This is a genomic window from Sodalis sp. RH16, assembly GCF_047324245.1.
GTDB lineage: Bacteria > Pseudomonadota > Gammaproteobacteria > Enterobacterales > Enterobacteriaceae > Acerihabitans > Acerihabitans ligni.
This window is the reverse complement of sequence record NZ_CP178737.1, coordinates 115,343-173,013: the sequence shown is the minus strand read 5'-3', so window position 1 is coordinate 173,013 and position 57,671 is coordinate 115,343. Positions and strand designations below refer to the sequence as shown.

The 57,671-nt window shown below is 52.1% G+C and carries 52 protein-coding genes and 1 pseudogene (2 of these 53 running past the window's edge); 19 read left to right on the top strand and 34 right to left on the bottom strand.

Annotated features, from left to right (window positions below):
* The 13 genes and pseudogenes from ACL2XJ_RS00800 to ACL2XJ_RS00740 form a co-directional block, all read right to left on the bottom strand.
* A protein-coding gene (locus ACL2XJ_RS00800; protein ID WP_413725373.1) for an IS3 family transposase occupies positions 1-640 on the bottom strand; the annotation gives its coding sequence in 2 pieces (ribosomal slippage) (positions 1-391 and positions 391-640; 1,110 coding nt in all); it reaches 469 nt to the left of the window's first position.
* 210 nt (positions 641-850) lie between these two features.
* Complete coding sequence (locus ACL2XJ_RS00795) at positions 851-1,261, bottom strand: type II toxin-antitoxin system HicB family antitoxin (RefSeq protein ID WP_413725372.1); 411 nt, start codon at positions 1,259-1,261, stop codon at positions 851-853.
* Between the two features lie 22 nt (positions 1,262-1,283).
* Positions 1,284-1,463 (bottom strand): type II toxin-antitoxin system HicA family toxin, encoded by a 180-nt coding sequence (locus ACL2XJ_RS00790; protein WP_413725371.1) that lies wholly within the window; start codon positions 1,461-1,463, stop codon positions 1,284-1,286.
* 284 nt (positions 1,464-1,747) lie between these two features.
* A complete protein-coding gene (locus ACL2XJ_RS00785) occupies positions 1,748-1,972 on the bottom strand; it encodes a SymE family type I addiction module toxin (RefSeq protein WP_413725370.1) in 225 nt (74 codons plus the stop codon).
* A gap of 400 nt (positions 1,973-2,372) precedes the next feature.
* Positions 2,373-2,513, bottom strand: a pseudogene (locus ACL2XJ_RS00780) (DUF6880 family protein); the annotation flags it as partial.
* A gap of 12 nt (positions 2,514-2,525) precedes the next feature.
* Positions 2,526-3,284: a hypothetical protein gene (locus ACL2XJ_RS00775; RefSeq protein ID WP_413725369.1), complete on the bottom strand. Its 759-nt coding sequence runs from the start codon at positions 3,282-3,284 to the stop codon at positions 2,526-2,528.
* Positions 3,285-3,378: 94 nt separating this feature from the next.
* Entirely contained in the window at positions 3,379-3,738 is a 360-nt protein-coding gene (locus ACL2XJ_RS00770; protein WP_413725368.1) for a hypothetical protein, read from the bottom strand.
* Positions 3,735-4,016 carry a hypothetical protein gene (locus ACL2XJ_RS00765; RefSeq protein ID WP_413725367.1) on the bottom strand — a complete coding sequence of 94 codons (282 nt, stop codon included), beginning with the start codon at positions 4,014-4,016 and terminating at the stop codon, positions 3,735-3,737. The genes ACL2XJ_RS00770 and ACL2XJ_RS00765 overlap by 4 nt, the downstream gene beginning before the upstream one ends.
* 109 nt (positions 4,017-4,125) lie before the next feature.
* Positions 4,126-4,920, bottom strand: a complete 795-nt coding sequence (gene istB, locus ACL2XJ_RS00760; protein WP_413725366.1) for an IS21-like element helper ATPase IstB — start codon at positions 4,918-4,920, stop codon at positions 4,126-4,128.
* Entirely contained in the window at positions 4,920-6,098 is a 1,179-nt protein-coding gene (gene istA, locus ACL2XJ_RS00755; RefSeq protein ID WP_413725365.1) for an IS21 family transposase, read from the bottom strand. Before istA ends, istB begins: the two co-directional genes overlap by 1 nt.
* Positions 6,099-6,218: 120 nt before the next feature.
* Positions 6,219-7,359 (bottom strand): IS3 family transposase gene (locus tag ACL2XJ_RS00750; protein WP_413725364.1). Its coding sequence is split into 2 segments (ribosomal slippage): positions 6,219-7,098 and positions 7,097-7,359, totalling 1,143 coding nucleotides; the frame shifts between segments, so codons are not numbered across the junction.
* Between the two features lie 123 nt (positions 7,360-7,482).
* Positions 7,483-7,842, bottom strand: a complete 360-nt coding sequence (locus ACL2XJ_RS00745; RefSeq protein WP_413725363.1) for a hypothetical protein — start codon at positions 7,840-7,842, stop codon at positions 7,483-7,485.
* The gene (locus ACL2XJ_RS00740) at positions 7,839-9,518 is read right to left on the bottom strand and encodes an S-type pyocin domain-containing protein (RefSeq protein ID WP_413725362.1); all 1,680 of its coding nucleotides are present in this window, start codon (positions 9,516-9,518) and stop codon (positions 7,839-7,841) included. The genes ACL2XJ_RS00745 and ACL2XJ_RS00740 overlap by 4 nt, the downstream gene beginning before the upstream one ends.
* Before the next feature lie 657 nt (positions 9,519-10,175).
* Between ACL2XJ_RS00740 and ACL2XJ_RS00735 the strand changes: the two genes are divergently transcribed.
* The 4 genes from ACL2XJ_RS00735 to ACL2XJ_RS00720 are packed head-to-tail and all read left to right on the top strand — an operon-like array spanning position 10,176 to position 15,243.
* A complete protein-coding gene (locus ACL2XJ_RS00735) occupies positions 10,176-10,964 on the top strand; it encodes an IclR family transcriptional regulator (RefSeq protein WP_413725361.1) in 789 nt (262 codons plus the stop codon).
* A gap of 2 nt (positions 10,965-10,966) precedes the next feature.
* Positions 10,967-11,875 carry a dihydrodipicolinate synthase family protein gene (locus ACL2XJ_RS00730; RefSeq protein WP_413725360.1) on the top strand — a complete coding sequence of 303 codons (909 nt, stop codon included), beginning with the start codon at positions 10,967-10,969 and terminating at the stop codon, positions 11,873-11,875.
* 10 nt (positions 11,876-11,885) lie between these two features.
* Positions 11,886-13,838 carry a YjhG/YagF family D-xylonate dehydratase gene (locus tag ACL2XJ_RS00725; RefSeq protein ID WP_413725359.1) on the top strand — a complete coding sequence of 651 codons (1,953 nt, stop codon included), beginning with the start codon at positions 11,886-11,888 and terminating at the stop codon, positions 13,836-13,838.
* A 55-nt stretch (positions 13,839-13,893) separates the two neighbouring features.
* Positions 13,894-15,243, top strand: coding sequence for a gluconate:H+ symporter (locus ACL2XJ_RS00720; protein ID WP_413725358.1), 1,350 nt, complete (start codon positions 13,894-13,896; stop codon positions 15,241-15,243).
* Between the two features lie 175 nt (positions 15,244-15,418).
* Here ACL2XJ_RS00720 and ACL2XJ_RS00715 read toward each other — a convergent pair whose 3' ends face one another.
* The 4 genes from ACL2XJ_RS00715 to ACL2XJ_RS00700 all read right to left on the bottom strand — a co-directional run bounded on the left by ACL2XJ_RS00715 (position 15,419) and on the right by ACL2XJ_RS00700 (position 19,578).
* The gene (locus ACL2XJ_RS00715; protein WP_413725357.1) at positions 15,419-15,697 is read right to left on the bottom strand and encodes a hypothetical protein; all 279 of its coding nucleotides are present in this window, start codon (positions 15,695-15,697) and stop codon (positions 15,419-15,421) included.
* A gap of 157 nt (positions 15,698-15,854) precedes the next feature.
* Entirely contained in the window at positions 15,855-16,217 is a 363-nt protein-coding gene (locus ACL2XJ_RS00710) for a hypothetical protein (RefSeq protein WP_413725356.1), read from the bottom strand.
* Positions 16,214-17,896, bottom strand: a complete 1,683-nt coding sequence (locus ACL2XJ_RS00705) for an S-type pyocin domain-containing protein (protein WP_413725355.1) — start codon at positions 17,894-17,896, stop codon at positions 16,214-16,216. The genes ACL2XJ_RS00710 and ACL2XJ_RS00705 overlap by 4 nt, the downstream gene beginning before the upstream one ends.
* A gap of 839 nt (positions 17,897-18,735) precedes the next feature.
* The gene (locus tag ACL2XJ_RS00700; protein WP_413725354.1) at positions 18,736-19,578 is read right to left on the bottom strand and encodes an SDR family oxidoreductase; all 843 of its coding nucleotides are present in this window, start codon (positions 19,576-19,578) and stop codon (positions 18,736-18,738) included.
* Between the two features lie 194 nt (positions 19,579-19,772).
* On the opposite strand from ACL2XJ_RS00700, the gene ACL2XJ_RS00695 reads away from it, so the two are divergent.
* Positions 19,773-20,666, top strand: coding sequence for an AraC family transcriptional regulator (locus ACL2XJ_RS00695; RefSeq protein ID WP_413725353.1), 894 nt, complete (start codon positions 19,773-19,775; stop codon positions 20,664-20,666).
* A gap of 129 nt (positions 20,667-20,795) precedes the next feature.
* Here the strand turns inward: ACL2XJ_RS00695 and ACL2XJ_RS00690 are convergent, their stop codons facing one another.
* Positions 20,796-22,352, bottom strand: a complete 1,557-nt coding sequence (locus tag ACL2XJ_RS00690; protein WP_413725352.1) for a DHA2 family efflux MFS transporter permease subunit — start codon at positions 22,350-22,352, stop codon at positions 20,796-20,798.
* A gap of 96 nt (positions 22,353-22,448) precedes the next feature.
* Here ACL2XJ_RS00690 and ACL2XJ_RS00685 point away from each other — a divergent pair, with 96 nt between their 5' ends.
* Positions 22,449-23,405, top strand: coding sequence for a GlxA family transcriptional regulator (locus ACL2XJ_RS00685; RefSeq protein WP_413725351.1), 957 nt, complete (start codon positions 22,449-22,451; stop codon positions 23,403-23,405).
* 312 nt (positions 23,406-23,717) lie between these two features.
* Here ACL2XJ_RS00685 and ACL2XJ_RS00680 read toward each other — a convergent pair whose 3' ends face one another.
* The 6 genes from ACL2XJ_RS00680 to phnA are packed head-to-tail and all read right to left on the bottom strand — an operon-like array spanning position 23,718 to position 30,437.
* The gene (locus ACL2XJ_RS00680; protein ID WP_413725350.1) at positions 23,718-25,004 is read right to left on the bottom strand and encodes an ABC transporter substrate-binding protein; all 1,287 of its coding nucleotides are present in this window, start codon (positions 25,002-25,004) and stop codon (positions 23,718-23,720) included.
* A gap of 31 nt (positions 25,005-25,035) precedes the next feature.
* Positions 25,036-25,878, bottom strand: coding sequence for a carbohydrate ABC transporter permease (locus ACL2XJ_RS00675; RefSeq protein WP_413725349.1), 843 nt, complete (start codon positions 25,876-25,878; stop codon positions 25,036-25,038).
* Complete coding sequence (locus tag ACL2XJ_RS00670) at positions 25,875-26,807, bottom strand: carbohydrate ABC transporter permease (protein WP_413725348.1); 933 nt, start codon at positions 26,805-26,807, stop codon at positions 25,875-25,877. The genes ACL2XJ_RS00675 and ACL2XJ_RS00670 overlap by 4 nt, the downstream gene beginning before the upstream one ends.
* Positions 26,804-27,904, bottom strand: coding sequence for an ABC transporter ATP-binding protein (locus ACL2XJ_RS00665; protein WP_413725347.1), 1,101 nt, complete (start codon positions 27,902-27,904; stop codon positions 26,804-26,806). Before ACL2XJ_RS00665 ends, ACL2XJ_RS00670 begins: the two co-directional genes overlap by 4 nt.
* A 2-nt stretch (positions 27,905-27,906) precedes the next feature.
* Entirely contained in the window at positions 27,907-29,184 is a 1,278-nt protein-coding gene (locus tag ACL2XJ_RS00660; protein ID WP_413725346.1) for an alkaline phosphatase family protein, read from the bottom strand.
* Positions 29,184-30,437 carry a phosphonoacetate hydrolase gene (gene phnA / locus ACL2XJ_RS00655; protein WP_413725345.1) on the bottom strand — a complete coding sequence of 418 codons (1,254 nt, stop codon included), beginning with the start codon at positions 30,435-30,437 and terminating at the stop codon, positions 29,184-29,186. Before phnA ends, ACL2XJ_RS00660 begins: the two co-directional genes overlap by 1 nt.
* Positions 30,438-30,451: 14 nt before the next feature.
* Between phnA and ACL2XJ_RS00650 the strand changes: the two genes are divergently transcribed.
* Positions 30,452-31,522 (top strand): sugar-binding transcriptional regulator, encoded by a 1,071-nt coding sequence (locus ACL2XJ_RS00650; protein WP_413725344.1) that lies wholly within the window; start codon positions 30,452-30,454, stop codon positions 31,520-31,522.
* A 105-nt stretch (positions 31,523-31,627) separates the two neighbouring features.
* On the opposite strand, the gene ACL2XJ_RS00645 is transcribed toward ACL2XJ_RS00650, so the two are convergent.
* A complete protein-coding gene (locus ACL2XJ_RS00645; RefSeq protein ID WP_203524741.1) occupies positions 31,628-32,392 on the bottom strand; it encodes a DeoR/GlpR family DNA-binding transcription regulator in 765 nt (254 codons plus the stop codon).
* Positions 32,393-32,765: 373 nt separating this feature from the next.
* Here ACL2XJ_RS00645 and ACL2XJ_RS00640 point away from each other — a divergent pair, with 373 nt between their 5' ends.
* Complete coding sequence (locus ACL2XJ_RS00640; RefSeq protein WP_413725343.1) at positions 32,766-34,256, top strand: xylulokinase; 1,491 nt, start codon at positions 32,766-32,768, stop codon at positions 34,254-34,256.
* Positions 34,256-35,770, top strand: coding sequence for a M81 family metallopeptidase (locus ACL2XJ_RS00635; RefSeq protein ID WP_413725342.1), 1,515 nt, complete (start codon positions 34,256-34,258; stop codon positions 35,768-35,770). The genes ACL2XJ_RS00640 and ACL2XJ_RS00635 overlap by 1 nt, the downstream gene beginning before the upstream one ends.
* A gap of 112 nt (positions 35,771-35,882) precedes the next feature.
* Here ACL2XJ_RS00635 and ACL2XJ_RS00630 read toward each other — a convergent pair whose 3' ends face one another.
* The 4 genes from ACL2XJ_RS00630 to ACL2XJ_RS00615 all read right to left on the bottom strand — a co-directional run bounded on the left by ACL2XJ_RS00630 (position 35,883) and on the right by ACL2XJ_RS00615 (position 41,486).
* Positions 35,883-36,680 (bottom strand): DeoR/GlpR family DNA-binding transcription regulator, encoded by a 798-nt coding sequence (locus ACL2XJ_RS00630; protein WP_132926348.1) that lies wholly within the window; start codon positions 36,678-36,680, stop codon positions 35,883-35,885.
* Positions 36,681-36,876: 196 nt separating this feature from the next.
* Positions 36,877-37,848 carry an ABC transporter permease gene (locus ACL2XJ_RS00625; RefSeq protein WP_413725341.1) on the bottom strand — a complete coding sequence of 324 codons (972 nt, stop codon included), beginning with the start codon at positions 37,846-37,848 and terminating at the stop codon, positions 36,877-36,879.
* Positions 37,849-37,864: 16 nt separating this feature from the next.
* Complete coding sequence (locus ACL2XJ_RS00620; RefSeq protein ID WP_413725340.1) at positions 37,865-40,393, bottom strand: ATP-binding cassette domain-containing protein; 2,529 nt, start codon at positions 40,391-40,393, stop codon at positions 37,865-37,867.
* A gap of 49 nt (positions 40,394-40,442) precedes the next feature.
* The gene (locus ACL2XJ_RS00615; protein WP_132926354.1) at positions 40,443-41,486 is read right to left on the bottom strand and encodes a sugar ABC transporter substrate-binding protein; all 1,044 of its coding nucleotides are present in this window, start codon (positions 41,484-41,486) and stop codon (positions 40,443-40,445) included.
* A gap of 443 nt (positions 41,487-41,929) precedes the next feature.
* Here ACL2XJ_RS00615 and ACL2XJ_RS00610 point away from each other — a divergent pair, with 443 nt between their 5' ends.
* Both ACL2XJ_RS00610 and ACL2XJ_RS00605 read left to right on the top strand, forming a co-directional pair.
* Positions 41,930-43,327, top strand: coding sequence for an NAD(P)/FAD-dependent oxidoreductase (locus ACL2XJ_RS00610; protein ID WP_132928025.1), 1,398 nt, complete (start codon positions 41,930-41,932; stop codon positions 43,325-43,327).
* The gene (locus ACL2XJ_RS00605; protein ID WP_413725339.1) at positions 43,324-44,544 is read left to right on the top strand and encodes an FAD-dependent oxidoreductase; all 1,221 of its coding nucleotides are present in this window, start codon (positions 43,324-43,326) and stop codon (positions 44,542-44,544) included. Before ACL2XJ_RS00610 ends, ACL2XJ_RS00605 begins: the two co-directional genes overlap by 4 nt.
* 119 nt (positions 44,545-44,663) lie before the next feature.
* On the opposite strand, the gene ACL2XJ_RS00600 is transcribed toward ACL2XJ_RS00605, so the two are convergent.
* Positions 44,664-46,103: an FGGY-family carbohydrate kinase gene (locus tag ACL2XJ_RS00600; RefSeq protein WP_413725338.1), complete on the bottom strand. Its 1,440-nt coding sequence runs from the start codon at positions 46,101-46,103 to the stop codon at positions 44,664-44,666.
* Positions 46,104-46,334: 231 nt separating this feature from the next.
* Here ACL2XJ_RS00600 and ACL2XJ_RS00595 point away from each other — a divergent pair, with 231 nt between their 5' ends.
* Together ACL2XJ_RS00595 and ACL2XJ_RS00590 are read left to right on the top strand one after the other, a co-directional pair.
* Positions 46,335-47,744: an FAD-binding oxidoreductase gene (locus ACL2XJ_RS00595; RefSeq protein ID WP_413725337.1), complete on the top strand. Its 1,410-nt coding sequence runs from the start codon at positions 46,335-46,337 to the stop codon at positions 47,742-47,744.
* The gene (locus ACL2XJ_RS00590) at positions 47,731-49,068 is read left to right on the top strand and encodes a (Fe-S)-binding protein (RefSeq protein ID WP_413725336.1); all 1,338 of its coding nucleotides are present in this window, start codon (positions 47,731-47,733) and stop codon (positions 49,066-49,068) included. The genes ACL2XJ_RS00595 and ACL2XJ_RS00590 overlap by 14 nt, the downstream gene beginning before the upstream one ends.
* On the opposite strand, the gene ACL2XJ_RS00585 is transcribed toward ACL2XJ_RS00590, so the two are convergent.
* Positions 49,063-49,269, bottom strand: coding sequence for a hypothetical protein (locus tag ACL2XJ_RS00585; protein WP_132926362.1), 207 nt, complete (start codon positions 49,267-49,269; stop codon positions 49,063-49,065). The genes ACL2XJ_RS00590 and ACL2XJ_RS00585 overlap by 6 nt on opposite strands.
* Before the next feature lie 238 nt (positions 49,270-49,507).
* On the opposite strand from ACL2XJ_RS00585, the gene ACL2XJ_RS00580 reads away from it, so the two are divergent.
* Positions 49,508-49,816, top strand: a complete 309-nt coding sequence (locus tag ACL2XJ_RS00580; protein ID WP_413725335.1) for a hypothetical protein — start codon at positions 49,508-49,510, stop codon at positions 49,814-49,816.
* A 120-nt stretch (positions 49,817-49,936) separates the two neighbouring features.
* On the opposite strand, the gene ACL2XJ_RS00575 is transcribed toward ACL2XJ_RS00580, so the two are convergent.
* Both ACL2XJ_RS00575 and ACL2XJ_RS00570 read right to left on the bottom strand, forming a co-directional pair.
* Entirely contained in the window at positions 49,937-50,470 is a 534-nt protein-coding gene (locus tag ACL2XJ_RS00575; protein ID WP_413725334.1) for a hypothetical protein, read from the bottom strand.
* A 252-nt stretch (positions 50,471-50,722) separates the two neighbouring features.
* Positions 50,723-51,814: a LacI family DNA-binding transcriptional regulator gene (locus ACL2XJ_RS00570; protein ID WP_413725333.1), complete on the bottom strand. Its 1,092-nt coding sequence runs from the start codon at positions 51,812-51,814 to the stop codon at positions 50,723-50,725.
* 389 nt (positions 51,815-52,203) lie between these two features.
* On the opposite strand from ACL2XJ_RS00570, the gene ACL2XJ_RS00565 reads away from it, so the two are divergent.
* The 5 genes from ACL2XJ_RS00565 to ACL2XJ_RS00545 all read left to right on the top strand — a co-directional run bounded on the left by ACL2XJ_RS00565 (position 52,204) and on the right by ACL2XJ_RS00545 (position 57,079).
* Positions 52,204-52,947 (top strand): glucosamine-6-phosphate deaminase, encoded by a 744-nt coding sequence (locus tag ACL2XJ_RS00565; RefSeq protein ID WP_413725332.1) that lies wholly within the window; start codon positions 52,204-52,206, stop codon positions 52,945-52,947.
* A gap of 49 nt (positions 52,948-52,996) precedes the next feature.
* Positions 52,997-54,175 carry an extracellular solute-binding protein gene (locus tag ACL2XJ_RS00560; protein ID WP_132926372.1) on the top strand — a complete coding sequence of 393 codons (1,179 nt, stop codon included), beginning with the start codon at positions 52,997-52,999 and terminating at the stop codon, positions 54,173-54,175.
* Between the two features lie 74 nt (positions 54,176-54,249).
* Positions 54,250-55,320 carry an ABC transporter ATP-binding protein gene (locus ACL2XJ_RS00555; protein ID WP_413725331.1) on the top strand — a complete coding sequence of 357 codons (1,071 nt, stop codon included), beginning with the start codon at positions 54,250-54,252 and terminating at the stop codon, positions 55,318-55,320.
* Positions 55,317-56,216: an ABC transporter permease gene (locus tag ACL2XJ_RS00550; protein ID WP_132926376.1), complete on the top strand. Its 900-nt coding sequence runs from the start codon at positions 55,317-55,319 to the stop codon at positions 56,214-56,216. The genes ACL2XJ_RS00555 and ACL2XJ_RS00550 overlap by 4 nt, the downstream gene beginning before the upstream one ends.
* 23 nt (positions 56,217-56,239) lie before the next feature.
* Positions 56,240-57,079 (top strand): ABC transporter permease, encoded by an 840-nt coding sequence (locus tag ACL2XJ_RS00545; RefSeq protein WP_132926378.1) that lies wholly within the window; start codon positions 56,240-56,242, stop codon positions 57,077-57,079.
* Positions 57,080-57,255: 176 nt separating this feature from the next.
* Here the strand turns inward: ACL2XJ_RS00545 and ACL2XJ_RS00540 are convergent, their stop codons facing one another.
* Positions 57,256-57,671, bottom strand: the 3' end of a protein-coding gene (locus tag ACL2XJ_RS00540) for a metallophosphoesterase (RefSeq protein WP_413725330.1). It continues 748 nt past the right edge of the window; only the last 416 of its 1,164 coding nucleotides appear in the window; the start codon falls outside the window, past its right edge — the gene reads right to left on this strand; it ends in the stop codon at positions 57,256-57,258.

The window sequence follows — 57,671 nt, the reverse complement described above, 5'->3', positions numbered from 1 at the left end:
TCACTCATAAAATCTACTGACCAGCAATGGTTCATGTTATGCGGAATAACCAAAGGCTGGGGATGACGGTTGGGCAATCGTTTTTTTCCCTTACGCCTGAGGTTTAACTTCAACAATCGATATATGCGGTAAACCCGTTTTGCATTCCAGATCTGTCCGAACTGACGTAACTTATTGAGCATCAGACCAAAGCCATAGGCCGGATACTGTTGCGCCAGGTTTTGTAATGCCTCTATCACCGGCAGGTCCCGCGCGGTGTTATGGCGATAATGCAAAAGACTTAGACTGATGCCAATAATCCGACACCCGCGACGCTCGCTGGCGTGATGTTCCTTCATGACATAACGCACCAACTCACGTTTCTCAGGTGCCGTTAAAGTTTTTTTGCTAAGACATCCTTAAGGATTTCATGATCCACGCTCAGGGAGGCATACATCTGCGTTAGTCGGCGATTTTCTTCTTCAAGCTCTTTCATCCGCTTGATATCAGAGGATTCCATCCCGCCGTATTTGGATTTCCAGTTATAGTAGCTGGCTTCTGAAACACCGTTTTCGCGACAGACATCCTTCACATGCCGGCCACCATCAACTTCTTTCAGGACTCGCAAGATCTGAGTTTCAGTGAAACGCGCTTTCTTCATGATGAGCCTCCCGTTGGTTGCATTTTAACCAGAGAACTCCATCAAGCGGTAAGACTAAATTCAGGGGGGACTACACTATGGAGGAACACTTGACAGAAACAACGACTGAATCATTTCCAGATAATTTTGAGTACAAAAAATATTAAACAACAACTTTCTATATCAAAATAAAGATATAAAAAGGGGACGGGTTGTTGTCCGTTACGGTAGTTACAGTTTCGGCATGGACACAATCTTATCCGCTGCGATCTGTGAAAGAAAACCCGAACGGCTTCCGTATTCCGGATGGCTGGCAACAAACTGATCGATGCGACGAATCAGTAATGATGGCAGTGTGACATTTATTTTCTCAGATTTACCCATTAAACGGGTTAAATCCACATCGACTACTGCCCAGATAACCCCTTCATAATCCGAGTCAGCCAGGTAGTTATCAATACTGGTAGCTTGCGGCACTGGCTCTCCATCTTCGAGTAATAGTTCAATATGTGCCTCAATGGCTTCGCGAACGCTTTTAATAGCATCATTAAAATCATTACCACCCGAAAAACACCCAGGAATATCAGGCACACGAACGCCAATAGATGATTTGCCTTTATCAATAGCAACTGGATATAACATTCAAATCTCCAAGAGTAAGAGCTTAAAGCCCTGCCTGCTTTTTTATACTTCTCAGCGTGGGTAGCGGTATGTCCTTCTGTGGATGTTTTACCGTTACCAATCCCTTTATTATCGAGTGCTTGAACTGGTGATGACTGCCTTTCACTCTCACGAGATACCATCCTTTAGCTTCAATCATCGCTATTGCATTCCTGCTGTCCATTCCCCGGCTTGCTCCTGACTTAGGGGTTATAGTAACCTCGCTACATGAGCGGGTCAAGAAAATTTGGAGTTATTGGGGGTATCGATATGATTTTATAAGAGGTGATTTTAATTCCTCTAGAAAAAATAAAATGAATTTGTGGTTTTATTTGTCCAAGGGTCTGCCATCAATCAATATATCGAGTAAAAAATATTCCGGAGTTAATTATAATGATGCCTCAGAGCTCAATTCTCGTCAAAGACAACTAATAACTAACCCCGCTAATGACCTACTTGCTTATTTATTTACACCAGCAATTCCGTATCAATGATCAGCTGTCCATTTTTTACCGTCACGGTCACCTTTTTGCCGGTGGTAAAACCGCACTGGTGCAGCCAGCGGCCTTTTAGCATCAATGCCGGCGCAGCATTGGGCATGCCGCCATTTGGAACGTAGCTAACAGTATAATAACGGGTATCAACTTTTTCTTGGGTTGAGCGGGGTTCTGACTTAATATGCTTTTTAGCCATGGTGACTAGCCTCGATAGTTGCTGATGGTGAGCGGCGGTAGGGCGCTTCAACGCCTTATCGCCGCGTTAATATAGTACTGACTTCGTTTATAACCCTATTAAGAATCAGATGCTTTACGGATGTTGTTAATAACAATACGAAAGCGCTAATTCACCAAAATTAAATAACCAGGATTATACTGGATACTTTATCAGTGAGATGAAGGAAAATCCACCAAAAAAATAAATTAATAACTCAGCATAATAACGATGATATATAGTTAATCATAACGTGGTGATTCTTGTTAATGTAAGTTTATTAGCGTTGATACAAAAACGAATAAGACGACTTATTCCGGCCAACCCATCTTTCTCTTTAAAATCAAGAATCACAATTATTGAAATCATTAAATGGGAAGTATTAATCCAGCCGCTGCCAAAAAGATTTTTTTCGCCTATGCTGTTGCCGAAGTTTAACCTGATACTCCTGCCAAGAGGGCAGGGGATCATACCGTTCTATCTCTGCATCCAGCCGGGCCAGCTGTCGATAGTAATCTTCCGCGTGGTGATAGGCTTAGCTGCGCCCGGACGCAAGAATGTCCTCTAACAGCAACCGATAGCACGCCGCCTCGGCCAGGTGTTCTTGTGCTTGATGGAATACCTCTGCCCAATCAAGCAGCGTGCCGTAAAAAACGTTCAGTTGCGCAATATGCGTGAGAAGCTGCTCTTTTGCTTCTGTTATCCCATGACAGGCGATCAGCGTATTGATACGTAATTGAAGATGAGAGATTTTCAAGGCGTTTATAATCGCCTGTGCTTCCATTGCCGGTTTTTCATTTTCCGGCAATATTTCCAGCAATGCCTTGAGGCGCAAATGATCGGGGGACAGTTGGTAGGCTTCACGCCGCAGTTCCAGCAATTCCTGATGACGGCCCAGCAGTTTATAAGTCGCGTCCAGTAAGCTTAACCTTTTAGATTCAAAACGCTTATCCCATGTTCCCTGCAGCCATTTCAACGCGGATTCGCCATCATTTACACTGAGACAAAACTCGATAATATTTTGTTTTTGCGATTCATTTGGTCTTGGCGAACTGATTAATACAGAACTCTCGAACATATTGGCATCCCCCAGGGCTTGCGCCACTGCTTTGATACCTAGCGCTGCCTTGACCGCCCCGTAGTTGTCACCTCGTTTAAAGGGCGCCGCCTGCTTGAACGCATTTTCAAAAAGCCCGGATATTTGCAGCAACTCATCTTTTGTTAACAGGCCACCGCTTTTGGCGATTAAGCCATCCCAAACGGCGCAACCATTGTCGTTATCGCAAATGGTCAATTATAAACTTAACTTACGCGCCCAGTCACGTAAGCTTCAATGCGAAACGTGCCGCAAATTTGATAAATACCCGGCCGAAGCCGGGATAAAAACATCATTTATGTGGGAAGTTGTAGTGTTCCGGAAGCTCGTAATTTTCGGGTATATCGGGCCAAATTGATGAGCTGCGTAACAAATCAGCATCATCTTTAAAATCCTCAAAAAAGTTAGATAAATTCATTGCGTATACCCTAATGTAAACCAAAGCAACTTTTGCAGCAACTTTATCGTCAGCATCTTCGGCTTTATCTAACAAAATAACTGCATCTTGAAGCTTAGCCATGTTGTTTTCAAATCTTTTATCAAGATCAGCATTATAATCAAAAGACAAATCTTTTTCATTGTTTGAATATGCATCTTGTAAAATTCCAATGAATCTCATCCTCAGTCTTGAAAAAATATTGCTCTCTTTCATTTTGGTAATATCCTTCCTTCAGCAATTGCTTTATCTGTCTTAGTCTTATTAATGCTACCATCCAAATCTAGAACGCAGTTAATTTTATTATTTTTATCGAATACTTCGATATGGTTGTTATGTTTAGCATCCAAGTAGAACTGCCTTCCTTTGGTGAGATAATCATTAATATCATTAGTGACTACATAAACAGTTCGCCCCTGATAGATTTTGCTGGTTTTTTGTGAATTATCCTTCGCGTGCTCGCCAAACCCGGTTTGTTTAAAAAACTCACCCATATTGCCCACAGCGCCTTGATTAGGCCGGTAGCTTTCTTTCCTGCCGCTCTGTCAACATCGCGAAGTGGCGGCAGGTTTTCATCGTCCAAATGTCCAGTGTTTGTCGTTATCAATCTGCATCAGCTAATGTATCATTCGGTACTTTTACCGACGCCGTTTTAGCTGATAACATTCCTGCCTTGCGTTTATCTTTCAGCCGGTAGCTCTGTCCTTTTATATTAACCGTGGTTGAGTGATGCAGTAAGCGGTCCAGGATCGCCGATGCCAGCACGTTATCCCCGAACACTTCTCCCCAGTCCACGAAGCTTTTATTCGAGGTCAGTATGATGCTCGCTTTTTCATAACGCCGGTTCAGTAGCCGCAAGAACAGGCTCGCTTCTTCCCGCGTCATCGGCAGATAGCCGATTTCATCGAGGATCAGCACCCGGCTATAGCTTAACAGTTGGATCTGCCTCTCCAGGCGGTTTTCCTGTTTGGCCTTGAGCAGCGTTGCCATCAGTTTATCCAGCGGCGTGAACAGCACCCGGTGACCGCCATCCGCTGCTTTGACGCCCAAGGCCACCGCCAGATGGGTTTTCCCCACCCCCGGCGGTCCCAGCAAGATAACATTTTCATTGCGCTCCACGAACGCCAGTCCCGCCAACTCGCGGATCACTTTGCGGTCTATCCCCGGCTGGAAGGTGAAGTCGAACTGCTCCAACGTTTTTATCCAGGGTAACCGGGCCTGCTTGAGCCGTGATTCCAGGCCCCGGCTACGGCGCCCGTTCCATTCCTGTGACAAGGCGCGGATCAAGAACTCACGATAGTTCAGCTCTTCTTTCGTGGCCTGCTCCAGCAGGTTTTCCACCGCGCCGCTCAGATGGTCCATTTTCAGCCGGGTCAGTAAGTTTTCCAGTTCGTTCATCACTGTAGTCCCTCATAGGCATCCAGCGGTCGTTGCTCTACCTGGCAGGTCCGCTGCCACAGCGCCTGATGATGTTCCGGCACCGTCTGCCATCCGGCGGTGACCGGTGACAACTGATGGCGGGCGATAAGTTCATCATTGCCGTAGACGCGTAACTCATCGTCCAGGGTAATGCGTACCGTGACCTGACGCCCGCACCATGCTTCGGGCAGGCTGTAACGGTTGCCCTGCACGTCGATGTAGCCATCCCAGGCTGCCTGGCGGGTGTCGTGGTAACTGGTATCGAACGGCCCGGCGGGTAACGGTTGCAGGGCGGTTTTTTCAGTCATGAACCGCTCTGCCGGTGTCTGATGGAACTGGCGCAGGTCGCGTTGATCGGCCTCATGCGCCAGCCACTGGCTCAGGAGCTGATTGACGTGCGCAAAACTGTCGAACCGGCAATAGTGAACGAAGAAGTTGTGTTTCACATAACCCACCATGCGCTCTACTTTCCCTTTGGTCCTGGGCCGGTGAGGCCGGCAGGCGCGGGGGATAAAGCCGTAGTGCTTCGCCAGCGACTGGAACCCGGCGTTGAAGATAACCTCGCCGGTATTATCGTGTTTGAGCACCGCGGCCTTCTGGTTATCAACCAGCACGGTTTTCACGCTGCCGCCGAAGTAACCGAACGCCTGCACCAGCGATTCGTAAGTGTGCTCCGCATCCTGGCAAGGCGCGGCGAAGACATGAAAGCGGCGCGAGTAGCCCAGCGTATTGCCCACGAAGTTGATTTTACATGGCTGGCCCGCCACTTCTGCTTCCACTTCACCCCAGTCATGCTGCAACTGATAACCGGGCTGCGTTTCGAAGCGGACGGTTTCACGACCATGCCGGAGTCGGCGTTTGGGCTGGATATATTCCCGCAGCACAGTGGTGCCTCCATCGTAGCCTTGCGCCTTGATTTCCTGAAAAATCACTTGCGCGTTCCAGACATGTTCGCTCAGGCGCATATCGATAAAAGCCATATAGGGTTCAAGTTTGCGCATACGCCGTCGTGAAGACGCCCGGCGAGGACGTTCAGGCTCAAGTAGGTGCCGCCTGACCGTGCGTTCTGAACACCCGATCTGATGGGCAATGTCGATAATATAAGCGCCTTGAGTGCGCATTTGTTTTATCATTAGATGGTCCCCTCTGCTTAACATAGCGCTTCCTTTTTCGGTGTAGGAACCTTAAAGAAAGACCATGTTGGGTGGAGTGGACAACTTTTCCGATGAATTACGACCTTATATCAGCGATGCCGACACATTGACCCGAACCCCAAATTAACTCCGACCATTATTGGAAATTACCGGTTCGTTTGATCTGTCATTCTGCTCTGATCCGGCGGATTCTCGGGCATATTCCGCTGGTGTTTGCCACCCCAGGGAAGAATGGGGTCGACTCTGATTATAAAATACTCTCCACGCCTCGATTTTGCACCGGGCATCATCCAGAGACATGAACCAATTCTCGTTCAAACACTCTTGCCGCAGCCGGCCGTTGAAGGATTCCACCGTGGCATTGTCCGTCGGTTTACCCGGTCGGGAAAAATCGATCTTTATCCGGCGTTCATACACCCACTTGTCCAGCATTTTACCGGCAAATTCGCTGCCATTGTCGGCCTTGAGCATTAACGGCAAGTGTCGGCTAAAGGCGATAGTGTTCAGCATATTAATGACATTGCCTGCCCGCAGATTTTGCCCTACGCAGATCCCCAGGCATTCGCAGGTAAACAGATCGATGATGGTCAACAATCTCAAGCGGCGCCCGTCATACAGCGCGTCCGAGACAAAATCCATGCCCCAGATATGATTGGGGTGGTTTCCTCGCTGTACCGGTTGGCGGGAACGGGCTGATTTATTCCGGTGCGGACGCTTCAGACGCAATGACAACCCCTGATCCCGATACAGGCGATAGATCCTTTTATGGTTATCACGCCAGCCCTCGCGCCTGAGCAGGATATGTACCCGCCGATAACCATAATGGACGCGCGTCTCGGCGATCTCCCGGATACGCAGGCCTAAGGCACCTGAATCACGCACGACCGACCGATTTCGCACTGAACTGCGGCTGGCGTTGAGCGCACCACACACCTGACGCTGACTGGCTCCATAGCGCGTCTGTAAGTCGAGGATCCATTCACGTAACCGCGTCAGCGTTATATTTTTTTGACAACACATCCTGCAGCATGGCTTTATCGAGGCTCAAATCAGCCACCAACTTCTTCAGCCGGGTATTCTCCTCCTCCAGTTGCCGCAAGTGCTTCAATTCGGACGGAGACAACCCACCGAATCGTTTTCGCCCGATGTAAAACGTGGCATCGGAAATGCCCAATTTGCGGCAGACCTCCGGGACCGGTGTACCCAGTTCGGCCTGTTTGAGTGCAAACGCGATCTGCTCTTCGGTGTAGCGGGACTTTTTCATCGGCATCACCTCGTCAACGGGATGGTTTTATCATGCCGGATTTCCAGTTCAGGTTGGAGCAGAATTCGGGGGTAGGGTCACAGTGAATATGAGATTTTCCCGACCGAAGCCGGGAAGCGAATATCAATAACGAGGAAAATTATAGTGTTCAGGTACCTGATAGTTATCAGGCATATCACATGTATATAAAGCTTTTGATAATCGCAAAGTGTCGTCTTTCATATAATCAAAGAAATTAGCAAGCCCCATGGAAAATATTTTGATATAGACTAAAGCTGCTCTTACTGCCAGGTCGTCTTTGGCGATCCTGGCTTTTCTTAACAATTTGATGGCATTTTGTAATCTGATCATGTCGTTCTGAAACCTTTCATCGAAATCATTTTTATAATCAAGGTATAATTCTTCCATTGTGAGAGATGCCAATTCGTCTACAATAGCTTTATAATCAATTACCATCTCACCAAATACTGTGTTTTCTATCATTTCAAAGTCCTTCCTTCGCCGTCAGCTTTATCTGTTTTGTCAGAATTGATGCTACCATCCAAATTCAGCACGTGTTTAAATTTATCTTTCAAATCGAAAACTTCTAAATGATTTTTATGCATACCATCCAGATAAAACTGGTCGCCCTTTAGGAGATCTTGGCTAATATCATTATTAGCCCTGTAAACAGTTTGCCCCTGAAAGATTTTGCTGGTTTTTTGTGAATTATTCTTCGCGTGCTCGCCAAAACCGGTTTGTTTAAAAAACTCGCCCATATTGCCCACAGCGCCTTGATTAGGCCGGTAGCTTTCTTTCCTGCCGCTCAGCATAACATAGATCGGCTTGTCAGCGGTTTCAAGCGGCGGAACCACAATCAGATCACCATCAAAACCGGGCAAAGTCGTCACTGTAGGCAAAGCAATGGGCTGTGCATTATTACCGGTATGGATAACAGGCTTAGGGCCAATCTCTGGTGTGATTATGGCCCCCAGGCCTGCGCTGCCCGGAGCTTCCGCCGGCGTCACTAAAATGGTGCTGGCCGGTAACGCGTCCGTACCAGGCAGAGTGCATTGATAATTACCTTTACCGTCAGGTATGCCTGTAACGACGCGAACGGGCGTGGGTTGTTCAGTCCTAATCAGTTCAATGGCTATCTGGCTGTTTGTTAAAACCAGACGGCCTCTGATGGGGACATCAATGGTGTTATGTTCCAGAGCAGCTAGGCGTAAACGCTCTTCTGATGGCATGTTGAGCATTGCGGCCGGTAGCGTCTTGACGAAATGTTTTTCGCCGGACACATTATCGCTTCCCACTCCCGCCTCCTTGGGATAAAGCCCAGCAATAATGATGGCGGCGTGCGGGCCCGCTTTTGAAGATGAGGCAATCGCGCCCAGTTCAGCCAGGGCAGCCGTAATTCTCGCCAATAGACCTTCAGCAGCGGGCGCCGTAGAGGCCAAACCTGCTGCGGCAGCCATAGCTGCTGCTTGGCTCGGGCTGGGAAGAGCCTCATAGGTCTGAATGTTTTCTTGATTCAATTGCCTCGCAGCAATGAGCTCTTTGGCCACTTTGGCCGCATCATCGGCTTTTCTCTGCGCTTCAATGGCCTCATTTGCCCGTCGCTTGGCTTCGGCGGCCTCATCCGCTTTCCTTTGGGCTTCCTCCCGCTCTCTTGCCGCTGCCGCTTCTTGAGCTAATTTTTGTTGCTCCGCTTCCCGATTTTTTGCTTCTTCTTGTTCTCGAAGTCTTGCCTCTTCTTGGGCCTGACGTTGCATGTTTTCCTGCTGTCTTGCTGCTTCTTCCGCCCTCATTCTGGCGTTGGCTTCTTGAACGTCGGCTTGCGTTTTAGCTTTCATGTCAGCCAATTTTTTTTGCTGTTCCGCCCTGGCCTGTTCCATTCTTCGGTTGGTTTCTTCGTTTCGTTTTTTTTGTTGCTCGGCCTGTTTTTTTTGTAGGTCAGTTATTTGGTCACGAATCTTTTGATTAGATTGCTGAAGATTGTTATTGAGATTACTTAATGATGTATTTAATTTTCCTACGGCTCGCGGACTTGGGCCTCCCAATCCAGCATTGGATGCCCCCGTTAAATGACTTATTGGCCCATAAGGGGTCTGAGTGATTGATCTGCCATTTCCTTGGTATGTGGTCTTCCCAGTTGAGTGTATCGGCTTGATAGGCATATTCTTTCCCTAGATTAATTGATGAAAGTGAAAATTTTATGTGCTATTTATTTTATTTGACGGAATGACCTAACCATTTCCAGAAGCATGTCAAATCAAAAATAAACCGCTATAAGTAATTAATCATAGGGACGTTCAAAAATGCTTAAACAAATAGTCTGAAGAGGGAGGATGATAAACGGATATTTAACGCTAGGTAATGGGATAATAATCGATTCTTAAAAAATAAACAACGCAGCAGAATAATGGTATCATACCTATTGCAATAATCTTATTTTTGTTCTTTTAACACGGATTTATTAGCATCAGTAATTAATAATCAAAAACGCTCCGATAGAGTGAGAAGTTTGATATGATTTCTACCATAAGATATAACAATCATGATAACACCTGTAAAACCCCGCCCACAGTACAGCAAAAATATGCACTGGATCACATTCCAGCCCTCGATCCCGGTTCAGCATGTTGAACTAGGTCTATTTTCCGCCGAACCGACGGAATAGACTTTATATAACCGTCATACTTCAAGTCGCAGGTGTGTTGGCTTTCCTCGCTCACCCCAGTCACTTACTGGAGTAAGCTCCTGGGGATTCGCTGCGTCGCCGCCTTCCTGCAACTTGAATTATTTAGGGTATATCAATCTGAATCGGAGCGGTTATGGGCGGTAAAGGATGTACTTCATTAATCAGGGCTGAAAAAATACTGACGCATATTGCTTATGTGGGTAACGCAAGTTTTATGGAGCTGGTCAAAGAGTTCCAATACCCGAAAAGTAGCATGCTGAATTTATTGGATGTCATGGTCGAATGCGGCTTTCTGATCAAAAGCGAGCAAAATCAATATTTGCTTGGCATAAAAAACTACGAGCTGGGTTGCCAGGCGCTGCATCGGAAAAACATTTTTGAAGTGACAAAACGTCCGATGCAGGAGCTTTCCATGAAAAGCGGCCTGGTATGCCATCTAGGAGCGATGGAAAACACGTATGCAATCTATCTTGATAAAGTAGAAAGCCCTGAATCCGCGCCCACACGTAAGAGCTGGATAGGTAAAAAACTGGAATTGCATATAACGGCTCTGGGGAAAGCCTTGCTGGCCTGGAAACCTTTGGAGGAGATGGATTATTTTCTCGATGCTCTGGTGTTGACGGAACACACCAGGAATACCTTGACGGATAAACGTCTGTTCAGAGATGAATTGCAAAAGACACGTCTGCGGGGATGGTCAATAGACAACGAAGAATCCACCTATGGTGCGGTATGTCTGAGTATGCCCGTTTTCAATATCTATAACAGGGTTAATTATGCCATTTCACTGTCTGGTGACCCGGTTATTTTTTCAGGCAATAAAGTCGATGGTTATATTGAATTGCTCAGGCAATGTGCAGACCAGATATCTTATGGACTGGGTTACAGAAATCAGAATGATTTCTTAAAAAAAAGGAAATGACGATGAATAAAAAATTCAGAGGGATTATCCCTCCGGTATCCAGCACTTTTGATGCCAATGGCAATATTGATAAGCCCGCCTTGCAGCAGGTGGCCGATTTTCTGATTGAGAAAGGCGTCAACGGATTGTTCTATCTGGGAACGGGAGGCGAATTCAGCCAGATGACTGTCCGGCAGCGCTTGGAATTCACCGAGGCGGCTGTCGCTGCGGTAAACTATCGCGTTCCGGTATTGATTGGGGTCGGTTCCACCTCCACTGACGAGGCGGTGCAGTTGGCGGAATATGCCCAGACCTGTGGCGCGGATGGCGTGGTGGCCATTAATCCCTACTACTGGAAAGTGGGCAGCGCCAACCTGGATGATTATTACCATCGTATTGCGGCCAGCGTCAGCCTGCCGGTTATTCTCTACAATTTCCCGGACCTTACCGGGCAGGATTTGAGCCCGGAAATCGTTAAACGTCTGGTGTTACAAAACGAGAATATTGTGGGCATCAAGGACACTATCGACAGTGTCAGTCATTTGCGGACCATGATTAATACCATCAAACCTGTTCGTCCCGATTTTTCGGTATTTTGCGGCTACGATGATCACTTGCTGAATACCCTTTTATTGGGAGGCGATGGTGCGATAAGCGCCAGCGCCAACTTCTCGCCTGAGTTATCCGTGGGAATATATACGGCTTTTCAGGAGAACGATCTTGCCGCGGCCGCTGTGCTTAATAAGAAACTGCTGCAGCTTCCCTCCCTCTACTCTCTGGAAACGCCGTTTGTATCTCTGATCAAATATGCCATGCAGTGTGTGGGTTTGCCGGTAAATACCTACTGTCTGCCGCCGATTCTCGAGGCTTCTGAAGACGCGAAAAGGAAAGTCCGCGAGCTGTTGTTAGCCCAGGGCATTTTAAAATCATAAGGGGAATATCATGTCTGTTCGCGATATTTTTGATGAAGGCAATCAGGATATCTTCCGGGTCAGGACACATGCCGCCGGCCCGGATGGGGAATTGCCACTTACCCCGGACATGCTGATCAATCGCCCCAGCGGCGATATTTTCGGCATGACCATGAATGCCGGTATGGGGTGGACGCCGGACGAGCTGGACCGTGACGAGATCCTGTTGATTAGCACCCTTGGCGGGATGCGCGGGCCTGAGGGCAAACCCATTGCGCTGGCGCTGCACCAGGGGCATTACGAGCTGGATATCCAGATGAAAGCCGCGGCGGAGGTCATCAAGGCGCAGAACGCGCTGCCTTATGCCGTTTATGTCTCTGACCCTTGCGATGGCCGTACTCAAGGCACCGTCGGGATGTTTGATTCCCTACCTTATCGCAATGACGCCTCCATGGTGATGCGCCGCTTGATCCGTTCCTTGCCGGGGGCAAAGGCGGTTATCGGCGTGGCGAGCTGCGACAAGGGGTTGCCCGCCACGCTGATGGCATTGGCATCCCAGCATGACAAAGCCACGGTGTTGATTCCGGGCGGGGCGACGCTGCCCGCCGTTAACGGCGAGGACAACGGCAAAGTACAGACAATCGGGGCGAGGTTCGCTAACGGCGAATTATCGCTGCAAAGCGCCCGCCGTTTGGGATGCCAGGCCTGTGCCTCTTCCGGCGGCGGCTGCCAGTTCCTGGGAACCGCCGGCACCTCGCAGGTTGTGGCTGAGGGACTCGGACTGGCGCTGCCGCATTCCGCGCTGGCGCCGTCGGGGGAGCCGGTTTGGATTGAGATAGCCAGGGCGTCGGCGCGGGCCGCCGTGCTGCTGCATAAAAAAGGCATCACCACTAAAGATATCCTCACCGATGAGGCCATCGAAAATGCCATGATGGTCCATGCCGCTTTTGGCGGCTCAACCAATTTGCTGCTGCATATTCCGGCTATCGCCCACCAGGCCGGCTGCAGGATTCCGACGGTTGACGACTGGATCCGGATCAATAAACAGGTGCCTCGCCTGGTGAGCGTGCTGCCTAACGGCCCGGTTTATCATCCCACCATAAGGGCCTTTATGGCGGGGGGCGTGCCGGAGGTGATGTTGCACCTGCGCCGGCTCGGGCTGTTGCATGAAGACGTGATGACCGTGACGGGAAGCCGGCTGAAAGATAACCTGGACTGGTGGGAGCAGTCGGAAAGGCGGCGGACATTCAAAGCGCTGCTGGTGAAACAGGATAATGTCGAACCGGATGATGTCATTATGTCGCCAGAGCAGGCGCGGGCGCGCGGCTTGACGTCCACCATCACCTTTCCGATGGGCAATATCGCGCCGGAAGGATCGGTTATCAAATCCACCGCTATCGATCCCAGCGTGATTAACGAAGACGGCATCTATTACCATAAAGCCCCGGTTAAAGTGTATCTCTCCGAAAAAACCGCTATTTACGATATCAAACACGAGAAAATCAAAGCCGGCGATATTCTGGTGATTATCGGCGCGGGTCCTTCCGGTACCGGAATGGAGGAAACCTATCAGGTGACCAGCGCGTTGAAACACCTCTCCTATGGCAAGCAGGTGTCGCTGATTACCGATGCCAGATTCTCCGGCGTTTCCACCGGCGCCTGTATCGGACATGTCGGGCCGGAAGCCCTGGCAGGGGGTGCTATCGGGAAATTACGCACCGGCGATATCGTCGAAATAAAAATCGACTGTAGGCAATTGCACGGCGAGGTCAATTTCCTGGGCACTGCCGCGGATGAAACGCTTCCCACACGGGAAGACGCCACGGCCATTCTGAATGCCAGAACCAGCCATCCCGATTTAATGCCGGATCCGCAATTACCGGATGACACGCGTCTTTGGGCTGTATTACAGGCGGTCAGCGGCGGAACATGGAAGGGCTGTATATATGATGTAGATAAAATATGTGCTGCATTAAAAGCATGACGAAATATTGAAATAAATAAAAAGAACATCTTTACCTTATTATTGAGAGGTTATTATGCCACTGTTAATTGTTGTGGTAGGTATTGCTGCACTCCTACTTTTAACCATAAAAATAAAACTGAATACCTTTGTATCGTTGGTTATCGTTTCCATTGGCGTCGCCATCGCCAGCGGAATGCCGTTAAATAAAGTCGTCACCTCGGTCGAATCAGGATTGGGCGGCACGTTGGGCCATATCGGCCTGATATTCGGTTTTGGCGTGATGCTGGGGCGGTTATTAGCTGATGCCGGCGGGGCGCAGCGTATTGCCCTGACCATGCTGAAATATTTCGGCGCCCGTAAACTGGATTGGGCTGTGGTGTGTTCCGCTTTTATCGTTGGTATAGCCTTGTTTTTTGAAGTGGGGCTGATCCTGCTGGTGCCTATTTTATTCGCCATCGCCCGGGAAGCGAAAATTTCCCCCATGAACATGTGCGTGCCGATGCTGGCGGGATTGCTGGTTGCCCACGGTTTTTTGCCCCCTCATCCCGGCCCCACCATGATAGCCCGTGAGTATGGGGCGGATGTGGGCGTGGTGTTGCTTTACGGCGTGCTGGTGGGGATACCGGTATTTATCCTTTGCGGTCCGTTGCTTAATAAGCTGTGTAAGCGCTTGATTCCGGAGGCCTTCAAAAAGGCCGGTAATATCGAATCCCTGGGAGTTGAAAAGAATTTTTCCGAAGCGGATATGCCGGGGTTCGCCATCAGCTTCTTCACCGCCATGCTGCCTGTGATCCTGATGGCATTGGTGACCATTATCCAAATGGCCCGCCCGAAGGATGCCGGCGATCCGGGTACGCTGTATTCGATTATCCTATTTATCGGTAATTCCACCATTGCCATGCTGGTGTCTCTGCTGTTTGCCCTTTACGCCATGGGGGTTGGCCGAGGGAAAAAGATCCCGGAACTTATGGCTTCCTGCGGCCAGGCCATCGCGGGTATTGCCGGCCTGTTGTTGATTATCGGCGGGGGTGGCGCGTTTAAACAGGTATTGATTGATTCCGGGGTGGGAAGTTACATTTCATCGCTGGTCTCCGGCATGGATATCAGTCCTATCCTGATGGCGTGGGGTGTAGCGGCCTTTTTCCGAATTTGCCTCGGTTCCGCAACCGTTGCGGCAATATCCACCGCCGGCCTGGTTATTCCTTTGCTTTCCACCCATCCGCAGACCAATCTGGCCATGATCACCTTGGCTACCGGCGCCGGTTCCTGTATCTGCTCCCATGTGAATGATGCCAGCTTTTGGATGGTAAAAAACTTCTTTGGCCTGACAACGAAAGAAACATTCTTATCCTGGACGCTAATGTCCACACTGTTATCCATCAGCGGCCTTATTTTTATATTCATTTTGGATATGATGATTTAGCGGCAATCGTTGCTGCTGCATCAGCGCGCATTGCGACAATATACATCTCTTCCATGTAAGTAATGAGCCGGCGCCTTACGGCGCCGGCTGAGTTAGAGGATAAAGTGCCTGCCTCATCTTATTGACTCAGGGTATGTTTGTCGGCAGTCTGAGCCTCCGATAATGACCCCGGCCATCAATCAGTGAAATCCGTGGCTTGCGAAGCGCCCTTCCAGGCCGCAAGATCCCCGCTGACGGCCTTCAGTTTCTCCTCGGCCAGTTCATTGGCTCTCTGACCCGCGAACAGATGAACAGGAGGTTGTGCCGCACCGGCCGCTTGTATGATGAGCAACGCCAGTTTTTCCGGGTCGCCCACCTGCTTGCCATCCAGCCCATTCAGGTGCAAATCCAGCGATGCCTGGGCGGCGGTGTAGTCGGCAATATAGTGATGAGGTATCTGATAGGTACCAGGCATATCACATCTATATAAAGCGTTGGATAATTACAAAGTGTCGTCTTTCATATAATCAAAGAAATCCGCATGCCTCATGGCAAATTGTAATAGTGGGATAACGACAAAATCGCCTGGTAATTATACCGTCAGAATCCCCTGGTAATCACACTAATACATGTTACTCGTTAAAATTGTAGTGCTCTGGAATTTTATAATCTTCCGGAATTTCTATCCATTTTGGTTTGTTTAAGATTGATTCGATATCGTTCACTATAGCATTGAAGAAATCAGCAAGCCCCATTGATTGGGATCTTAAAATAAGCAATGCAGTTTGTGTTGCCAGTTCATCTTTCTCGCTACGGGCATTATCTAAGAAGTTGATTGCTTGATTCAGCAAATTTAACCTCGTCTGAAATGTTTCATCCATATTTCTTTTATAGTTGATAGCTAAATCGTCAGATTCAGACAAATCGCCTAATTTTTCTATTAATATTTCGGAAAGTATATTTTTCATTTTCTCAAATTTAAGTTTGTCATTCATTTTGGCAATCTCCGTCCTTCTTTTTGAGCTTCAAAAGTCTTACGCGTATTAATAGAGCCGTCAAGATTTAGTACTAGTTTTATTTTTCTATTACTATCAAATAATTCAAGATGATTTTTGTGTGCTCCATCGAGGTAAAATATATCCCCATCCGCTATATGTGATCCAATATCTTTGTTTGCTTTGTAGATGTTTTGTCCTTGGTACTGTTGATTAGTCTTGACTGAAAATTCTTTAACTTGACTACCAAAGCCCTGCTGCGTAAAAAACTCACCCATATTGCCCACAGCGCCTTGATTAGGCCGGTAGCTTTCTTTCCTGCCGCTCAGCATAACATAGATCGGCTTGTCAGCGGTTTCAAGCGGCGGAACCACAATCAGATCACCATCAAAACCGGGCAAAGTCGTCACTGTAGGCAAAGCAATGGGCTGTGCATTATTACCGGTATGGATAACAGGCTTAGGGCCAATCTCTGGTGTGATTATGGCCCCCAGGCCTGCGCTGCCCGGAGCTTCCGCCGGCGTCACTAAAATGGTGCTGGCCGGTAACGCGTCCGTACCAGGCAGAGTGCATTGATAATTACCTTTACCGTCAGGTATGCCTGTAACGACGCGAACGGGCGTGGGTTGTTCAGTCCTAATCAGTTCAATGGCTATCTGGCTGTTTGTTAAAACCAGACGGCCTCTGATGGGGACATCAATGGTGTTATGTTCCAGAGCAGCTAGGCGTAAACGCTCTTCTGATGGCATGTTGAGCATTGCGGCCGGTAGCGTCTTGACGAAATGTTTTTCGCCGGACACATTATCGCTTCCCACTCCCGCCTCCTTGGGATAAAGCCCAGCAATAATGATGGCGGCGTGCGGGCCCGCTTTTGAAGATGAGGCAATCGCGCCCAGTTCAGCCAGGGCAGCCGTAATTCTCGCCAATAGGCCTTCAGCAGCGGGCGCTGTAGAGGCCAAACCTGCTGCGGCAGCCATAACTGCTGCTTGGCTGGGACTGGGAAGAGCCTCATCGGTCTGAATGTTTTCTTGATTCAATTGCCTCGCAGCAATGAGCTCTTTGGCCACTTTGGCCGCATCATCGGCTTTTCTCTGCGCTTCAATGGCCTCATTTGCCCGTCGCTTGGCTTCGGCGGCCTCATCCGCTTTCCTTTGGGCTTCCTCCCGCTCTCTTGCCGCTGCCGCTTCTTGAGCTAATTTTTGTTGCTCCGCTTCCCGATTTTTTGCTTCTTCTTGTTCTCGAAGTCTTGCCTCTTCTTGGGCCTGACGTTGCATGTTTTCCTGCTGTCTTGCTGCTTCTTCCGCCCTCATTCTGGCGTTGGCTTCTTGAACGTCGGCTTGCGTTTTAGCTTTCATGTCAGCCAATTTTTTTTGCTGTTCCGCCCTGGCCTGTTCCATTCTTCGGTTGGTTTCTTCGTTTCGTTTTTTTTGTTGCTCGGCCTGTTTTTTTTGTAGGTCAGTTATTTGGTCACGAATCTTTTGATTAGATTGCTGAAGATTGTTATTGAGATTACTTAATGATGTATTTAATTTTCCTACGGCTCGCGGACTTGGGCCTCCCAATCCAGCATTGGATGCCCCCGTTAAATGACTTATTGGCCCATAAGGGGTCTGAGTGATTGATCTGCCATTTCCTTGGTATGTGGTCTTCCCAGTTGAGTGTATCGGCTTGATAGGCATATTCTTTCCCTAGATTAATTGATGAAAGTGAAAATTTTATGTGCTATTTATTTTATTTGACGGAATGACCTAACCATTTCCAGAAGCATGTCAAATCAAAAATAAACCGCTATAAGTAATTAATCATAGGGACGTTCAAAAATGCTTAAACAAATAGTCTGAAGAGGGAGGATGATAAACGGATATTTAACACTGGCTAATGGGATAATAATCGATTCTATAATAATGAATTTTCGATACATTTAATTATTGACATGCTGCGGTTGTGGATATTATTTTTATTTACAGTATTTATTTCTGGATGGCAACCATCGCAGCGGCCTTTTTTTGTGCCTTGCTGATGCGTTTTGGCCTTCTTGAGTGACTATAGGGATATTCGCAAAAGAGAAACTCTAAACAAAACTAGCATAAATGAAGTTATTTGTAGATTTAATTGTCTGGTTATTGTTGGTTAGATATTTATTAATGCTTTACCTATTCCTTCTTTAATGACATCTCATTCGTTTAATTTCGAACGCTCAGTGAGTATTCTTCCATGTCAATAGCAACAGGAGTAATCATTCAAACCTCCAATCAAGATATTCTGGTATCAATTAACAATGATGGGATTTGATAGTCAGATAAATAATGACGAGAACCCATTACGACATTTATGATGATTTAGCGGCAATCGTTGCTGCTGCATCAGCGCACATTGCGCCAATATACATCTCTTCCATGGAAGTAATGAGCCGGCGCCTTACGGCGCCGGCTGAGTTAGAGGATAAAGTGCCTGCCTCATCTTATTGACTCAGGGTATGTTTGTCGGCAGTCTGAGCCTCCGATAATGATTCCGGTCATCAATCAGTGAAATCCGTGGCTTGCGAAGCGCCCTTCCAGGCCGCAAGATCCCCGCTGACGGCCTTTAATTTCTCTTCGGCCAGCTCATTGGCTATCTGACCCGCGAACAGGTGAACAGGGGGTTGCGCTGTGTTGGCCGCTTGTATGATGAGCAACGCCAGTTTTTCCGGGTCGCCCGCCTGCTTGCCATCCAGCCCGTTCAGGTGCAATTCCAGCGATGCCTGGGCGGCGGCGTAGTCGGCAATGGCGTGCTGAGCCACCACCAGGCTTTCCCGCGACAGGAATCCGGTGCGCACCGGGCCGGGATACACAATGGTCGCTTTGATACCCAGTTCAGCCACTTCCGCCGCCAGGGTTTCGGTCAGCCCGGCCAGCGCGAACTTGGTGGCGACATAACTGCCCCAGCCCGCATAGCCGCCCTGGAACCCCGCGATAGACGCCACGTTGAAGATGTGTCCGCTGCGCTGCTTGCGTAACTGCGGCAATGCGTGGCGAAGCACATGCAGCGGCGCGAACACATTAACGTCGAAATTACGGCGTAGTTCCGCATCCGTCAGGGCTTCAATCGTACCTTGCTGACCGTAACCCGCATTATTCACCACCACGTCTATGCTGCCGAATACTCCGATGATTTTTTCCATAGCCGCTTGCACGCCGGGCTCGGACACCAGATCAACCTCAAGGGCGAGGAAGCGGTCGCTATCCGCCCCTAGCGCCTGGCGCAAACTCTCCATGGTGCGCGAGGTGGCGGCAACCGCATCACCCCGCGCCAGTACCTGACGCGCCAGCGACAAACCAATGCCGCGAGCCGCGCCGGTAATCAGCCAGGTTTTATTGCTCATGTCTTATCTCCTCTGAAACAGGCTGAAAAATGAAAATCTCGTTAACGCCACCATGCTAAACAGCGCGGGGCAGGTAAAATAGGCGTATTCTTATCCTATGATTGCCTGTTTCTATTCAAAGGATTCACTTTCCAGGGGATAAACAGCAATGCGATTGCTTGATTGTAACTGGCAATAAAGAGAGGAGATGCCGGATGTTCGATGAGATGGTGTCACTGATTGGCGGCCTTGCCCCGAACGAGGGCTATACCCGCTCATTGCTGGAGGATGTGCGTTTCATGCGCTCCAACCGCCCCCTGGGCCGCACGCCGGTGATCTATGAACCGAGCATTGTGATTGTCTGCCAGGGCCATAAGCGCGGCTACCTGGCGGACAAGGTATATTTTTACGACAAGCAGCATTATCTGGTGCTCTCGGTACCGCTGCCGTTTTCCACGGAAACGGAAGCCAGCCCGCAGGAGCCTTTGCTGGCGGTAACGGTATCGCTGGACAGGACGGTGTTATCGGAACTGGTGATGTTGCTGGACAGTCCGGATTCGCCGCCCCACGCCGCACCCGAAGGTATCATATCAACGCCCCTTGATGCCTCGCTGGCGGATACGACATTACGCCTGCTGCGGGCGTTGTCCTCGCCGCAAGAGGCAAAGATCCTCGGTCCGCAGCTGGTGCGTGAGCTGTATTACCGTGCGCTGGTGGGGGAGCGCGGCGGTGCGATAAGGGCCGCGCTGGCAAATCACGGGCATTTTGCCAATATTTCCAGAGTGTTGCAGCGCATTCATCTGGATTTTCCGCAGCCTTTGCCTATTAGCGTCCTGGCAAGCGACGCCGGCCTGAGCGTGCCCGCTTTCCATAAACACTTCAGAGTCGCGACCGGTACTTCGCCCTTGCAATACATCAAGTCCGTGCGCCTGAATCAGGCGCGTTTATTGATGATTCGCGATAATTTGACGGCCGCTTCGGCGGCGTTCAGGGTGGGTTATGAAAGTCCCTCGCAATTTAATCGCGAGTTTCGGCGTTTCTTTGGCCGTAGTCCGGGAGAAGAGGCGCGAGAAATGAAAGCGGCATTTTCCTTATTGCCGCCGGTATAGAGTTTGGCTCCTAACCCGCTGACCAGGGCGCCAATAAACATATCGGCATAAGCTCACATGCATACCTATTGGACGAGATCCCCAGGCAGCGTTCGTTCTCATTTCCAGACGAAAACGCCGCAACAGCTTTCAGGCATGCGCGTCCTTGATCGAAACTGCTTTGTTTCTCTTGGCCGGTCGCGTGATCCACACCAGGGGGATGATGAGGATGAAGATACCGGCCGAGAGATAAAAGATATCGTTTAGCCCTAACATGGCGGCCTGGGCGCTGAGGGTGACATCGAATAGCGCCTGGGCCGACTGGGTATCTGAATGCAGCAGCGCTTTGAGCGCATCGATCTGCTGATTGAATACCGGATTGTAAATGCTCGCCTGCTCGGTGAGGCGGGCGTGATGCAGGATCGTGCGGTTGTTCCACTCGTTGCCGGCCAGCGACGTGCCGACCGCGCCGCAAAACACCCGCGCGAAGTTGGAGAGTCCCGCTGCGGCGGGTAATCGCTCGGCGGGTTGGCCGGACAGAATGATCGATGTCAGCGCCAGGAAAAACATCGGCATCGGGATGCCTTGCAGCAGGGTGGGCAAGACCAGATGCCAGGTGTCGATTTCGGTGAGATATTGCGAGCGCAGCAGGAAGACGAACGCAAAGCCGATAAAGCCAAGGGTGGCAACGGTGCGGGCGTCGGTGCGCGGCAACACGCGGCCCATGATGGGCGACATGATGACGGCGAAAAAGCCAAGCGGCGCGGTAACCAGTCCCGCATCAACGGAACGGTAGTTGAGGTATTCCTGCATCCATTGCGGCAGCAGCACGAGATTGCCGAAAAATACCCCGTAACCCACCGAGATTGCGATGGTGCCGCCAAGGAAGTTGCGCTGTCCGAAAAGCCTGAGATCGATAATCGGATGCTCCTCGGTCAACTCCCATACCATGAAGAATGCGAAGCTCACCAAGGCGGTAATGCCAAGGGCAACGATAAGGGGCGATGAAAACCAATCCAGATCTTTGCCTTTATCAAGCACAACCTGCAACGAGGCGACCCAGGTTATCAGCAGGCTGAGACCCACCACATCGATTGGCAGCTTTCTGGTGGCCGTTTCGCGGTCTCGGTAGATTATCCAGGTGACGCCCGCCGCGAAGAGTCCGATGGGAATGTTGATGAAGAAAATCCACGACCAGCTGTAGCTGTCCGTGATCCAGCCCCCCAGCAAGGGGCCGGCGATGGGGCCCACGGTGGCCGTCATCCCCCAGAGGGAAATCGCCATCGCGGACTTGTGTTTGGGATACGAACCCAGCAAAATCGCCTGCGACAGCGGAATCAGCGGGCCGGCCATAACGCCCTGCAGGACGCGCGCGGTGAGGAGCACCGGCATGGTGGGAGAAATACCGCACAGCCACGACGCCACGATAAACAATAAGATCGCGCCAACGAACAGCTTGACCTGACCGATACGCTGCGTGAGCCACCCGGTGAGCGGGATGGATACCGCATTCGCCGCGGCGAACACCGTGATGACCCAGGTGCCTTCGTCCACCGATACGCCAAGGTTGCCCGAAATGTTCGGAATGGCCACATTGGCAATGGACGAGTCGAGCACGGTCATGAACGTTGCGAGCGCTACCGCGATGGAGGCGAGGATCAGCTGGCCGCCATGCAGCGGGGGGGGAAAAGCCTTGGTTGGATTCATGACGAAAACCTTTTGATATTTTCAAAAAAGTATGGCTTTTATAGCAGGCGGCATAAATGTCATAATTCCGTCGTTTTAAGACAACGAGAGCGTGAGATGGCTGTTCAGAAAGTCGGTTTTGTTTTGTATCCGGGGTTCACGCCATTACAGCTCGCAGTGGCGGGTGCCTTCGATATCGCCAATCAGCTGGCGGGCGAGAAGCTGTATGAGACCCGGATGATGTCCGAACGAGGCGGTCTATTGCGAGGCCCGGTCGGCGTGTGGGTGGAGACGGAACCCTTTTCCGACGATTATTTCGACCTGCTGGTGGTGGGTGGCGGCGCTGTGCAGCCCGACTCTGCGGTGATTGAGTTCCTGCGCACCGCACGCCAGAGAAGCAGAAGAATCGCCGGCGTGTGCACCGGTACCTTCGCGCTGGCCGCCGCCGGTCTGCTGGACGGTCTCAGGGTGACAACGCATTGGAAAATCGCCAGAAAGCTCCAGGAGCAATTCCCATTGGTCCATGTGGAGGAAAATCGAATTTTTATCGTGGACGGTTCTATCTGGACATGTGCGGGAAGCACGGCGGGTCTTGATCTTGCGCTGGCGTTGATTGAGGACGACTTCGGTATCGAGACGGCCCGTGCCATCGCCCGTCACTTTGTTATGTACCATCGCCGGAGCGGAGGACAATCGCAATATTCCACCCTGCTTGAGCTGGAACCCAAGTCGGATCGATTGCAGAAAGTGATCACCTACGTTCGCCGTAATTTGGGCAAGCGCCTGGGTGTGGAGGAGCTGGCGGCAGTGGCCAATCTCAGCCCCCGGCAATTCAGCCGTTCATTTCAAACTGAAACCGGCCAATCGCCGGCGAAGGCGGTGGAAAATATCCGGTTGGAGGCCGCACGGAATCTAATGGAAGACAGTACCCATTCCATTAGCGCTATCGCTCAGCAAACGGGATTTGGCGATTCAGACAGAATGCGCCGCGCCTTTATCAGGGCCTTTGGCCAGTCGCCCGCGATCATGCGGCGTGCCGCGGGGCGCCTTGCCGATATCAGCGTCGAGCCTTGAAGGCCTTTTTAGTGAAATAGCCGGAATGTTTACCGCTGATGATCCGGGTAACTTCAAAATACAGTGGCACCGATTCACACCGGATTCTCCGTTGCAGCCACTTTTGAAGACTATACCCATGTCGCCTTCAAGGTCGGCTCCCTTGAGGAGGCAATAAGGGGCAATGACCTCATCCTTGGTCCTTATATCGAGTAAACAATCGATTGTCCGGCTGCCGCTGCTGATGTGTTTGGCAGATTGCAAAGGCTACGGTATAGGGCGCGCTTGAGCTTAATGAATTCCGCCAGGGGCATTTCTGGCGGAATATCGCTGTTACCTACACTCAGCAGGCATCAGGGCATTAACATCCTGAACCAGTTTTGGCATGGTGTCAGCCGCATTGTCTCGAGCCGTCACTAACGCTTCGGTGTGGTCTTTAATCACTTCAATTATTTTTAGCGAGTTTTCACCCGGGAACGATGCCCATTCGCCTAATACCGGCACCTGCTTCAGGCTGGTGGTATGGTTCGGATGGGACGCGTAAAAGTTGCCGAGCAGGTCTGCTTTCTCAACGGCTATTTTGTTTCCGGGCATATACCCTGTCAGGTTGGCCATTGCGGTCTGGCCTTCAGGACCGGTGACGAATTTAACATACTCCCATGCCGCGGCCTGACGTTTGGTATCGGTAGAAAGCACCATGGCAACGTTTCCGCCCGCCGGTAACCGACCTTGCGCAGCGGCCAGCGGGAAGGGCATCGTTTTAAAGCCGAACGTTCCGTTGATCTGCTTTTCAGCGGCGGCGACATAGGACGTTGAATCCGCCATGATGCCTATCGTACCCGAAACAAATGACTGGCGAGCCTGTCCGAGCGCCAGGTTAGGCATGCCTGACTTTCCAAACGACTCAAGCGTTTGCAGCGCCCATTTACCCGCATCACTGTTAAAGCCGATTTTGCAGCTATCAGGTTGCAGCATGTGTCCGCCTTTACTGGTTATCAGCGTCTGAAACAGCCAGTTGCCGGTCTGCTCCCACTGGTAATAAAGGCCTGTTACCGGCGATTTCGAATGGCTCTCAATCGCTTTACCGAGTTTGATCAAGTCAGGCCAGGTGCCCGGTAACCGATCTGGATTGCCGCCCGCCGCTTTTACCAGATCGGTATTGACGTAAAGAACCGGTGTGGAAACCGCAAAAGGCAAACCGTATTGCTTGCCTTTCCAGGTCCCAAGCTTAGCCAGCGTCGGGTAATAACCTAATTTATCCAGGCCACCCTCTTTCTTGATGTATGTATCCAGAGGCGCCCCAATACCACGGTCAACAAACAATCCGATTTGGTTGATTCCGTTGAAAGCAACATCCGGCATGCTATGGGTGATTTGCCCGCGCAAAATTTCCTGCGCAGCTTCTTCATATCCTTTTACCGGATTACGAAACTTTATTTCAATACCAGGATGCGTCTGGGTAAAGCGTTTTGCTAATTCCTTCTGTAGGGAATTGAACGTCCCCGGGGTGGTATACAGCACATCAAGCGTTATTTTATCGTCTGCATGGGCTGCCGTAATGCCAGACAAAATAATCGCGCCGGATAAAATGCGGCTGCACACTGAAGCCTGTAAAGACATGGTATTCTCCTGGAGTCATTAAAATAAAAGCTTATTTATTTGCCGATGTTGTCATGCCATCAATAAAACGACGCTGTGCCGCAAGGAAAACGAAAATCAACGGAATAACAATAATTACCGCCCCCGCCATCAGTGGTCCCAGTGACTGACCGGATTCATCATCCCGGAATAATAAGATGCCCAATGCCGGTGTCGAGATTGCCTGGTCGCGAACCGCAATCATGGGCCAGAACAGATCGTTCCAGTGCGCAACCAACGAAAAAATGCCGAATGAGGCGATAGCCGGCGTGCTCATCGGCATGATAATGCGCCAGATAATGGAGAACTCGCTCAGGCCGTCCAGCCGCGCCGCCTGAAGAATCTCTTCGGGGATTTTGCGAAAGAACTGACGCAGCAAAAAGATGCCGAAGGCCGAAATCATCCACGGCAGAATCAGCGATGCATAGGTATTGAGGATGCCAAACACATACAGCATTAAAAAGTGAGGGATCGCCAGGGCCTGCGGCGGCACCAGTAAACCAACCAGCACGGCGGAAAACAGGGTATCCCGGCCGCGAAATCGCAGTTTTGCCAGCGCATAAGCGCAGGGCACGCACACGATAAGCTGGATCAGGAAAATCACCGCGCAGACAAAGACGCCATTGGCGAGAAACCGCAACATCGGTACAGAAGTCAACGCCGCACGGTAGTTCTCAAGTCCGAAAAAGTGCGTTGGCCACAAATGGAAATCGGCCGCGAAAATCTCCTGCTGAGGCTTCAGGGACAGGCTCACCATCCAGATAAAGGGGAGCAGGGTAAACAAGGCGGTACACAGCAGAATCACATGCCGCAGCACCAGTTTCGGCGAAAGAGACAATGAGGAAAATTTAATCATGAGTAATGTACCCGCCGCTCAAGGATTTTCGACTGGCCGAGGGTGAGACAGACAACAATCAGCAGATAAACCACGGTAAGCGCCGCGCCGTAGCCGGTTCTCAGGTAGTCAAAACTTTCGGTATAGAGCCGGTGCAGCAGGACTTCCGTGGCATAATTCGGTCCGCCCTGAGTGAGAACACTGACGCTGTCGAACACTTCAAAAGCCCGGCATGCGGTCATTATGCTGACGAAGATCATCACGGGTCCGAGCATAGGAAGGGTGACGGTACGAAGCCTATCGACAATGCCGTCGGCCCCATCAATGGCGGCGGCGTGATAGAGATCCTCTGGAATAGACTTCAGTCCGGAAACAAACAGCACCATGGCGAAGCCAAAGTTTTGCCAGATGCCAATGACGGCAATCACCAGCAGAGCCGTATCTTCATCTCGTAACCAGTTAGGGCCGGTAATACCGAATACCGACAACGCGCGATTCACCAGGCCAATGGTGGGATGAAGCATTGACCCCCAGACGATGGCCATTGCCGACATCGTCGACATCACCGGAAGAAAGTGAATCGCACGATAAAAGCCGCGCAGGCTGGGGCTGGACTCGATTAACAGCGCGACGGTCAGGCCCAGAATCAAGGTTCCCGGTACTACGATGGCCACATACAGCAACGTATTTTTCAGCGCCGTCCAGAACACCGGGTCGGAGAATAACGTGTTGAAATTTTCCAGGCCAATAAACCGGAGCGCCGATGTGCCAAACTGCCAGTCGGTCAGTGAGACGGCTATCACCACCAGCGCCGGAACGAACAGCAGCACAATCAGTAACAAGGCGGCGGGAAATACCGACAGGTAAGCGAAGTGCCGCTGAGCCTGCACCAGCGACTTTTTCGGTGCCTGCCGGTTTGCCCTGGCTGTCACAACGTGTAATTCGCTCATACCGCGATCCGCTCCTTTTCCGTCAGCCGCTTGCCATCGGTATCAAAAACCAGAATCTGGCGCGGATCGAGCATGATGCCCACGGCGTTACCCGGCGAGAGGCGAGGCGAATGCGGGTCACGGCGCACGATAATCCTGCCCGCGCCGTTGATATCGACATGAATGAAAATATCCGCACCGAAGTTCTCAACATTGCTGACCACGCCTTCCAGCACGCCGGTTCCGCTGGTTACAATGGACGCTGATTCAGGTCGAAAGCCAATGCGGTGTGCGCAGGCAAAGCCGTACTTTGCGGCTCCCGGCATAGCGTCAACGGCCAGAATATTAATCTTCGGGCTGCCAATCAGTTCAGCAACCCGGATTTCAGCCGGATTACGATACAGCTCTTCCGGCGGCGCTGTTTGCAGGACATCGCCGCCGACCATGACGGCAACGCGGTCGGACATGGTCATCGCTTCAGCCTGATCGTGCGTTACATAGACAAACGTCACGCCAAGGCGGCGATGCAACGCCACAATCTCAGCGCGCATTTGCACACGCAGCTTCGCATCAAGGTTGGAAAGCGGTTCATCCATCAGGAATATTTTGGGATGACGAACCATAGCGCGGCCCAGCGCCACGCGCTGGCGCTGTCCACCCGATAACTGCCCCGGTTTACGCTGTAAAAGAGGGTCGATATTCAGCATCTTCGCGACCTGGTTCACTTCACCGGCGATATCACGCTCTATGCTTTTTCGTGCCGGCAGCAGGTAACCCAGCACCGGCAGGCGCTGAATACGACTCAGTCGCTGCATCCTCAGCGGCAGGGCTATATTGTCAAACACCGTGAAGTGGGGATAAAGCGCATAGGACTGGAAAACCATCGCGACATCACGTCCGCTTGGGCGGCGCGCATCAATGTTCTCTCCATCCAGTTCAATACTGCCGCTGTCCTGCGCTTCCAGACCCGCCAGGATGCGCAACAGTGTCGATTTTCCGCAGCCGGAGGGACCGATTAATGTCAGAAACTCACCGTCGCGGATATCCAGCGAGACGCTTTTGAGCACGGCGGTTTCTCCATAGGCTTTACCGATCTGACGAATGTTGACGCTCGCCATTTTTACTCCTCACGACTTTCGTGTTGCAGGGCCTGGCCATCAAATGACGGCAGCGGTTTACCCAGGTGGGTGAAAATGGTGGGGGCAATATCAATCACGCAGCTGGGTGATGTGCGCACGCTATCCGGGGTAAAACCCTGTCCCGCAGCCATCAGGAACGGCATCTGTTCATAAGTGCCCATGCCGCCATGCTGCCCGGCGCCGAGAATATCTGCTTTGTCCCCCGCGCGTCGGGCCGTGAACCCTTTTCCGGCCACGCCGTAGTCATTTGTTTCGTCGGTGCTGCGCATGGAAACGGCGAATTCCGGGCCTGCCTCACTGGGAATACCCGCCGACGCAAACTCACAGCGCGAGAACACCTGGCCTGCCCAGGCGCGATCGCGCAGGAAGATCTCAATCTCTGACTTCCTGCCGGACACGTCGGGATGCAGGTAAATCAGTACCGAGGTTCCGTTCGACGCCACAACCACATCATCCGATTCCATGCTGTTTTTCAGACCCGCGCCGACCAGCTCAGCTTCAACATCAATGACCCCATCCACGATTTGGTGACCATGATCCGAGCCGATCAGCAGCAAAATGTCTTGTCGATCGGCCATGGCCTCAACGGCGGCAATCACCCGCCCCGCGTGACTGTCCGCACTGCGAAGGATGGCCAGATGTTCGGGTGATCCTAATGGCAGATTGTGCTGGGACGCGTCGGGTTCGCCCATCCAGAGAACGCCCACGGCCGGACAATCATGGGTGCTAACCACCCGTGCAATAAACCTGTCGGTCATCACGCTTTCGCCCTCGGTGTCCAGCGCAATGTTGAGCTCGTCAAGCGGAGGAACGGGCTGGCGACCGGGGCCGAATGACCCCGCGCGATGGTAGACGTGACAAAATCCATCCGGATCGTGGGCATAGGCCGCCCCCGGCGAGACATTACTGAAAATCACCACGCCGCCCTCGTCCGCGAGGTGTTCCGCCATCGTCGGAACATGCAAAGAGCGGCCGGTGACGTTGCGCTTGTGCTGGAGAAAACCCGGTTTACCCGCATCATGGCGGACCAGACGGCCGTTTTCAGTCAGCACCATGGTATTTCCCGCCATCCCATGACGGGCCGGCCGGCAGCCGGTAGCGATGCTGGCCGATACCACTCGGGTGCAGCTCGGGAACACGGTACGGTGAGCGGAGAACTGCTCGGCACGGCGGGCAAATGCACACAGATGAGGCGTATTTTCCTCACCGATCAAATCCCGACGTAAACCGTCAAGAATGACAACTATGGCGCGGCGCATCAGATAGCCTCGTTCAGGAGTGCGAAGAAGATGTCAAAGTTGCGCAGCCGGTGCGTCGGATCGGCTTTCACCGGGATTGAGGTAATAAAAGGAACGACCTGTTCGGTGAGGCTGCCATGGGAGCGCAGACGAGCGCCGGAAAGTTGCGACAGATCGTGGTCGGCTTTGCCGGCTCCCAGAGCCACTCCTTTAATCGCAACAACCGCGATGTCGCCTTCACGATCGTCGGCCACTTCGAACATCAGGCAGGCTTCATCCCGTGGCAGCGCCAGTGCAACACCGGGGATATTGCGGACAAAATTCAGCACGTCATGGATGGCGATATCCGGGGCCAGGAGATGAATGCGGATAAACCCGCCCAGCGCACCGTGGTGGCGAACGAACGGGTCGGTAATCGGGCAGATCACCCGGCATTTTCCTGCCCCGAATGCTTCGTCCAGCAGATCTGAAAGGTAAACAATACGCGGATTGCCCCCGGCATCAGCCATATCACTCATGCCATGATCGGCAACGATGCCCAACCGCGCGCCAAGCGACAGCATTTTTCCCAGACGCTGGTCGACGGCCACCATAAATTCGAGTGCTTGAGGATCGTTGGGCGCATGTTTGTGCTGTACATAATCGGACAGCGACAGGTAGCAGATGTCCGGCCGGGTGGTTTCCAGCAATGTGATGCCCGCATCCAGCACGAAGAGTGAAAGATCGGCTGAGTACTGGTCTGGCGCGCTTCGGCCGACAAGCGCTTCGACATTGCCTATGCCGTTCTCTGCTTCGGTGGCGTCGTTGGCTTTTTCAGCAGAGAAAGCAATGCCATCCAGGTCCTTGCCCAGCGCCTTGCGCAGTTTATCTTTCGCCGTGATCGCAACAACCTTTGCGCCCGCACGGGAGAATGCCGACAGCAGCGTTGGCGCCCGCACCGGGGAGGAGTCAACCATCATGACGTCTTTGCCCGTTTCGCGGTCAAAATAGAAGTTGCCGGAGACGCCATGCACATTCGGCGATACGCCGCACACGATGGAGACGTTATTGGGATTGGTGAAGGTCGGCATGCTGGCCAATGCCTTACCGGCAAAGCCGCTGTCACGCATTTTGTCCAGATTCGGTATCAGACCGGCCTGGCTCGCGGCGTCGATGTATTGGGGATCGCATCCATCGAAACAAACCACCACAGTCGATTGAACGGGCCACTGATATTCACGGCCATTAACAGTGACGGTTTTTTTATCGCTGTAAATATTATTGCATTCTGACATGGGTATTCTCTCTTATGAAAATCTTGATGGTGGTGAATTTACCATTCATGAATGACACATTTGTGAATCAGAGGGAACAAATGTGCTATACTTTCCATATTAGAGACAATACTATGATTATCAGGGAAAAAATTTTGGAAGAAAGTAAAAGCGCTCAGGATGAAAACGCGTTGATTGCGCGGATCTGCTGGCACTACTTCAAAGAGGGTCAGACTCAGGATGTGATTGCGCGCCACCTGAATATCACCCGTAAAAAGGTCAACCGAATCCTGGGTGAAGCGAGAACGTCAGGGTTTGTGCAGATCATTTTGCCCCAGACCGTTGCTGTGCGCATCGATCTGGAAAACGCCCTTACCGCAAAATTTGGTCTCGGCCGGGTCATCGTTGTCCCGACGCCAATCGAAGGTGATGATGTCAGGGCGATGGTCGGCTCGGCGGCAGGGCAATATATCTCTGAAAATCTGCCGCCATCAGGCACGCTCGGCATAAGCTGGGGAGGCACCATTCATACGGCTGCCCAGAACTTTTTGCCACGACCGGAAGGGGGCGATCGCGTGGTGCTGCTTTGCGGCGGCCTGGCTGAAAGCACCAGAATCAACCCTTATGACAACGCCGCGTCTGTCGCGCGGGCGCTCAATGCAAAATGTTTTTATGTTACCGCACCGATGTTCGCTTCCTCAGAAACGCTACGAGACGCCCTGGTGGCCAGTGAGCCGGTGAGGTCGGTGCTTTCCATGGCAGGCCAGCTGGACATGGCGCTCCTGAGCGCTATCGATCTCTCTGAACAATCCAAAGCTCTGGAATATGGCGTCATCGACGAGCCATCACGCCTTTCGCTGATTGAAGCGGGCGCTGTGGGAGATATTTGCGGTCACTATCTGGATGTCCAGGGAAAAAAAGTAAAGCATCCTTTAGCGCAAAGAGTGATCAATCCCACGATTGAGGATTTGAAAAAAACCGGACAGCTGGTGCTGGCCGCGGGCGGGACCCATAAATACGCTATTATTCTGGCCGCCATCCGTGCCGGGCTTTGTCATGTGCTGATCTGCGATGAAAATGTCGCGAAGGCGCTTTTGGCAGCATGATCTTTATGTTCGCGTTGCTGGCGACCGGTCAAAAGCGTGGCTCCTGGACCGTATGTTTACCCATTCAGCCCGATGAATCGGGCTTTAAAGCTGAAATGATGACGGTCAGGCAATGACTACTTTTAGATCTTTGGGAAAAACGAGATTTTTTATTTTCTGATCAGGATCGGAAGTAAACAGCCAAGATACTTCTTTCCAACCGGCCACTAGCGATGTGGCCCGATTGTTCAATTTATGCCCATCAGCCAGAACGATGGTTTGATTGCTTTGCTTAATCATCTGGCGGGCAATGGCCGCTTCATCCAGATTCTGGTCCATAATTCCCGCGTCCGGACTGACGGCGCCGGCGCCAATGACTGCATAATCAGCATAAAAACTGCTTATAGACTGCAGCGCAATGGAACCTATACATTCCATTTTGGATGTGCCGAATTGTCCACCGATAAGGATCAGATTAGTTGTGCTGTTCTCATGAAAAAGATTCGCGATGATGGGTGAATTGGTAATCACGGTCAGGCCATTGATGGAAACTATCTGGCGGGCAAATTCAAGCGTTGTCGTACCAAAGTCGATAAGTAATGAGTCTCCAGGCTTGATCATCCGGGCCGCTTTGATAGCGATGGCTTTCTTTTCATCCTCAGCGAGTTTTGAACGTTCTTTAAATTCCAGCTCGAAGCCAAACTGGGCGCTGACAGCGCCTCCATGTACTTTCTTGATGTAGCGCAGCTCCTCGAGTTTGTTGAAATCGCGCCTGATGGTCTCCTGGGAAACATCAAAAAACTCGGCGAGATCGTTAACGAATACCTGTCCATGCTCTGCGAGCTTATCGAGAATGATATTCCTTCTTTCCGCGCCGTTTGAATAATCCATCAGTGTCCCGCCTGCATAGTTATGACCTGTGAGAAATACATAACACCGGTGCCTGAACGCACCGATGGTTGAACTATTGAATGGCTTGAAAATAGCAGATTCCTGACACGGAAGAATAGGGGAAGTGTGGCTATTATGTGGTTTTGGCCAAAATCTTTCCTTTTGTGAAAGATGATTGCTGTGTCATCACAAAAACCTATGAGTGCCAACGCGTATCTGTCAGTTATTGTGATATTTATGTTGATATAGTGTTTTTTATATCAATAAACACATGTAAACAACAAAAACAATACATCCCTTACTGGCAGGAGGTAAGAATGGCGAGTCCGCATTGCCCAGCATCAGGAAATCGCGGTAACGACAGGAGGCCATAATGCCTAAGCACATCATGACTTTTGATATCGGTACCTCGTCACTTAAAACTGCGTTGATTGATGAATGGGGAAAAGTGGTTGCCGAAGGCGGGGCAAGCTATCCGATAAAACAACCTGAAAACGGCTGGGCAGAACAGGATCCTGAGGTTATTTGGAAGCATATTTGTGAAACCAGTCGGGTGGTGATGCGCAAAAGCTCAGTAGCAAGGGATGATGTTCATGGCGTGGTATTCGTCGCGCCATGGAAAAACATTATCTGTCTGAATAATCAGGGAGAAGTTCTGCGCGACAGTATCATCTGGATGGACAGTCGGGCAGTTGTCCAGGCAGAACGCCTGAATAAATCAGCGGGGACATTCGTCGGGACAGGTCAGGAATACTGGCCGCGGCTCATGTGGTTAAAAGAAAACCAGCCGGAGATCTGGCAACAGTCGAACCATATTGTCGGGTTGAATACCTATTTCAAATACAAAGCTACCGGCAACCTTTTCACCGAGCCTTCAGATGATTTTATCCGTTCAGATAATCCTGAGCTGAACGACTATTATCAGCAGGTCCTCAGGGCTGCCGATCTCATGGATGATCTGGATAAATTTCCACTCTCCCGCAAAGCACAGGAGACGATAGGAGTGCTGACGGCAGCCGCTGCCGACGAACTGGGCCTGCGCGGTGATGTGCCTGTCTTCGGCGGTTTTGGTGACCTTGTGGCGATCACGTGGGGGGTAGGGCGCTCTCAGCTGGATGATGCCCATCTCTATTTTGGGACATCATCCTGGCTGGTCAGCATCATCGGTAAACGTTCTGATCTGGACGCGCCATTATATTTCTCAATCGATCGTGAAACGCAAGGGGCTGTTTATGCACTGCAGACCGGTTGCCTGGCGCTGGACTGGCTGGCCGATCAGGTTTACAGGGTCGAACGTACCATACTTGAATCGGACATCTATAACCTCATTAGCAAAGAAGCCGGTCAAATAGCGCCTGGTAGCGAAGGTGTCATCGCCGCGCACTGGCTGAACGGTGAGCTTGCCCCGTTCTCCCAAAACGCCAAAGGCTTTTTCCTGAACCTTTCCATCAATCATGACCGGCGTCATATGGCCAGAGCCATGATGGAGAGCATCTGCTTTACGCATCGCCACAACCTTGAGCGGCTTCATGGACTGTCCGGTCGCCTGCAGAATCATATCCGCGTTGTGGGTGGCGGTGCGGTAAATGATGTCTGGATGCAGATGCTTGCTGACATCCTTCAAATCAAGGTGCAAATCCCGGAAGCTCCCCGCTATACAGGAACGATTGGTGCCTACTACTGTGCGGCAATGGGACTGGGCTGGCTCAATGATTTGAATACAATGGCGGACAAGGTGGCCATCCAAAAAGAGTTCATTCCCAATCCTGGCAACAAGGACGTCTACGACAACAACTACCGGGTATATATGAAAATTCATTCAGCGCTTAAAGACATCCACCGTGACTTAAACGGAGAGTATTAATGAAGATCCTTGTTACCGAATTTCGTCAGGAGAGTAACTCTTTCAATCCTGTCCTTTCTTCCCTCGAATTCTGGAGACAGACGGGAGAATACGAAGGAGAGCGGGTGCGAAAGGAGTTTGAAGGCCAACAATGTGCAATCGGCGGCTTCTTCAAAGCGTTGAATGAGAAAGCCCCGCTTGCTGAAGTGGTATGCGGAACGGTGATGGCCTGCCAGAGCGGCGGGGTAGCTGAACAGTCCGTCATGGATCATTACCTGTCAAAACTTATCCCCCAGATTAAAGAAAGCTTACCTCTCGACGGCGTTCTCATATCGTATCATGGTGCGTTAATGACAACGGAATATGATGACCCGGAAGGAGAAATCACCCGGCGAATCAGGGTGATTGTGGGAGATAAAACGGTCATTGCCGTTTCGTCCGATCTTCATGCTTATATCTCTGACACGTTAATCAGCAATACCAACATCATACTGGCATATCTGACATATCCTCACGTTGATTATGTCGAGACGGGGTACCGCACGGCCGCGCTGGCGCTGGATGCCATCTCCGGCAAAAGAAAGCCGGTTACGGCCTGGGTGCCTGTTCCGATGATTGCTCCAGCCGCGGCCTATAACACCCTAAAAGGAGCATTCAAGGAGATTATTGACTACGGCCGGAAGCTGGTGGCTGAGGGCCGGCTCATTGATTTTTCTTTCTATCAAATGCAACCCTGGCTTGATATTCCCAAAGCCAATTCCTCTGTCGTTGTGGTTGCTGACAACCGAGAGCAAGCTGAGAAATACGCCAAGGAACTTGCAAGCTTGCTCTACTCAAAACGCCATGATTTCCGTATTAAGCTGACCTCTGTAAAAGAAGTCATTGAACGAGCGCTCAAAGCAGATACAGCAAAACCGGTCATCCTTGTTGATTCGGCTGACTCCTGCAACGCCGGTGCAACCGGGGACAACATGGCAGTTGCCACTGAAATACTCCAATATGGAGCCGGTTTGCGCTCAGCTGTCGTCGTGAACGCGCCTGACGCAGCGTTGAAAGCTCATCAGGTCGGTGTGGGCGGGGAGGCGGAATTCAGTATCGGCGCATCCCGCGATCCCCGTTCAATGTCTGTTACCTGTCAGGCTCGTGTTAAATCGCTGCACGATGGCGTATTCCGACAGGAAGGTCCGGCTGGAAGAGGGGTGGTCCAACGCATAGGCCGCTCAGCGGTGCTGAGCATCGGCAACCTTGATGTTCTGGTGTGTGAATGGATGGCGGGTAACGGCGATCCTCAACTCTACCGCGCGCATGGTATTGAACCAACGCTGTACGATTTGGTGGTTGTAAAGGCTTCAACGTCCTTCAGAGGAGCTTACGAAAAACTGGCCGGTACCATTTGCGAAGCACAGACGCCCGGCGCCGCCAGTTCTGATTTGAAAAGTCTGCCCTTCACCAGGCTGCCAAAAGACAGCATGTACCCCTGGGCGGATATCACCAATCCGCAATGGGAAGTCGCCTTCACTGCCCCACTTTACTAGCCTTCTGCCCCCGACAGACTGCCCCTTACCGGCGGTCTGCCATCTGCGTCATCTTCCCCGCTTGAATTTGGCAATTTCCGGCAGGCCGCGGCGGTCAATCTACGGATTACCTTTAATCGATTGCATTGCTGAGTCTCATCCCTTCTGCAGAAACAATACATTCGATGCCGGCATCTTGCAGCGCATTATAGAACGCTTTACCCGGCAAACGGTCCGTGACCAACCGATGAATATCTTTCAATGAACAGAGTGTGAACAGGGCCGAGCGGCCTATTTTGCTGTGATCGGCCAGTACCGTAACCTGTTTTGCCTGAGCGATCATCGCACGCGCGATCTCGGCTTCTTCCAGGTCATAGTCCATGACGCCATTTTCATCCATAGCCCCCACGGTAATCACGGCATCCGACACATGAAACATGGAAATTTGCGCTACGGCAAGCGGGCCAAGGTTTTCCGCCGCATCTTCACGATATTGGCCGCCAATCAAGTACACTTTATGGTTTCCGCTGCTTCGCGCCAGTACTTGCGTAATAGAAACCGAGTTGGTGATAATCGTCAATTCCTTGGCATTGACCGCCAATTCACGGGCGAACGCAAGGGTCGTTGTCCCGGTATCAATGAATATTGAATCATTTTTGTGAAATAACGAGGTTGCCGCGAGGGCAATTGCGCGTTTTTCCTGTGCGTTTTCACTCAGGCGCGCGCTGAACTCGCCTTCCTGCAGCGTATTATCCAGTATTGCCGCCCCGCCATGGAATTTGCGAAGTTGCCCTATGTTTGCCAGATCGGTCAGATCGCGCCGGATGGTTTCCTTTGAAGCACTCAAATGCTCAGCCAAAAAGTCCACGGTGAGTTTATGATGTTCACTAAGTAGTTCTATTATCGCCAAGCGCCTTTGCTCTGGTCGCATCACCCTTCATCTCCACGTTGAAAGAGAAACCCGCATGGTTACATAGCGTTATTCACTCTGACTGAACGGCAAAGAGAGTACGCATGGTATAAAAAATGTCAATCAGGCCAGCGGGCCTTGATTGATAAAATGGATGACCAATGGGGCAATTGGCTCATTAATGGATGTTATATCATGCCGGCGCTCTGGTCTTGCGTCACACCGCCTGTTTCCTTTTTTGGCGAATCAGGCTCAGGCCTTGATCGAGGAGAAGAATACAGATGATTATCAGCCCCTTGTATAAGTCGAGGCTCGACGGATCTATTCCCAGAATACGTAGTGCGGCGGTTAAAAGGCTGATTATCAATGCGCCGCATATTACCCCGGCCACCATGCCCCGGCCGCCGAAAAGGCTGGTCCCGCCTATTACCGCCGCGGCTATGGCGTCCAGTAAGAGACTGATGCCGCCGACATTGGGGTTCACAACCGGAATTCGCGCGATAACCACTGTCGCCGTGAAGAAAACAAGTACCGATGAGACCAGGAAAACACACACTTTTTGCCCCCGCACCGAAATTCCCGCCAGTACTGCGCGCTCGGCTGACGAGCCTATGGCATAGGTTTTCAAGCCAAAGGCCGTTCGTTTCGCCAGCCACCAGCACAGTGCTGCGATGATGATAACAAACAGCACGGTGGGCGGGAGAATATAAGCGGACGTAAAGGCGCCAAAACGGCGAAGCAAAGGATTCAATACCAGGATAGTGCCGGTCTTTGCCACCATTAGCGTTGCGCCTTGCAGGATAAGCGTAGTCACCAGCGTAGCGATAAATGAGGGCAGTTTAAGGATAGCGACCATCAATCCGTTTATAAGCCCGAAAAAGAGACAAGAAAATAGTCCGACGGCCAAAGACGGCGCTAATCCATATCCCGAGGACAATAACGTACCCATGGTGACGGCGCTGAATGACACCAGGTTACCCGCGGACAAATCAATTTCACCTACTAGCAGGATCCAGAACATTGCCAGCCCCAATAAAGCAACCGAGGTGGCCTGTAACACGATAATATTCAGGTTGTTAACAGAAACTATCCGGCTGTCGACGCCGCCAAATATCACTAACAGCAACGCCAGCAAAAGCAGGGGGGCGAAATCCAATCCCCATCTGAGCAGTGAACGTTGGTTGATCATGGTTTGACTCCCGGGATTAGACATATTTAAACGCCAATTTCATGACTTGTTCTTCCGTCGCGCCGCGTGGCAGCTGTCCGGCAATGCGTCCTGCGCTTAAAACCACAATTCTGTCCGCGACGCCAAGCGCTTCAGGCAATTCACTTGAAACCATCAATATTCCCATTCCCTGCTGTTTTAACCCGGCAATAAGGCTGTGAATTTCGAATTTTGCTCCGACATCGACGCCATTTGTCGGCTCATCAAGCAGCAGCAGATGAGGTGCGGTCGCCAGCCATTTACCAATCACGATTTTTTGCTGGTTGCCCCCCGAGAGGCTACCCGCCAGGGTCTCGGGGTTGGCCGGACGAACGCCCAACTTGGCGATCATGCTTTTTGCCAGTTCCGCGATATTGCTTCTCGCCAGGATCCCCGCACGGCTGTTATGCCAGATCCAGCGCAGGGCAATGTTATCCTCCAGAGACATGGTGCTGATAAACCCTTCTTTATGGCGATCTTCAGGTACATACGCAACGCCCAGCCGGCTGGCCATCCACGCATTGCCTGACAACAATTCTTTTCCCTGAAGAGAGACTGTTCCGTGATTAAATATCTCCTGCCCGGAGATACATCGCAGTAATTCGGTCCGCCCGCTCCCCATCAAACCGGTCAAGGCAACCAACTCCCCTTGTTTTACTTCCAGATTGATATCCAGCAATAAGCCGCCGGCTGAGAGATTAGTGACCTGGAGCAGTGATTCACCAAGCTCGGCCTTGCTCCAGGGAAAGACGTTGCCGATATCCCGTCCTACCATCATATTGATCAGGGCTGATTCGCTGGTGGCAGGGATTGCGGCTTCTCCTGCATGTTTACCATCGCGTAATACCACCGCCCGGCTGGCCAGCGTGTAAATTTCCTGCATCTTGTGGGAGATATAAAGCACGCTGCAGTTGCGTTTGATTAAACGCTCAATAAGCAGGTAAAGCTGGTCACGCTCCGGGTTGGTCAGGGCACTGGTGGGTTCATCCATCACAATCAACCACGCATCAGCCATCATGGCTTTTGCCACTTCAACCATTTGACACTGGCCGATGGTGAGGTTGGCCACTTTAGCATCCGGGCTGATGCCCAGCTGTAGCTCATCAATCAGCATTTTTGCACGGTTGCGCATTAACTTGCGGTTAAGCGCCACGCCAAAACGCTTAGGAAGATGAGCTTGAGCCAATGCGAGATTTTCCGCTACGCTAAGCTCCGGAATGAGACTGAAATGTTGATGAATAATCGAGATTCCTGCCCGCCGGCTGTCGGCGGGCGAAGCCAGTATGACGTGCTGCCCATCCAGCCACAGGCTCCCCTCTTCGGGTTGATGAATGCCCGAGAGCACTTTAACCAATGTGGATTTACCGGCGCCGTTTTCGCCTACCAGGGCAACCACCTCGCCGCTGCGAAGGTTCATGGATACCTCAGAGAGCGCCTTTACCCCGGGGAAAATTTTTGAGATCCCTTTGAGCTCCAGTACGCGCTGGCCGGTTTCCGGCTCGACGCGCGGAAAGTGGCTACGGGTACCGCGGTCAAACAGTCTGCTCACTTTCCAGCCATGGAAAGTCTCTCGCTGGCTCAACAAAACGGCGATCAGCACGAAGCCGCCGGTGAAAAAATAGTTAACTTGCTGGGACACCTGGAGAAAAGAGAGTCCGGTATTTACAACGCCTAGCAGCAAGGCGCCCAGGGCTGTGCCGAGGATCGACCCTTTCCCGCCGGCCAGACGGGCGCCACCGATAATAGCCGCGGTAATTGCGGAGAATTCCAGTCCGATACCCGCCAGTGGTTGCGCTGATCCGACGCGTCCGGTTGTCAGCAATGCCCCCAAACCGGCACTCGCCCCGGCCAGAACATAAATTAATGTACGTACCTTGCGTACCGGAATCAATGAGGCCTTTGCCGCGTCTTCGTTGCCGCCGGTTGCATATAGCCAGCGGCCGAATATTGTGCGGTTAAGCAGGAATAGCCACAATAATGCCAGCACCACGGCAACGACCAGGCTAACGGGCACCCCCGCTATATCTGTACTGCCAAACCAAAGATAGAGGGGGGAATCAATAGAGATGGATTGAGAGCCGGAAAAGCTGAGTGCGACCCCGCGCGCAAAGGCATACACGGCCAACGTCGTCACGAAAGGACTGATATTGATATAGCTAATCAACACACCGTTCAAAAGGCCGAATACCGCCCCAATCAGAACCACGGCAATGATTGCCATCCAACCCGGCATTCCCGTGGACTGCATAACCAATGCCGCCAAAATTCCGCTGGCGGCAAGGACGCTGCCGACAGAAATATCGATACCCTTGCAGATGATCACGGCAGTCATGGCATATGCCACCGTAGCGATAACGGCGGTCTGTTGCCCGATATTCAATAAATTGGCCGGGGAGAGGTAGTCAGGCGTCGCAACGCCGAATACAGCGACGGAAAAAAGAATAATGGCGAAGAGCACCATTTCCTGCTTAATGGTTTTACGTTTTTCTTTCGACTTCATTGCCACGTTCACGCTGTTTTCCGACATGATTTTACTCCCAAAGCCCGGGCCGCAGCGCCGGGCTAACAGGCAGTGCTTACTGAGCGGCTACGGTCATCGCCGAGTCCGGCTTGGACGGCGACATCTCGTTCCGGTAATCCTTAGCGACGACTTCTGCTTTGGCTGGAGTGATATAAGGGAAATTCATCCCCTTCGCTTTAAGCTCAGCCGCCGTTTTATCGGATGTCACAAAATAGGTCGGCATATGAAGATCAGTATCATATTTGGCGCCTTTGGCAATGCGCGCTGCAACCGCGATATTCCAGTACCCTACACGGTAAGCCCCGTTCAGCACATCAATGACATTGGAACCGTCCGCCACATAAGGGAACATCTCAGGATCCCCCTCATAACTGGCAAACGCGATTTTGCGTCCGTTGGCATCAACAACCGCTTTTGCCGCTACGCAAATGGAATCAGCGAAGCAGCCGATTCCCTTAAGGTCAGGATAGGTAGAGAGCCAGGTTTGTACGGCATCAGAGGAGCGGGAACTGTCCCAGTTCGTCGCTTCGACGCCCACCAGTTTAATACCGGGGAACTCTTTGCTCATGACATCGCGGAAGGCTTTCTCGCGGGTATCGGAAACATAGTTGCCTTTTCCGCCGATTAACAACGCGACCTCTCCCTTGCCTTCAAGTTTATTGCCCAATGCACGGGCAACGGTGCTCATATTGGAGTAATCGGGATAAAGCGTATTGTAATTCCAATTCCCGTCCACTTTATTGCCCATGGCAATGACGGGAATATTTTTTGCTTTTGCTTTTTGTACCGCCGCCGCAATCGCAGCGCGATCCAACGGATCGACGAGAATCACGTCAACGCCCTGGTTCACGAAGTTCTCAATGTTGGAAATCTCTTTTTCCAGGCTGCCTTCGGAACCTTGCCAAATAGTTTTAACGCCGTAGTCTTTTGCCGCTTCATCGCCTGCTTGACGCATACGGACAAAAAACGAGTTTTGCAGGTCTATGGCCACAATGCCGACCACCGGTGTTTTTTTATCTGCTGCAAAGCTCGCAGGTGCTATCGCAGAGGCTAAGGCAACAAGCAAAGCACTCACTACCAATGTCTTTGTTTTTAACATTTTCAACTATTCCTTTTCACTCCTAACACCTAAGTTTGCAGTCAAAAGCCTGATTTTACATGGCAATTGGCATGCACGGGAATCAATTAATACGACCGAACAGTAATATATTAGTTACCGAACGGTCAATTTCTTTTGCAATTTTGTGACAAATAAATGCAATAATTTGTTCATTAAACATTCGGAAAGTGCTTTTAATCCGGGTTGAGACTGGCGAGTAGATGAATATGCTGTTTGTGTGGATTTATTCACGCCTTATGACCGAACGGTCATTTTTCATATTGATTTTGGTCAATTGCTGGCGTAGGTTTTTAGCACTCACTTATCTTCCCGGCCATTCAAACGGTCAGGGGTGTGACGCATTTTCTGATCGTTTTGTTTACAAAATGCCATGGATTGTCGAAGTTCGTTTTAGCGTGTTAAGTGAAGGTGGAAATAAAGTCATGACACAATCAAACAGTTCCGCAGACGTGATTGTTATCGGTGGAGGCGTGGTGGGATGTGCCGTATTCCGGCGCTTTTGTCTAATGGGGGCCAGAGCGGTGCTGCTGGAAAAAGGCGGGGATATTCTCTCCGGCGCCAGCAAGGCCAACAGCGCTTTGCTGCATACCGGATTTGATGCTCCGCCGGACAGCCTGGAGCTAGCCTGCATGCAGGCCGGCTACCGGGAATACCTTGCTATCCATCAGAAAATGAACCTGCCGCTGCTGGAAACGGGAGCGATAGTGATTGCCTGGAATGACGAACAGTTTGCGGCTTTAGCCGGAATTGTGAAGGTGGCGCATCAGAACGGGGTAATGGATGTTAGGCAGATTGATAGCCAAGAAATATATCAACGTGAACCCCACCTTTCACCCGGCGCAATGGGCGGGGTCATTGTTCCCGGCGAAAGTGTTATTGATCCCTGGAGCACGCCATTGGCTTACCTGGTACAAGGCGTCAAACACGGTGGCCGGTATCATTTCAACTGTGGGGTCAGACATGCCGGTTTTAACGACGGCCAGTGGACTTTGGAAACGGCGAAGGGCACATTCAACGCGCGGCTGGTAATCAACTGCGCGGGTAATCATGGCGACCATGTTGATGCAATGTGGCGCGAACCTGAATTTGAAATCCGTCCGCGTAAAGGTCAGTTTCTGGTTTACGACAAGCCCGCCGCGGAAAAAATCACAGCGATCATTTTGCCGGTCCCCACCGCAATCACGAAAGGGGTTTTATTGTCAAAGACCATCTTTGGCAATCTTATCCTGGGGCCGACGGCGGAAGAACAAACCGATCGCGATAAAGCTGAAGTCGATGAAGAAAAGCTAAAAGAGCTGATGGAGAAAGGTTGCCGGCTGCTGCCCAGCCTGGCGGATTATAGCGTAACGGCGACCTACGCCGGTTTACGTCCCGCTACCGAAAAGAAAGAATATCGCATACTCGATTATCCTGAAAAACAGTGGATTACCGCGGGTGGGATTCGTTCTACCGGGCTGACTTCCGCACTGGGGATTGCCGCCCATATTGAATCCCTCTATAGGCAGAATTTTGCGCCTTTGTTTGCGCTTAATCCCCCAGGACAACTTTTCTGGCCCACCATGCCTATGCTGTCCGAATACCAGCCAAGGGATTACGCCTGCCCGGGCAACGGTGGGATTGTCTGCCACTGCGAACTGGTTACCCGCAGGGAGATAGAGGCGGCATTTGACTCTGATATTCCTCCTGAATGTATCGGGGGACTTCGTCGCCGAACGCGCGTCATGATGGGACGATGTAATGGGTTTTTCTGTAGTAATCATGTGGCCGAGATAGTTGGGAACCGTTTGGATAACTCGCTGGTCGTTGGACATATAGAATGAAAAAAAACTACAAGGTGATTATTATCGGTGCCGGCCCGGCGGGGTTGGCCGCTGCCAGAGCATTAAAGGACGCGGGTGTCCAAGATTTGCTGTTGATTGAGCGTGAGAGCCAGGCGGGCGGGGTGCCGCGGCATTGCCAACATCCCACGTTCGGACTCCTGACCTATTTTCGGCCAATGAAAGGGAATACCTGGATAAAGAAGATTCTGCAGCCGGTCAAGGAGATCCCCCTGCGAACCGACACCACGGTTATCAGTATCCGGCCCGGGGGTTTCGTTGATATTTCGTCGGATAACGGTTTAGAAACGCTTCAGGCAAAGAGAGTGATTATCGCGACGGGCGTACGTGAAACGCCGCGACATGCGCGACTGATAAGCGGTCTTCGTCCGCAGGGGGTGCTGACGGCCGGTGCATTACAGCAGTTTATCTATTTGCGTAAGCTCAAACCAGGAAACCGCTCGGTCATCGTCGGCAGCGAACTGGTCAGTTTTTCTGCGCTTTGGACCTTATACCGCGCAGGTATCAAGCCTGTGGCGCTAGTGGATGAGCATCCCCGTCCTGTTGCCTTTCGCCTTAGTACGTTATTGGCCCATTTACTGAGAGTGCCCGTTCATTTTAACACTCGGGTCAGTCATATCTGTGGCAGTGAACGTGTTGAGGGTATGGACATTACCGATAAGCGCGGCAAAACAGTAAGGCTGGACTGCGACAGCGTCATTTTCACCGGCAAATTCGTTGGGGAATATACCCTGATTCTTAAAAGTCATTTGCAGCATGATAAAAAAACCGGCCGTCCTCTTTTTGATCAGCATGGTTGCTGTTCTGATCGCGACTTTTATGCGGTAGGGAATATGACGCATCCGGCAGATATGGGCGACCAATGCTATCAGGAAGGCTTGCAAGTAGGCAAAGCCGTGGCCCTGGCTCTGCAGGAAGAGCAGCCGACACAAACGGATAACCCGGTGTTGCCCATTGAACATCAGGATATTATCCGGATGTCGGCCCCGGCCGTCATCCGTCTGGGCGGCGAAGATAAAACGGCGACGCTGAACATCAGGGTTTCGCGGCCCGTCAGCGGTGAGGTTGTGGTACGCGACGGGCAACGGGAGCTGTACCGCCGGCGTCATCGCTGCATGCCGGAGCGCCGGATTCTGCTGAAAAATATCAATATTACTCACTTGACCTCAGACAGCACGCTGTCCATTTCAATTGAGTGAACCTGTGCCGGAAAAATGAGCAGATATATACCCTAAAACGACGAGCTGCGGGAAAGCCAACCTTGTGACCATAAAACCCGCAGCGGGAAGTTTTACGGGTATATCCCTTGTCCTTCATGTTAAGCGCGTAAATTGCGGGAGCGGGAAATGATGTCCAAATAGCGAGTATAAAAAGGTTGTAAATCATTACGTTGCGGCGTGATGACCTCATGATTACCGTTTATCTTGAACGCGTCATGATTTCCCAAGCCTTTTTGCGCGAGCAATGCCACGCCTTGCGCCGTCATTTCGCGGTTAACGGGGGAAACAATGTGTTTTTGAATCAGGTCAGAAAGGAATTGCTTAAAATACCGGTTCGATGAGAGCCCGCCGTCAACCGTGATGCTATCCCCTATCGGCTGCACCTTGTCCATGGCATTAATCACTTCCGCTGAGCGGACGGCAATCCCTTCTAGAATCGATTGAAGCATGTCTTTGCGCTCGGTTTCCAGGGAGAGCCCGGCCCACAGCCCTGCGGCAGAACGATCCCAGTATGGGCAGCCAAGGCCGGACAAAGCAGGCACAAACGCTAAACCGCGAGCGATGGCAGGCTGATTTGGAAAGTCAGAAAAATCTTCAATATCGGTGAACAGGCCGATTTTCCGCGCCCAGTTAATTGCCGAGGCTGCGTTATATACGCCGCCATCCAAACCATACACCGGCTCTTCTCCCGGCAGCTTCCAGCATAACGTAGGTAATAGCCCTGAATTTGCCGCATCGGGCACTGCATTACCGGTGATCGACTGCAAAAAGGCGCCGGTACCGAAGGTGATTTTCATCTGTCCGGGAGAGCGGCAGCCATGTCCATAGGTACCGGCAAATTGATCAACAATACAAGCCGTGAGAGGGGCGGTCTTTCCCGCCAGCGTCACATCACCAAAATACCCGATATTATCTTTAACGGCGGGCAGGGCTTCGATGGGAACGCCAAACAGCCGGCAAAGCGCGTCATCCCACTGCAGGGTTCTGATATTAAACAGCGAGGTCCGGGAAGCGGAGTTGTAATCCGTTGCGTGCGTGCCGCAAAGATGAAACAGGAAAAAAGCATCCATTGTCCCAAGACGCAACCGCCCATTACGGGCGAGTTTTTTCGCGTCCGGCACATTACGCATAATCCAGCCCATCTTACTGGCAGAAAAGTAGGTATCTAAAGGCAGCCCTGTTTTCTCACGAACCATCGCTTCCGCGCCATCCTCTTTCAACTGTCGGATGACCGATTCAGTACGCTGATCCTGCCAGACAATGGCATTGTATAACGGTAAACCACTTTGGGCATCCCATGCCACGATGCTCTCGCCCTGGTGCGCGAGGCCGATGGCATCCACCACGTTACAATCGCTGAGGCACAGACGGATATTGCCCAGGATCTCCATTGGATCATGTTCGACCCAGCCGGAATCGGGGGTAATTTGTTTATGGGCGATTGCGGCAGGGGAATGGTGCGTGCCGTCTTCTGAAAAAACGATGACTCGCGTACCTGTGGTTCCCTGGTCGATGGCAGCATAACGCTGATTGGGCATTAAAAATCTCGCGGCAGTAAGTTGACGGGTTTATGTTGTTATTAAGACTGATTTATTGTGATTTCACCACTTTTTCGTTAAAAAAACGCTTAAGGCACAATTAGGTATTTCAGATCCATAGGCCCCCTTTTTTTCTTTTCATTGTATTTAGCGTTATCGATCACATTCGCAAACAGTGAATCGGCCAACAATCTTTCAACCCTGAAATTCAAAGCGCTAATGGATTGATGTATGTTGGACGAAATTATCATTAACCAACTCCAAGCTATTGTAGGGAAAGATAATGTATTGATTGGCAGCGTTAATTTGACGACGTATAGCTATGATGCCACTGCCGATGTGCCCCATGCCATGCCTGAAGTGATTGTCATGCCTACCAGCACGGCGCAAGTGCGAAAGGTGGTGCAATTGGCCGCCTGGAAAAGTATTGCCATCTACCCGCGCGGCGCGGGAACCAATTTGAGCGGCGGAACCATTCCTCTTGACCATGGGATAGTCCTGTCGTTGCAAAAAATGGATCAGATTCTTGAAATCGATGCGGAGAATCTTACCGCCACCGTGCAGCCCGGCGTTGTCATCCAGGATCTTAACAATGCCATTGCGCCCTTTGGGCTGATGTATCCCCCCGATCCGGGCACCGTCACCACCGCCACCATGGGGGGCTCGGTGGCGGAAAACTCGGGGGGACTGCGCGGCTTGAAATATGGCGTCACCAAACATTATGTCATGGGCATGGAAGTCGTCCAGGCCAATGGCAACAGCGTGCGTTTTGGCGGTAAAACGGTGAAAAACGTCACTGCTTATGATTTTTCCAGCCTCTTTGTTGGTTCTGAAGGCACGCTGGGCATCATTGTTGAAATAACCTGCAAATTACTCCCCGAGCCGAAATTTCATAAAGCGATGCTGGCCGCCTTCAATATCATGGAAGACGCCGGTAAAACGGTTTCCGATATTATCAAGGCGCAGGTTATTCCCGCTACCCTGGAAATTATGGATAACATGACCATCCGTACGGTGGAGGATTTTGCCCATGTCGGACTGCCCACGGACGCCGCGGCGCTGCTATTGATTGAGGTTGATGGCATGGCCGAACTGGTGGTGGCGCAAGAAGCCGACGCGGTGATAAGGATTGTCGAAGAAAACCACGGTAGCTTGCATATTGCCAATTCAGATGAAGAGCGCGACAACCTCTGGTCCGCCCGACGGGCGGCATTGCCGGCGCTGGCGTCACTTAACAATACGGTGGTATTGGAAGACGCCACCGTGCCGCGCAGTCGTGTCACCGACATGCTGCTTGCGCTGGCGGAGATCGGGCGCAAGTACCGGCTGGTGCTCGGCACCTTTGGCCATGCCGGCGACGGGAATCTGCATCCCACCATCCTCGCCGATAAATATAACGCTGACGAGATGTCCCGGGTGCATCAGGCCGTCGAGGAGATCTTTGCCACCGCCCTGAAATTAGGCGGCACCTTATCGGGGGAACACGGCATAGGCATCGCCAAAATGCGTTTTCTAGGCAATGAGATTGGTGACTCTGGTCTCGAGCTCATGCAAGCCATTAAAAACGCCCTGGACCCCACCCATATGTTAAATCCCGGCAAGCTCATTCCCAGGGAAGAGAAGACTCATGTTTCCCGTTGAAAAGTCAATCCCGGTCCGGACCGTATACGACGACCTGGCGGCAATCCAGACTGAACTGGATAAGTGTATGCACTGTGGTTTCTGCATGGCCGTTTGTCCAATCTATAAAACCACTAAAACCGAATCCGGCGTGGCGAGGGGCAAGATAGGCGTTGCTGAAGCCGTCATGGCCGGCAATTTGCAGATTGATGATCAAGACGTCGTCGATATGCTGTTCAACTGCCTGGTGTGCAAGTCCTGTATGCAAACTTGTCCCACCAAGGTTGATTTTGGCCGAATCATTCTGGCGCTGCGGTGTGCCGTGGTGCGAGAGAAGGGATTGCCCTGGGCCAAAAAGGCGATATTCAGCACCCTGAAACATCAGGGGGTATTTGATCTGGGCATGAAAACCGGCGCGCGGCTCAGCGGCTTGTTATTTCGCCAGGCCGGGCAACAGGCCATCGCCCCCCGCGCGTCGCTGGCATTGCTGGGAAAATCGGCAGGGTTTGATCAAAACCGGCGGCTGCCGGCGTTAGCCAAAAAGCCCCTGCGGGATCGCCTGCCTGATGTCCTCCCGGTGGAAAATCCTGTTGCCAGGGTGGCTTTTTTTACCGGGTGTTCGTTTAATTATTTGTACCCCGAGGTAGGTGAAGATCTGGTGTCGGTTTTGCAGGAAAATAACATAGCGGTGGTGATTCCCCGGGATCAGGGATGCTGTGGCGTGCCCGTTCTGGTTCATGGCGATATAGAATCCATTCGCCGGCTTGGCAGAAAGAATATTGACGCGATGGACAACAGCGGCGTTGATTATATCGTGACCGGCTGCGGTTCCTGCGGGGGGGCCTGGCAACATGATTATCCGGAAATATTCAGGCAAGATCCGGTGTATGGGCCGAGGGCGGATTTTTGGCGCAGCCGTACCTATGATATTTCCACGCTGCTGACTGACGTCATCGGCTATCGCATTCCTCAAGGCCAGGTGAATGCCGTCATGACCTATCACGATCCCTGCCACCTGAAAAAAGTGATGAAGGTTTTCCGTGAACCCAGGGAGATACTGAAAAATATACCCGGTGTGATATTCAAGGAAATGGCCAGGGCCGACGCCTGCTGCGGCAGCGGCGGTTCGTATGTGCTAACGCATTTCAAAACATCGGTAGCCATCGCCGAAAGAAAAATCAACGATGTCAATCAAACCGCCGCGGATACTATTACCACCGGCTGCCCGGCCTGCATGATGCAATTATCCGATAACGTACATCGCTTCGGTCGCCGGCAAAAAGTCAGGCATTATATTTCTATTCTTGCCGAATCGTACCGCAAAGAGAAAGAGGCGGGGTTATAGCAATCGGTTGATTCTGCCTAACGCTAAGGTAGCGGCAACTTTTACTTCTTTTACAACGTCATTGGAAAGCAGCAAAAGGCGCTCTAAAATCTCAGGCTCGGGGTCTGCCGATTCAGCTAAAGCCTGAATGGCGGCAATTTTTACTTCCCTGATATTGTCGTTTGTTAATGCTATTAACCTTTTTTTTACGTCTGGCAACATATCAACTCTCCTGTTGGTAAAATTCAACGAGCAGACTTTATTTTATAGTTAGGAAAAAATAGGGCAAAACCGGACCTGGGGGAGCCTTCAATAGCAATTCCTCGCCGATCGTGTCAAATCGAACATTTCCCTAAAGCATTGGCGTGTGTTCCAACGCATCCACAATGCCACTGTGCGTCGCTACAGTAAGCCTCCGGGAAATGTAAAACTGCGCGCTAGTGCGCAAAAGGAAGCGCACATGGCGCGAATTGAAGGTTTCGTATTCGAGGAAGTGGCAGTTAAAGCCGGAGGGGCTACAAATCCATGCCGAATCCCCTGCCTGGCCTGCCGGCTTAACCATGGTGCGGCACGCGAAAACGCGCGCCCTTGGCCAATTGGCCTAGCCTGGAATCCGAAGATAAAGGATGTGCTGCGGGATAAATTTTTGCAGATGGCGGCAACTGCAATTCTTCCCAGGCAGGGCAATGCGCATTCATTTAATCGGAATCACACAAAGTCTTTTTGGACTACTACATATGGCAGTCCATATTATCCATATAAAAATTAATCAAAAAGCCAGCGGTATTAAATTTCGTTAGCAGATGAGGCTACTGATATAAAAGGCAATGATATGCCTAACATATTCAAATGTATTTAATTGATTAGCTTATATAATGTCAAACTGATTTTACCACTTCATTTTACCTTTTAATTTTTTCAACCCATCTTGTGCTTGTTTGCCAATTTTCTTACCCGCCTTATCTGCTTGATCAAAAACACGGTCTCTCTCTCTTCTCAACTTTTGTTCAAGGGATAAAGCTTTTTCTTCCTCAGTCTCAATGCCGATATCCTGCTGTAATCGATCCTTCAGTGATTTCAACGAATCCTCTAATTTACTCTCTTCTTGGAGGATATAGGGAGTATTGCTAAGACCTAAATCAAATTCTACTTTTATATCTCGGCAGGGACGAGAAGCTTGTTGTATTAACTCCTCAACCTCTTGCGGATTACTTACGCTCATGAGCGAAGAGTTAATTTTCTCAAGATTATCATTGGAAAAATGAATGAAATTCTTAATTCCGGCCTTATCGGTATGATTGCTCACGGATTCCAAATTGGAGATAAGCGCTGCAAATCTTTTGGGTAAATTGCTGTTGTGGCTGATGATAGTGCTATCTTGGCCTGGCGCAATGTTACTAGTGGTACAATTATTAATATCCATAATGTCATTTCCCGGAAGCTAAGTAATTCATAAAAATAACAGGGTTAGATTAAATGAATGGTAAATAAACTTCGCTTTTTGGACACGAAACATATAAACATGATCAATGAAAACATTATTTTAAAAATAAATGAAAGAGTTTAATAATATGGTTTATGGGCACATTATTCAGCGAGACAAATTAACTGTGCCGCTGAAATTTATATAAGATAAGCGTCCGGTAAACCGGACGTACCCATTTTGCCGCCGGTGTTACTGCTGCGGGACGGTGGTGAATGCCGAATCGCCATCTTCAGCGCTGTGGGCTTCCCCCTCCGCCACCGGAGCGCAGGAGTCTCGCCGGATGAACTGGGTCGGCATCATCAGCCGGCGGGATTCCAGTTCGGGATTGGCGATGCGCTCCAACAGCAGTTCCGCCATATGCCGTCCCATTTGCTCGGGGAACTCCCGGATGGTGGTCAGGCTGGGGTAGAGCAAGTCCCCCACCGTATCGTTGCAGCCCACCACGCTGATGTTTTCCGGGATGCGCAGGCCCTGTTCCCGCAGCCCCTTATAGACGCCACAGGCGGTGGAGTCGTTGCCGGCGAAGATGGCAGATACGGGTTCGCCGGTGGAGAGCAGGTATTTTGTGCCCAGATAGCCGATTTCGGTGTCATCTTCCGAATCGATACTGCTCAGCCTGGGGGTGAGCGACGCCTCTTCCATGACCCGGCAATATCCTTCGTGATAGCGGGCAAACCAGGGCAGGCGGGTATTGCCCACAAACCAGATATCCCGATGGCCCAGGCTGATAAGATAGCGGGTCACGTCTTCGCCGCCGCGCATCTCATCGGAGAAAACCACGTCGTTCTTCAGGGTGGGAAATTCCCCGAGGATATTGCTGCCGAGCACCACATAGCTGATGTTCTTTTGCTCCAGCAACTCGATGAGATTCGGCGAGGGATTTCCCGCCAGAATGACGCCGCGCACCATCTCCCGGCGCTGTAACAGCTTGGGCAGATGCAGCTCCCGCGAGGTGGCGTTGGGGGGATAGGACAGGGAAACAAAAAACAGATCCCAGCCATGGGCGGCGCAATAGGATTCGGCGCCCGCCAGGATGCAGGCGTGAAAAGGCGGCAGCATTGTCCGGTTACTGAGAAGAAAGACCAGGGCGCCGGACTTGGACGGCTGTGGGGTGTCGATATTGAGCCGGTCGGCCGCGTCCAAAACCTGTTTGCGCATAGCCGGGTCGACGCGGGCATTGCCGTTCAATACCCGTGACACCGTGGCGATACTGACGTTTGCCTCGGCAGCGATTTCACGAAGGCCGGGACCGCCGTGTTTAGACTTACGCGTTTTTGTCATGGCTCTGGGTCCTGTATTGCCGTTTTTCCCGATAGGTGATGATATGCGGGAAGATTGCGTTTTGAGAAAGATTACTTAGCGTGAAAGTAAATTGCAAACGCAAACTTAAGCTAAAGTTATTCCCTTCATTGCAGTAAAGCTGTACTTCACAGTGAGCGTTATAATCCGTCATCCCATTGATACGCCGGTATTCTCCCGTTAACCCTCAGACCGTTAATGAAATTTAAGATCGCTATAGCATAAGAAGGTTATACACAACTGCATGTAAATTTACTGGCTATGATAAGAAAAACGTATCTATAACGAGTAATTTTACCATTGACGCTTTTTCTCCTCGATTGTACCTTGGTTTAAAATTCATACAGCCAGTCCTGCCCGAAGAGGAGCGAATGATTAAAATTCATAAATTTGCCGACAAGGTACAAACCGCCGGCGCGGCTGCATCGGCCGGAGCGGCGGCAATCGTCGCGGCCATCGGGAAAAGCGGCAGGGCGAACATTGTCTTGGCCACCGGCGCCAGTCAGTTTGAAATGATCGAGGCGCTTATCGGGCACGAGGAGATTGACTGGTCCCGGGTCACCGCCTTCCATCTTGATGAATATATCGGTATGCCGCAAACGCATCCCGCCAGCTTTCGCCGCTATCTCCAGGAGCGTTTTGTCTCCAGGCTGCCGACGCTTGGGGCTTTTCACTTCATCCGGGGCGATGCGGCGGATGTGGAGGAAGAACTGCAGCGCATCGGCGGCCTGCTGGATAAACATCCCATCGATGTCATGTTCGCCGGCATCGGCGAGAACGGCCATCTCGCCTTCAACGACCCGCCGGCTGATTTCACCTCCACGGTGGCTTATAAGGTGGTGGACCTGGATGAACGCTGTCGCCGGCAGCAGTTTGGCGAGGGCTGGTTCGCCACCCTTGAGGAGGTCCCCCTGCGGGCCATCTCAATGACGGTGCAACGCATTATGGCCAGCAAGGCGGTGATCCTCACGGTGCCGGACGAACGCAAGGCCGAGGCGGTGCGCGGCGTTGTGGAGGGGCCGGTGATCAATGCATGTCCCGCATCCATTTTGCAGCAGCATGATAATTGTCAACTGTTCCTTGATGGTCCCGCGGCAAGCCGGCTGACCCGCTAACCCTGGGAAACGAAGAACCTGAGTTAACACTGATTAAAGGAGTGGAGTCGTGAAAAAAAGCAGCATTGCCCTTTGCCGTCTGGCCGCACTGGCGGCTACCGTGGTTCTCTCGTCTCTCGCCGGTTCGTTTCAGGCTTTCGCGGAACCCGTTACCATTAACGTTATCGATGTGGCCGGCGACCTGCAGATAAGCCAGCCCGCGTTCGATAAATTCAAGGCCGAGCATCCCGAACTGGTGAAGAACTTTGTCTTCACGCAGGCCACGGCTCCCGAACTGGCCGGCAAGCTGAAGGCGCAGCAGGATGCCGGACGGGTGGACATCGACTTTGTCCTTACCGGCAACGATGCCCTTGCCGCCGGGATGGGACAAGGGTTGTGGATGCAGATTCTGCCACAATACCAGAGCATGTTTCCGAACATGGAGCAGCTCTATCTCCCTGGTGCCTACCTGATGCAGAAAATGGCCCGGGGGCAAGCGTTTGTGGTGGATTGGACGCCGTCCGGCCCGCTGCTTGAGTACGCGCCGGATCGGGTGAAGAATATGCCGGACACGGCGGAAAAACTGCTGTCCTGGTGCAAGGCCAATCCCGGCAAATTCATGTATGCCCGGCCGTCCAATTCCGGCCCGGGCAGGACCTTTGTGATGGGTCTGCCCTATTTGCTCAAAGACAAGGACCCCCTGGATCCGGTCCACGGCTGGGACAAGACCTGGGCCTATCTCAAGCAGCTTGACGGCTGCATTGAATACTACCCCGGCGGCACCACGGCAACCATGAAGGAGCTGGCGGAGGGCACCCGCGATATCATCGCCTCCACGGGAGGCTGGGACATCAATCCCCGCTATTTGGGCATCGTGCCGGCGGAGTATAAGGTCGGCACCCTGAAGGGATTCCATTGGGTGGGAGATGCCAATTACATGGCCATACCCAAGGGGATCGCGAAAGAAAAACTGGATGTAGTGCTGCAATTAATGGCCTTTATCCTGAAACCCGAACAACAGGCCTTTATGTACGATCACGGCTATATGTATCCCGGTCCGTCCATCAAGGGCGTCACCCTGGATATGGCTCCGGCCGACAGCCAGGAGACGATCAAGACCTTCGGGCGGCCTGAATACGCCGGGCTTATCGCCAACAACCCCACCGAGCCGCCCCTGGACGCCAAGCAACTGGTGGCCATGTTCGATAAGTGGGATCGCGACATCGGCGCGGCAAAGATGCAGAAATAGGGAATAGGCGGAAGATGGCGGGCCTGGCTGCGGCCCGCTCTTTTGATACCGAACTCAGGCTGAGGCAGTGAACAATGGCAATAACATCACGGGATTTTCGCGAACTGCGCCTGGAGCATATCAGCCGCGCCTTCGGCAGCCATAATGCGCTGCGGGACGTGACGCTGACGGTAAAGCGCGGGGAGTTCATTGCGCTGCTCGGTCCGTCGGGCTGCGGTAAATCCACCGCCCTGAATTGTCTGGCGGGCCTGTTGTCCCTGAGCGGGGGCGGCATTTGGCTCGATGATCGCCGTATCGACATGCTCAAGCCGGAGGACCGCGGCTTTGGCATGGTGTTTCAGAACTATGCGCTGTTCCCGCACATGACTGTCCGGCGCAACGTGAGCTTCGGCCTGCAAATGCAGGGAGTGGCTAAAGCCAAAATGGATCTTAAGGTGGAGGAATCCCTGAACGTGGTCAGGCTGGCGCAGCAGGCCGATAAATTGCCGGCCCAGCTCTCCGGCGGGCAGCAGCAGCGCGTAGCCATTGCGCGCGCCATCGCGGTGGAGCCGCCGCTGGTGCTTATGGATGAACCCCTTTCAAACCTGGATGCCAAGCTGCGGCTCGAAATGCGCGGCGAAATCCGCCGTATACACCGTTTGCTGGGTTCCGCCACCATTTACGTGACGCACGATCAGGACGAGGCCCTGTCCCTCGCCGACCGGATCGTCGTGCTGCGCGATGGCGGCGTGCGCCAGATCGGTACGCCGCACGATCTCTACAATCGGCCGGCCCATCTTGATGTGGCGGAGTTTATGGGATTTCGCAACGCGCTGCCCGCGCGGATCCTGCGCAAGCAGGGGGATGACGTAGAAATGTCACTCTCGGGCGCAACCCTATGGGGCCGGGGGATGGATGCCACGGACGCGGGAGAGGTGGTGGCCGCCATTCGTCCTTCCGACCTGGTTCCGATGCCGGAGGGTGCTATCGGCGCGATCGTGACCGGAATGGAGTATTCCGGCGAGAATTTTCTCGGATCCGGCCGGACCGCTGACGGATACGAGGTCTTTTTCCGGGCGCGGGACGCTATGGCCCCGGGTGCGACGGTGCGCTTGGGGGCGCCCGCCGATCGTGTGCTGGTTTACCCACGGGAGAACGTGCAATGAAGCCGGCCGGCGCTGAAACCCTGTACACCCAGCGAAGCCGCAGGCTGGCGGACTATGGTTTTGACGGCGTGACGCTGCTGATTTTGCCGGCAGCGCTGTTCCTGCTGCTGCTTTTTATCTATCCGTTTCTCTATGGACTGGTGCATTCCTTTATGCCCAAGAGCGGGCAATGGTATGCCAACTACGCCAAATTTTTTTCCGATCCCTATATTTATCAGACGATTTGGCTGACCCTGCAACTCGCATTCCCCGTCACGCTGGTGAACGTGGCGCTGTCGGTGCCCATCGCCATGCGGGTGCGGCTGATGCGCCATCAGCGGGTGCTGACCACCATTCTGGTGATTCCCATCACCCTCGGCACCGTACTGGTGGCCGACGGCCTGCTGAACTACCTTGGGCCGCAGGGCTGGTTTAACCGGGTGCTGGTCACCGTGGGACTTATCGATCATCCGGTGCGCCTGGTCCACAACTATACCGGTGTCTTCCTGTCCCTGATCATCACCGGCTTCCCCTTCACCTTCCTGCTGGCCCTGTCGATGATTTCCGGTATCGACCCGGCCCTGGAACAGGCGGCCGCCACCCTCGGCGCCCGGGCGCGCCAGCGTTTCCGGCATGTGATCCTGCCGCTTATCCTGCCCGGCCTGGCGGTTATCTTCTGCCTGTCTTTTGTGGATGCATTTTCGGTCTTCCCCTCCGCCGTTATCCTGGGGGCGCCGGCGGGGGAGACGCGGGTGATCTCCATTGCGGCCGCGCAGGCGGCGTTCGAGCAGTACGACTACTCCTTCGCATCGGCTATCGCCATGATCATGGCTGTCGTCCAATTTGTTATCGTCGGCATCATTCTCACGGCGCGCAGCCTGTTTTATAAAGGGCCCGCGGGTGGGGGCAAGGGATAAACCATGAACCTGGAAAAGCTGCTATGAACCTGGAAACTACCCTGGACAGGCTGTGGAAGATTGCCATCTGGGCCTTTGTGGCCTTTTTTATCCTTAATCTGCTGGCGCTTATCGCCACCGTGGTGGTGAATTCATTCGGCACCCGTTGGTTCGGCACCTGGCTCCCGGCCGGCTTCACGTTCCGCTGGTACTTTTCCGCCTGGCGGGAGTTTCAGTTGGGGGACGTGCTGGTGACGACGTTCCAGATCGTCGGCACGGTGGTTGTGCTGTCGGCGCTGATCGGCGTGCCTGCCGCCTACGGGCTGGCACGGCGGAACTTCCCCGGCAAATCGCTGGTGATGGCGCTGTTCCTGTTGCCGCTGCTGGTGCCGCCCATCACCTTCGGCATTCCCCTCGCGACTTTACTCTATCGCCTGGGTCTGGCGGGCACCATGAACGGCGTTATTCTGGCCAATCTCGTGCCCACCGTGCCTTTTGTCGTGGTGCTGATGATACCGTTTATCGAGCAGATCGATCCGCGCATCGAGGCGGCGGCCCATGTCTTCGGCGCCAATACGGGCAAGCTTTTCATTCATGTGCTGATTCCCATGCTGTTGCCAGGCATCCTGGCGGCAACCCTGCTGTCCCTGGTGAGGACTATCTCCATGTTTGAACTGACCTTCCTCACCGCCGGCCCCAGCAGCCAGACGCTGGTGGTATCACTTTATTATTCCGTTTTCGCCGCCGGGGTGAGGGCCGGACAATCCATTGACGCCATGGCCGTTATCTACACCGTGAGTTCGCTTATCTGGCTGATTGTGGCGCTGCGCTTCGTCAACCCGACGCAGATCGTGGCGCGGGCGCGCAAAAGCCCGACCCTGTAAAGGCATGAATATATCGACAGGCTGCTTGTGACACGACGCGGCCGTGGGGTATGGCGAACGGCCGGCGTCGCCGGACGTTCAGACTGCTGACAAACGTACTTGGAGTCGATCTGGCAGCTTGCCCCGGCAGGGCGCTTTGTCAAGAAGCGCAACGTCCGGCATTGCGGCCATTGCGGTTAAACCGCGGGTTGATCCGCCACCAGACGCAAAAGCGTGACTTCAGACGGCGCGGCCAGCCGTACCGGCGGCCCCCAGTAGCCCGTGCCGCGGCTGGTGTATACCCAAAGATCGTTAAGTTTGCCCAGCCCGTGCACAAAAGGCTGCTGAAACCGAATGAAGAACATCCACGGCAGGAACTGGCCGCCGTGGGTGTGGCCGGATAATTGCAGCGTAAAGCCTGCCTCCGATGCGGCGGCCGCGCTGCGCGGCTGATGGGCCAGCAGCAGCCGGAACGGGATGTCCCTCGGGGCGCCTTGTATGGCTTTCGCCGGGGAACTCATGTGCGCCGGGTCTACGTTGCCCGCGTTATAATCCGTTACGCCGGCAACGACAGCATGCGCGCCGTCGTGGTTCACCACCACATGCTCGTTCA

Coding starts and splice junctions, on each gene's coding strand:
- ACL2XJ_RS00600 (WP_413725338.1), bottom strand. CDS start 46,103: ATGCCCAATCAGCGTTATGCTGCCATCGACCAGGGAACCACAGGTACG.
- ACL2XJ_RS00605 (WP_413725339.1), top strand. CDS start 43,324: ATGAAAAAAAACTACAAGGTGATTATTATCGGTGCCGGCCCGGCGGGG.
- ACL2XJ_RS00585 (WP_132926362.1), bottom strand. CDS start 49,269: ATGTTGCCAGACGTAAAAAAAAGGTTAATAGCATTAACAAACGACAAT.
- ACL2XJ_RS00625 (WP_413725341.1), bottom strand. CDS start 37,848: ATGATCAACCAACGTTCACTGCTCAGATGGGGATTGGATTTCGCCCCC.
- ACL2XJ_RS00545 (WP_132926378.1), top strand. CDS start 56,240: ATGAACCTGGAAACTACCCTGGACAGGCTGTGGAAGATTGCCATCTGG.
- ACL2XJ_RS00650 (WP_413725344.1), top strand. CDS start 30,452: ATGAAAATCTTGATGGTGGTGAATTTACCATTCATGAATGACACATTT.
- ACL2XJ_RS00785 (WP_413725370.1), bottom strand. CDS start 1,972: ATGGCTAAAAAGCATATTAAGTCAGAACCCCGCTCAACCCAAGAAAAA.
- ACL2XJ_RS00740 (WP_413725362.1), bottom strand. CDS start 9,518: ATGCCTATCAAGCCGATACACTCAACTGGGAAGACCACATACCAAGGA.
- ACL2XJ_RS00550 (WP_132926376.1), top strand. CDS start 55,317: ATGAAGCCGGCCGGCGCTGAAACCCTGTACACCCAGCGAAGCCGCAGG.
- ACL2XJ_RS00725 (WP_413725359.1), top strand. CDS start 11,886: ATGTCTGTTCGCGATATTTTTGATGAAGGCAATCAGGATATCTTCCGG.
- ACL2XJ_RS00555 (WP_413725331.1), top strand. CDS start 54,250: ATGGCAATAACATCACGGGATTTTCGCGAACTGCGCCTGGAGCATATC.
- istB (WP_413725366.1), bottom strand. CDS start 4,920: ATGAACGAACTGGAAAACTTACTGACCCGGCTGAAAATGGACCATCTG.
- ACL2XJ_RS00670 (WP_413725348.1), bottom strand. CDS start 26,807: ATGAGCGAATTACACGTTGTGACAGCCAGGGCAAACCGGCAGGCACCG.
- ACL2XJ_RS00710 (WP_413725356.1), bottom strand. CDS start 16,217: ATGAATGACAAACTTAAATTTGAGAAAATGAAAAATATACTTTCCGAA.
- ACL2XJ_RS00705 (WP_413725355.1), bottom strand. CDS start 17,896: ATGCCTATCAAGCCGATACACTCAACTGGGAAGACCACATACCAAGGA.
- ACL2XJ_RS00795 (WP_413725372.1), bottom strand. CDS start 1,261: ATGTTATATCCAGTTGCTATTGATAAAGGCAAATCATCTATTGGCGTT.
- ACL2XJ_RS00630 (WP_132926348.1), bottom strand. CDS start 36,680: ATGCGACCAGAGCAAAGGCGCTTGGCGATAATAGAACTACTTAGTGAA.
- ACL2XJ_RS00665 (WP_413725347.1), bottom strand. CDS start 27,904: ATGGCGAGCGTCAACATTCGTCAGATCGGTAAAGCCTATGGAGAAACC.
- ACL2XJ_RS00770 (WP_413725368.1), bottom strand. CDS start 3,738: ATGAAAGAGAGCAATATTTTTTCAAGACTGAGGATGAGATTCATTGGA.
- ACL2XJ_RS00660 (WP_413725346.1), bottom strand. CDS start 29,184: ATGCGCCGCGCCATAGTTGTCATTCTTGACGGTTTACGTCGGGATTTG.
- ACL2XJ_RS00720 (WP_413725358.1), top strand. CDS start 13,894: ATGCCACTGTTAATTGTTGTGGTAGGTATTGCTGCACTCCTACTTTTA.
- ACL2XJ_RS00715 (WP_413725357.1), bottom strand. CDS start 15,697: ATGCCTGGTACCTATCAGATACCTCATCACTATATTGCCGACTACACC.
- istA (WP_413725365.1), bottom strand. CDS start 6,098: ATGTTAAGCAGAGGGGACCATCTAATGATAAAACAAATGCGCACTCAA.
- ACL2XJ_RS00635 (WP_413725342.1), top strand. CDS start 34,256: ATGAAGATCCTTGTTACCGAATTTCGTCAGGAGAGTAACTCTTTCAAT.
- ACL2XJ_RS00685 (WP_413725351.1), top strand. CDS start 22,449: ATGGCTGTTCAGAAAGTCGGTTTTGTTTTGTATCCGGGGTTCACGCCA.
- ACL2XJ_RS00575 (WP_413725334.1), bottom strand. CDS start 50,470: ATGGATATTAATAATTGTACCACTAGTAACATTGCGCCAGGCCAAGAT.
- ACL2XJ_RS00730 (WP_413725360.1), top strand. CDS start 10,967: ATGAATAAAAAATTCAGAGGGATTATCCCTCCGGTATCCAGCACTTTT.
- ACL2XJ_RS00590 (WP_413725336.1), top strand. CDS start 47,731: ATGTTTCCCGTTGAAAAGTCAATCCCGGTCCGGACCGTATACGACGAC.
- ACL2XJ_RS00610 (WP_132928025.1), top strand. CDS start 41,930: ATGACACAATCAAACAGTTCCGCAGACGTGATTGTTATCGGTGGAGGC.
- ACL2XJ_RS00790 (WP_413725371.1), bottom strand. CDS start 1,463: ATGGACAGCAGGAATGCAATAGCGATGATTGAAGCTAAAGGATGGTAT.
- ACL2XJ_RS00765 (WP_413725367.1), bottom strand. CDS start 4,016: ATGGGTGAGTTTTTTAAACAAACCGGGTTTGGCGAGCACGCGAAGGAT.
- ACL2XJ_RS00695 (WP_413725353.1), top strand. CDS start 19,773: ATGTTCGATGAGATGGTGTCACTGATTGGCGGCCTTGCCCCGAACGAG.
- ACL2XJ_RS00565 (WP_413725332.1), top strand. CDS start 52,204: ATGATTAAAATTCATAAATTTGCCGACAAGGTACAAACCGCCGGCGCG.
- ACL2XJ_RS00645 (WP_203524741.1), bottom strand. CDS start 32,392: ATGGATTATTCAAACGGCGCGGAAAGAAGGAATATCATTCTCGATAAG.
- ACL2XJ_RS00700 (WP_413725354.1), bottom strand. CDS start 19,578: ATGAGCAATAAAACCTGGCTGATTACCGGCGCGGCTCGCGGCATTGGT.
- ACL2XJ_RS00580 (WP_413725335.1), top strand. CDS start 49,508: ATGGCGCGAATTGAAGGTTTCGTATTCGAGGAAGTGGCAGTTAAAGCC.
- ACL2XJ_RS00745 (WP_413725363.1), bottom strand. CDS start 7,842: ATGATAGAAAACACAGTATTTGGTGAGATGGTAATTGATTATAAAGCT.
- ACL2XJ_RS00570 (WP_413725333.1), bottom strand. CDS start 51,814: ATGACAAAAACGCGTAAGTCTAAACACGGCGGTCCCGGCCTTCGTGAA.
- ACL2XJ_RS00675 (WP_413725349.1), bottom strand. CDS start 25,878: ATGATTAAATTTTCCTCATTGTCTCTTTCGCCGAAACTGGTGCTGCGG.
- phnA (WP_413725345.1), bottom strand. CDS start 30,437: ATGTCAGAATGCAATAATATTTACAGCGATAAAAAAACCGTCACTGTT.
- ACL2XJ_RS00640 (WP_413725343.1), top strand. CDS start 32,766: ATGCCTAAGCACATCATGACTTTTGATATCGGTACCTCGTCACTTAAA.
- ACL2XJ_RS00620 (WP_413725340.1), bottom strand. CDS start 40,393: ATGTCGGAAAACAGCGTGAACGTGGCAATGAAGTCGAAAGAAAAACGT.
- ACL2XJ_RS00615 (WP_132926354.1), bottom strand. CDS start 41,486: ATGTTAAAAACAAAGACATTGGTAGTGAGTGCTTTGCTTGTTGCCTTA.
- ACL2XJ_RS00735 (WP_413725361.1), top strand. CDS start 10,176: ATGGGCGGTAAAGGATGTACTTCATTAATCAGGGCTGAAAAAATACTG.
- ACL2XJ_RS00595 (WP_413725337.1), top strand. CDS start 46,335: ATGTTGGACGAAATTATCATTAACCAACTCCAAGCTATTGTAGGGAAA.
- ACL2XJ_RS00680 (WP_413725350.1), bottom strand. CDS start 25,004: ATGTCTTTACAGGCTTCAGTGTGCAGCCGCATTTTATCCGGCGCGATT.
- ACL2XJ_RS00690 (WP_413725352.1), bottom strand. CDS start 22,352: ATGAATCCAACCAAGGCTTTTCCCCCCCCGCTGCATGGCGGCCAGCTG.